The organism is Lentzea kentuckyensis, assembly GCF_002150765.1.
In the GTDB taxonomy this organism is placed as follows: domain Bacteria; phylum Actinomycetota; class Actinomycetes; order Mycobacteriales; family Pseudonocardiaceae; genus Lentzea; species Lentzea kentuckyensis.
In genome coordinates, this window is record NZ_MUYM01000094.1 from 1 (window position 1) to 51,922 (window position 51,922).

Sequence of the window (51,922 nt, forward strand, 5' to 3'; positions counted from 1 at the left end):
CGTCAAAACGGGGCAACCCCAACCATGCCGGGGTGATCGACCAGCCACTTCTGCCAGTCACCGTCGTAGTTGGCGTACACATCCGCAGCGATCGCGGTACCTGTTGCGAGTCCGGCGGCGACAACACCGCCTGGCACTGAAGCGACAGCCAAACCTGCCATCCAGCGGGATGCGTCGAGGCCCTGGGCGGCGAGCTCGTCCGCGGCCTCATAGGCCAGTTTCGTGGCACGAAGCGCGTCTCCACGCAGACCGATGGCCGCGGATGTAGCTGTGAGACCGGTTGGCCCGTCGAGCGCCAAGGCCATGGCCGCCTCGAACTTCACCACACCGGATGGATTCAGCAGAGCCGAAGCCAGAACGTCCGGCTCAGCGAGGAATTTGTGCCCGGCCAACGCGGTCTTGAGCGTGTCACCGGCAACCTCATCGGTGAGGGCACTCATCGCCACGAGGTCCTCGCTCTTGGCGCGGAACCCGCTGGCGCCACCGCTGACCTGGATGTCTGCGACCGGCGCGACTGGCACGTCCCGTGACACAAGGCCGGCGGGCACTGCGACGTCGTCAGGCATCACAGAGCTCCTGCCACTGCCGGGGCGACCCACGTGCCCAGATCCTCACGAGCAGCCGGCTCCAGCCGCACCATCCGACGGCCTGAACCATCCGGCTCCGGTTCGAGACCGCTCCATCCGCCGTCGGTGTGCACCCAGCTGACTTGAGACGTCATCCCGTTGCGACCGATGACAAGACACCGCAACGCCCCGTCCGTCTCGGTCGCCACCTGCTGAGCGAGGGCGGCCTCGCCACCGGACAGCCTCAGCGTGGCGACCACCGCAGCCGGACCGCCGGGGTCGGCATCACGGAACAGCCGGGCGGTGCCCATCTCCTGCAGCGCCGCGATCGGTAGCCGACCGCGCAACGGGACTTGTTCGGGTCCTCCCCCGCCCAGACGTGACTCAACACTGGATTCGACGTCCGCGTTCTCCGGTGGAACGGCCCGGATCAGTTCCTTGCCCAGGTCCGCCGACGCGAACATCGACATCTCCACAGCGCCGTCGCCCAACTCGAACAACGACGCGCCCAGCGGGCCGGAGATCGTATGCATGCTGTGCAGTCCCTTGTCGCCGATCGCCGCGACCGTGTCCAGCATGACCATCGGCAACGCCAAGATCTCCAGGTTCTTCACCACCGACCGATGCACTTCGCCACCCACACCGTCGACCACACGCTTCTTGATCAACCCTGCCTCGGCAGGACCGATGTCCGCCGACGGCATCCAGGCCGGCGGCAGTTCGAGACCCATGCGTTCGACCAGGTACGCGAACTCGCCCGCGGTCAACACCAGGCGGTGCGGCGCCGCGGTCACGCTGGCACTCCCTGCCCACGCAGGTACTCGCCAGCCTCGAGCCACGCCTTGTCACCGGCGGGCGGCAGGTTGTCCGGCCCCCACTTCCACCCGGTCCACGGCGGCTGAGGAGGCGACGGCGGCTGGCCACCGCCGAAACCCAGCACGTCGGCGACACCGTTCGCGAAGTCCCTGGCCGCTTGGTTGAAGGCATCGAGAGCGCGCTCGAACCTGTCGATCGCGCTCGTGAACCAGCCGACCACGGCCTCGGAGATCTTCTTGATCATCGCGATCAGCTCGCGGACTTCCTGCGCGTGTCGCCGCAGCAGCGCGGCGGCCTCGGTCAAGCCGTCCGCGGCCTTCTCGAGCTGTCGCTTGTCCCCGCCGACCGTTTCCCGGCACCGCTCGGCCGCGACCGACTGCCACTCCATCTTCCGGGCGTCGTCGTCGAGTTTCTTGGCGCGATCCCGCACGCCATCAGCGCGTTTCTCGATCTCGCCCGCGATCCGGTCCAGCTCGTCCGGGTTCCCGTACATGCACCCACCCCTCACTTACAGCGAGCGAATCATGACAGGTGGTGGGCACGCACGCCCTTCGCCCAGAATTGCGTGCTTATACCTATCCCCCGATGCCGACGTCAGTCGACATCTACTCACGGACCGTAGTGATCAACCCCTCAAACAGGGCAACCAATCCTGTAACACTCCGTAGACCACAGGTCGACTGGCAGTATGGCTGCCGGTTACGCACCATGGGAGCGGTGTTCGGGGAGGGAAGATCCACGTGTCAGGGGAGATCGTCTGCTCGTTCGTCGAACTCGACGTACTGGGAGTGGCACTGAGGCTCGACGTGAGGCAGTTTCCGTTCTCGATTCCGCACTTCGCCGTCGAAGCGGAGGAACGGCTGCGGTTGGGGCAGGCCGCGCAGGATGACCTCATCGCGCGCGGCCTGATCCGAGGGGACAACTTCGCTCCAGAGCTTGTGCAGGCGCTGAACGTGTACGCGCGTGGGCGGGTCGCCATCGCCATGCGCGGTGTCGCCGGTGAGGAGCAGCATCTCGCTCTCGCGGTGATCGACGACCGTGTCAGCGTGCTGGCAGTGCAGCAGGGCGAGGCGTTGCGGTTCGAACTGACAGAGCCCGACTCGGTCATCCGCAGGCTCGTCGGGCTGTTGCCACCTCAGTACGCGGGACCTGGCACTTCGGTCACCGTGACCGCCAAAACCGCACCGACCACACGGCGACGGGTCGAGGAGGACTTCTCCGAGTTCACCTTCACCTCGACCGTGAGGGCGGCCGGACACACGCCGGCAGCACAACGAGCGGTGGCGGAAGACATCCTGCGCCATCCACGACTAGGTGGCGGCGACTTCCTCGTCACTGTCCGCGGCCGCAACAGCAGACAGAGCACTCCGGTCACGATGAACTGGCTGGACACCCAAGCGGGCCGCTACGCCGTCCTGAACAGCACTGATCCCGACGGACGGCTCCAGGCGACCTACACACCCGCTGATCTCACCGCACTCGATCGGCACCTGACCCAGATTGTGAGGTCAGTGTCTTGAAGGAACCGACGACGCTGGTTACACGTCGGAATCACCGGACACGGTGAGCGACGGATTGCTAACGTTGGGACACCTGTCAGGGAGGGGCAGCTGTGGCTGACATCTGGTCGAGCATTGGTGGCTTCGGCGACGCACTGAACAGCTTGAAGGCTGTCGGCGCGGCCGGCGGCTGGGCCATTAACGAAACCGGTGGCCAAGCATTGATCACCGCAGCTCAGGACCTGCACGACGAGCTCACGGAACTCCTCAACCAGACGGATCAGCTCGCTGAGGAGCTACCGCTCGGCACAACGCCCGCTGCCCAGGTCTTCAAGCCATATCAAGCGACAGTCGCGAGTGATCCCCATCAGGGCATGATCATCGTTCTGAAGAAGCTCCAGGAGCAGGCGCTCGAGTTCCGGACAGAGGTCGAAAAGGCAATGGCTGCCTACGAGTCTGCAGACCAGAGCGGCCAACAGGGCATCAAGAAAGCCGGCGGGCCTGCCGCATGAACACCAAAGGAAAGCTTGTGACATCACGCATCGCCGTGCTTCTTGCCGCAGGCGCGCTGGCCCTCACCGCGTGCACCAACACTTCCGGCAGCGCGCACCCGACGCCCGAGACAACGAGCGCATCGACGACCGCGAGCAGCCCCACCAGCTCAAGCGCAAGCAACGGTGCGCTGCCCGACACGGATCCCTGCACTCTGCTCACGACTGGCGAGGCAACTGAGATCGGGACCGAAGGAACGCCAAAACGGCAGCAGGTTGGTTCAGCGGACAGCTGTACGTGGAAGAAGTCAGGCTCCGTGGTGTCGGTCGGTATCCGAACCAACCTCGGGCTGGCGCAGACCCAGGCAAGCGGAGGCCAGATCACGGACATCACTGTTGGTGGCCGTGACGCCAAGCAAGTCAGTGGACGGTCCTCGGGCAGCTGCCTGGTTGTCCTCGGCGTGTCATCTTCCTCACGCGTGGATGTGACCGTCACCCCTCCGGCCGGTGGCAGCGATGGGTGTCCGCTGGCGTTGACGTTCGCGGAAAAGATCGAGCCGAAGTTGCCGTGAGGCGCTTGTCCTGACTGTGGATGGGAGGGTGCAGGGGATGAACGAGGGACCACGTGGTCAGTCCGGAGACGTCTACTCGCGGTACGGCCTGCAGCGACATGGTGAGGTGCAGACCGCTCAGCAGATCCACGAGCAGGTCGCCGCGCTGAACGTTGCGACGCACGGGCCGCTCCTCGGCCCCCTGATGGCCGTGGTGCAGGGCAATGGCCAGGTCGATGACCTGTTGGACGGCCAGGCCGTAAACCTGCGCAACCAGGGCGTGTCGACCCGTCAAGCCCCGGCCGCGCCCGGCGTGCACTACCTCGGGATCCCGCACCAGCAGCTACACGAGATGGTCAACAACGGCGTCGATCCCGGCACGGTGGGCGCGGCCGGCGACGCCTACACGCAGATCGGCAACAAGCTCACCGCGTTCCAGGACCGGATCGCCAGCGCGATCGGCAACAGCGAGGCCGACTGGAGCGGCAACGCGGCCGACCAAGCCCGCAACGCGGTCGCTGGCCTGGGCAACAAGGCCGCCGAGGCCGGGACGGCGGCGCAGCTCGCAGGCACGTTGATCACGCAGCAGTCGCGCGCGGTCAGCACCGCGAAGTCCACCGTGCCACCGCCACCCGCTGTGCCGTATGACCCCGCGGCCGCGAACGCCAAGCGAATGGCAATCACCGACCCGATCCTGTACGTCCAGCAGGCAGCGGCCGACATGGCCGCGTATCAGGAGCAGAAGAAACAGCACGAGGACGCAGCACGTGCCGTGGAGACATACGACCGCACGGTGACGCAGACCGCGGCGGCCCAGCCCGCGTTCGCGCCCGCTCCCCCAGCGCCCCAGCCTCAACCCCAACCTGAGCCCCAGCCGCGACCGCCGATCGGCATCGGCGACTCGAACGGCAACGGACGCACGCCACCACCGCGGGTCGGTGACACGACCAACCCGGCGTGGACGGCGCCGCCCGTCACCAACACCGGCGGCAACACCACCAACACCAGCGGTCTGGGCGGTGGCCAGAACAACCTCGGCCTAGGCGGCAACCAGCCCGGTGACGGCAACAACAACCGCGGCGGCGGCGGACTCAACCCTGGTTTCCTGCCCAGCCCAGGCACCGGCGACAAGAGCACCGGCCGGACCGGGGGCCCCGGTGGTACTGGCTCCGGCCGAGGTGGCACCGGCACAGGTGTGGGTGGCGGACGCGTGCCCGGCGGCACCAGTCTCGGCAATCCCAACGCCGCCAAGGGATTCAACCCTGGCGGATCCGCTGGGGTGCTCTCTGGTGACGGAGCGACCGGACGTGGTGGCGGCGCAGGTACCGGTGGCGCGGCGAGTGGTCGTGGTGGTACAGGCGTCGGCGCAATGGGCGGCGCCATGGGAGCCGGTGGTGCGAAAGGCAAGGGCGAGGAAGACCTCGAGCGGACCACGCCGTCGTACCTGCTGGAACCGGACCCGGACGAAACCTTCGGCAGCGACGCGATGGTCGCGCCACCGGTGATTGGTGAATAGACCCAGCAATAACTCACAGTTCGGTTGGCGGTAGCGGGTGTCAACGCTTCTCGAACCCTGACCCCGCTTGGGTCTTTGAAAGTTGACCCCTCAGGTTTTGTTGTCAGTTGTGGTCGGGGTTCTGTTGCTGGTCGCGTAGCAGGTTGCGGCGTTGGCGGGTGCGGTAGGAGTCGCCGGTGAGGGTGAGGACTTCGGCGTGGTGGACCAGGCGGTCGATCATGGCCGCGGTTATCTAACCGCTTGAGTTGAGTGTCCACGATGTACACGATGGGGGCGGCGCGCCTCTCTGGCGTCCGTTGTGGACGGATTACCTTGCCCCGTCTATGACGGGATCAAAGGTGAGGGTGCAGCGGGTCGTGATGCCCTCGGGCACGGAGTCGGCGACCGTTCTGGCCGACGGTCTGGTGCTGGATTCGGCGGATCGGTTCCTGGCGCATCTGACCGCGATCGACCGCTCCCCGAACACCGTCCGCGCCTATGCCCACGATCTGCGGGACTACTTCGACTTCCTGCAATCCCGTGGCCTGCAGTGGGATCGAGTGGTGCTGGAGGATCTGGGCCGGTTCGTGACGTGGTTGCGGTTGCCGGTCGAGGCCCGCGATGGACGGGTGGCGATGCTGCCCTGGGTGGAGGCGAGTCTCGCCGCGGCGACAGTGAATCGGAAGCTGTCGGCGTTGGCGTCGTTCTACGAGTTCCATCAGCGGCACGGTGTCGCGCTCGGAGAGCTGTTGACGCGGTGGCGGCCGGGCCGCCGCGGCGGGTCGTGGCAGCCGTTCCTGGCGCACCTGGGCGCACGGCCGGAGCGGCACCGCGCGATCTCGCTGCGGGCGGAGCGGCGGCCGCCGCGGGAGCTGAGTCAGGCGGAGATGTCGACGCTGATCGACTCCTGCGGCCGGTTGCGGGACAAGTTCCTGCTGAGTCTGTTGAAGGGCACGGGATTGCGGATCGGTGAGGCGCTCGGGTTGCGGCACGAAGATCTCGACGTCCGCCGCCGGTTGGTCGCGGTCCGTCCCCGGACGAACGTGAACCGGGCGCGGGCGAAGACGTGGTCGCGGGAGGTTCCCGCTGACGCCGATCTGTTCCGCCTCTACAGCGATTACCTGCACGAGGAATACGGCCTGTTGGACTGCGACTACGTGTTCGTCAACCTCTGGGGTGCTCCGGTCGGCGAGCCGATGAGCTACGCCACCGTCGACCGGCTGGTGCGCCGGTTGCGGGGCCGCACCGCAATCGCGTTCTCGCCGCATCTGTTCCGGCACAGCTACGCCACCGGGTTGCTGCGCCGCGGAGTCGCGGCCGAGATTGTGCAGCATTTGCTCGGTCACGCCAGCATCAGCACCACCGTCGACACGTACTCCCATCTGGGCGTCGAGGATGCTCGTCGCGCCCTGGCCGCGGCCGGGTTCCTCGACGAGCCAGCGACGACGGGGCCGACAGAGTGAGGCAGCTGCACCCGATTCCGAACGGCGACAACGACTCCGGCACCGACCTGGCGGCCCGGTTGCGGTCGCGGTTCGCGCAGCCGGTGATCGTGGTCGACCCCGATGACCCGGTGATCGGCGGACCCCGGTGCCTGGTGCCGGTCTGCGAGCGGCTCGCGGTGATCTTTGGCAAGTGCTCGGCGCACCATCAGCGCTGGATCGACGACGGTCGCCCCGACGACCTTGAGGCCTGGGCAACAGTGGCGCCGGCGAACCGGCGCTGGCTTCAGCAACCACCGAAATGCGCGATCACGACCTGTCGTCGCAGCCGCCGCGAGCACGGACTCTGCCACTCCCACGCGCATCGCTGGCACCAGCACGGTCGCGTCGATCTGACGCGGTGGATCACCGATGGCGGCGGCCCGCCGCTGCCGGCCGGGGCCGACTGCCGATTCCCCGGCTGCGGTCTGGATGCCGAGGGCGACGCGGGGTTGTGTGTCCATCACCGGAATCGGTGGATCCGCGCCGAGCGGCCGCCGATCGAGTCCTGGCTGCTCGGTTGCGCGACGTTCGGGCGGGACCGGTTCGACCTGCGCCGGCTGCCGATGCCGATGCGGCTGGAGGTCGCCTACGCGATCCAATGCCGTGTCGACGAGCGCCGCACGATCACCCGGCCGCACTCGATCCGTCGGCTGCTGCGGGCCCTGCCGGGCGGCGGTGTCGCCTCGCTGCTGGATCGCAGCCCCGATTCCTGGATGGCCTATCTCGGGTTCTCCAGCGAGCGCGGCCATATCGAGCGTCGGTTCCTGCTGGACGCGATCGGTTATCTGCGTGATCTGGTCGAGGGCGTCGGCTGGGACGCGGAGTTCCCACGCGATGTCTGGCTGCTGCGCAGGCTCGGTTTCCCCGGACGTGACACCCGGTTCCGGTTCACCGGGATCGAGCCGCTCTGGTTGCGGCAGTTGACCAAACGGTGGGCCCGGTGGCGGCTCTCGACCGGGATCGCGGTCGCGACCGTCGGAGCGGACATCCGCGCGATCACCCTGTTCGCGCAGTCGTTTCCTGCTCTGCAGCGCGGGCCCGAGGCGTTGACCCGGGAGTTGGTCGAGGTCCATCTGGCGCACCTGGTCGAACGGTTTCCCAACCCGAAGAGCCGCACCGGTCAGCTCAGCAGCCTCGCCGGTCTGCTGCGCGCGGTCCGTCAGCATGGCTGGGAATCTCGCTTGTCCGCTCAGGTCGACCTGTTCCCCGAGGACTACCCGCGCCTGGTCAAGGGGCCACCACGGGCGTTGTCGAAAGCGGTGATGGCCCAGCTTGAACACCTCGACAACCTCGCCCGATTCGCCGACCCCCGTGGTCGGTTGCTGGCGCGGATCCTGATGAACACCGGGCTGCGCGTCGGTGACGGTGCTCGCCTGCGGCTGGACTGCGTTGTCCGCGACGGCCAGGGCGCGCCCTATCTGCGCTACACCAACCACAAGATGCGCCGCGACGCGTTCGTCCCCATCGACACCGACCTGACCGAAGCCATCACCAACCAGCAGCAAGCCGTTCTCGACGAGTTCGACGACCCGGCGTTCCTGCTGCCGCGGCCCACTCGCAACCCCGAGGGGAAGGTGGCATTCAGCACCGGAACCTTCCGGGGAGAACTGCGGGAGTGGTTGCGCGTCTGCGATGTCCGCGACGAACTCGGCCGCGAGGCCCATGTCACGCCGCACCAGTGGCGCCACACCTTCGGCACCCGTCTGATCAACAACGAGGTCCCGCAGGAGACCGTCCGCCGGCTGCTCGACCACGACTCGCACGCGATGACCTCCCATTACGCGCGGCTGTCGGACAAGACCATCCGGGAGCAGTGGGAACACGCCCGCAAGGTCAACATCGCCGGTGAGCGGCTGGCCGCCGACACCGGTCCGCTGGCCGACGCGGTCTGGATGAAGAACAACCTCGCCAGGGCGAAGATGGCGCTACCCAACGGTTACTGCGCCTTGCCGCTGCAGCAGAAGTGCGAGTTCGCCAACGCCTGTTTGACCTGCCCGGTCTTCGTCACCACACCTGAGTTCCTGCCCCAGCATCGTCGTCAGCTCGAGCAGACCCAGGCCCTGATCGCCCAAGCCGACACCAACGGTCATCAGCGCCTGGCCGAGATGAACCGGACCGTCGAGAAGAACCTGCTGACCATCATCGACAGCCTGACCACATCGGGCGGCTGTTGCGGCGGCGGAAAGTCCTGTTCCTGCAACGGAAAGGACGGTTCCGATGCCTGCTGACCATACGCATCATCTCGCCGAACACGCCCGTCAGCGCCACGATCGAACTCTGCAACGCGCCCAGCAGACGCTCACCGAGCTGACCGACGCCGGAGAACACGTGACCGTCGCACGGCTCGCCAACCAGGCCGGCGTCTCGCGATCGTGGATCTACACCCAACCCGCACTGCTCAACCGGATCCAGCAGTTCCAGCAGCACCGCACCAGCGCCGACTTCGTCCGCAACACCGTCACCCAGGCCACCGACGACTCACTACGTCAACGTCTGGCCCTGGCACACGAGCGAATCAACCGGCTACGCACCGAGAACCAGCAACTCCGCGACGCGCTCGCCCACGCCCACGGCCAACTCCGCACAGCCCGCCTCAACACCGACGCACGGTAGTCAAAGACACCTGTCCACGACACAAAAGACCAGGTCAACGGCAAGATTCGGAAATCGAAGTCGAGATAACCACCGCGATGACGTCGTCGGAGAAGGTCTCGCCCCAGCGGCCGAAGGGCAGGTTGCTCGTGACCATGACTGAGCCTTGTTCATAGCGTGAGGCGATGAGCTGGAAGAACAGGTTCGCGGCGTCCTGGTCGAACGGGATGTAGCCGACCTCGTCGATGATGATCAGCTTGTAACGGCGGATCTTCTTGAGCTCGATCTCGAGCCGGTTCTGGTGGTGCGCGGCGGTCAGTCGGGCGATCCAGTTGCTGGCGGTGTCGAACAGCACCGAGTAGCCGGCCTGGGTCGCTTTGACCCCGAGCCCGATCGCGAGGTGGGTCTTCCCGATGCCGGGCGGGCCTAACAGGATCACGTTCTCGGCCTTGGCGACGAACGTGCTGGTCGACAGGTGCGCCAGAACGTCGCGGCGCAGCGAGGGCAGGTGGTCGAGGTTGAAGTCCTCCAAGGTTTTGACCGCCGGGAAGTGCGCGGTGCGGATCCGCATCACCGTGCCTTTCGACTCGCGGTCGGCGACCTGGCGCTGCAGCAGCGCGGCCAGGTATTCCTCGTGCGACCAGTTCTCGTCACGGGCCTGCGCGGCGAGTGGTTCCCAGAACGCCCCGATGGTCGAGGTTTTGAGCACCCTGGTCAGGTAGGCGATCTGGGATGGCAGCCCGTCCTTCGGCTTGAGCGCCGAGTTCGCAGGCTTGGTTGTGCTCACGTGTTGCTCGCTTTCCTTGGTGGTGCGGTGAAATCGACGCCGAACAAGGCGTCGTAGTCGGGCAGGGCCCGCATGGCGACGACGTGTCCGTCGGTGTGGCGGCGGGTCTGCCCGGCGGCCTCGCGGCGTGCTCGTTCCGCCGAGAAGTTCTTGCGCAGCAAGGCCGCGGCGGCCTGGTGCTCGGGATCGGTGATCACTGCCTGCTTGGCCCAGCACCGTTCGTGCCGGGCGACGAGCTGGCCGTCGCAGAACACCGCCACCTCCATCAGCGAGGCGGTGACGTCGACGAACCGGCCGATCGCCCGCGGGTCGACGGAGTAGTCGACGGTGTCGATGCGGACGTAGTAGTCCCGGCCGAGCCGGACCCGCTGGTTGAGCCCGATCGGCGGGGCGACCGGCGGCAGCGGCAGCATCGCCAGGTAGTCGGTCTCCAGCAACACGTCCGGCCGTCCCTGGATCGACCGGACCGTCCGGCTGTTCGCCCGGACTAGCCACTCCTCGAGCTGGGCGTTGAAGTCCGCCGGTGAGACGAACACCCGGCCCAGCAGGAACGAGGTCTCCAGAAACTGGTTGTTGCGTTCGACCAAGCCCTTGAACTCCGGATCCCGCGGCGGGGCCAGCACGATCTTCGTGGCCAGCGTTCCGGCGAACGCCGCGGCCGGAGTGCTCACCCGCCCGGTCCCGCCGATCGCGGACTCCCGGTCCCAGACGAGCCGCTTGGTGACCCTCCCGATCCCGTTGATCAGCTGCCACATCCCCGACAGGATGTCGCCGGCCTGCCGTGACGGGATCATCGTCGCGGTCAGGAACCGTGAGAACCCGAGCGTCATCACCAGCACCGGCAACACCCGCTCCTGGCCCGCCGCGACCGGAATCCGTGTTTCCGGGAACCACAGGTCGCACTGCGCGATCTGGCCGGGCTGGTAGACCACCCGGTCGACCGGGTCGACACCGGCGTACTCCGGCCGCAGTTGCGTCAGCCGTTTCTTCAACGGCGACATCGAATACGGCCAGCCGATCCGCTGCGCGATCACCGGTCCTGGCATACGCGGCCACTCCGCCAGCAACGCCCTGATCTGCGGCTCGAACGCATCCGCGACACAACCCCGCGAGATCCGTTTGTACTGCGGAGGCCCGTCAGACCTCAGCGCCGCCCTGACCGTGTTCCGCGCGATCCCCAGCCGCCGGGCGATCTCCTTGATCGGCACACCCTCAGCCCGATGCAACCGGCGGATCTCCGCCCAGTCCTCCACGTTCAGCACCCTCCTACCTTCAGAGGGGTCAACCTTCAGAGAGCCGCTGGGGGTCAGTTTTCACGAAGCGTCGACAGCGGGAGAACGGCGTGGTGGTTCCTCATTGCCACGCCGCTTACCTGCTACATGAGCTGCGGCTGATCTTGGGGCGGTTGCTGTCCCCGCGCTCGGTCAGCTCGGCGTCGCTCGCAGGACGGCACCGGCGACGGCGGTGAAACTCGGTATCACCGCTGGGACTGGCGAAGTAATCCAGCGCAGGTGTTGCTGTCCGATCCTGCTGGGCGGGAGGTCGATCGATCGACCGGACCGGATGTGGTCGGCACCCCTCACCGCCAACTCCGAGAGCGCCGGCCCAATGTGTGGTGTCGTAATGAAGGTCCAGCGGACCGCGTGTTCGTCTGACGACTCGAACACAGGAACCGACCGGTCCAGCAGCTTCCACGCAATTGAGCCGAGTTCCCTTGGCATGTCAAGGGCTTCGGCTTCGCGTCCGGCGACCAACCACACACCCGAGCCATACACGCCAACGGTCCAGCCGAATTCGTCCTGATAGGACTGCGCGGCAGCTTGGACTTCTGTCTGTGGCCCCTCAACGCCGCCGATCCCCAACCGCGTCATGCGGATTCACCTTGCACACGACGCAAGTCGTCGAGCGTCGCGACCTCCTCATGTCCCTCGCTTGTGCGGCCGTTGGCCGACAACGCTTCTGCAAGTCGGGATATCGCCGCTTTCGACTGTTCTGCGTCCAGACTGCACCGGTCGAGGGAACGGATCACCGCTTCGTAGCCCTTGATCGCAGCGGTGTCTTCGATGAACAGGGTGGAGTTCTCGTTCCTCAAGCACACCAGCGGCTCGTACTTGGAGAACGTCAGCTGCGTGAAGGGCCCGCGCATGCCCGCGTGGGCCCCGATCGTCGCAGGCACGATCCGGATCGTGACGCTCGAGCGCACCGCCATCTGCAAGAGATGGTGCACCTGCTCAACGTGGATGTCATGGCCGCCAACCGGCAGGTGTAGCGCCAGTTCGTGGATGAAGTAGGTGCACTGCGTACCCGGCCGACGTAGAGCTTGTTGCAGCTCCAGCTGCGCTTTGATCCGCTCATCGAGTTCGTCGGCAGGATCGTTGGCAGAGGCCGTGATCACCTCGCGCATGTAGGCCTGTGTCTGCAGGAAGTCCGGCACCATGTGCGCCTGCCAGCAGATCAGCGTCTTGGCCACCGCCAGGTGTTCGACGAGCGTGCGAAGGCGGACCGGTGCACACCTTCCGTGCTGTTGCCACCAACCCCTGAGATTCGTATCTGGGAAGAGCTCAAGCAGGTGATCACGTTCGTCCGCCGGGGTCCGGCAGATCCCCAGCAGAATAGCCAGGTCGACCTCGCTGGAGCCGCCCTTGCCGTTCACCAGGTCCGAGAGCTTGGCCTCGTCCCAGTCCGCGAGTTCGGCCGCTGCGCGCGACGTCAGACCGGCGCCGGCGATAGCCGCTCGCAGACCAGAACCGAACTCGCGGCCTCGTGTTGTGGAGATCCTTCTCGGCATTGCGGAATTCCTTGCATCAGCTGGAGATCAGTCGTGGCAGGGGCCACAGCAAACCTCTCCAGCCCCCGCACAGACCAGCTCACGCATGCCGCAGCGATGTAGCAGGGCTGCCGTATCCATATCGCTTGATCTGCACATATGCCGCCGGCAAGCTGGGATCACACGATCGAGGGACGGCGCGTTCAACGCCCGACGAGGTCCAGCCTGGCCAACTCGTCGTAGCGGTATGTCCGCTCTTCCCGCCGTAACTCGACCAGCGAGGCCGCCGCAACGGAGGTCGACACGGGACTGATTGCGCGCAGGGGGATCACCAGCGGCAGCAGATCAGGAACCTGCACGGTCTGGTTGCAGTACGCGATGCTTACGTGTGGCCGGAAGTTCGCGGTTTGCATGCCGCCCGTGTCACCGAAGATGTCCTGGGTCGTCTGCGCCAAGGTGCGGTGCAGCTCCAGCAAAGGCAGCCACGGCGCGACCGTGAACCGAAGCGCGCCGCGCGAACCCGCTAAGGGACCAACATCGAGGGCGAACGGTGCCAACTTCTTGCATTCCCGGCTGGCGATCTCCACCAGTCGGTCCACAGTGTCCAGTGTTGCCTCGTCCGTGAACGCCACACGCCCGATGGTCAGGTGGAGCGCATCACGCGGTACGAGATCGAAGTCCGACCGGACCAGTTCGCTCTGGCACCGCGCAGCCAGATCCCTCACTGCAGGATCATCGTGAAACGACAGCATCCAGTGGTACGACCGGCGTCCCTCAGACCAACCTGGTCGATCCCAGTGGTTCTGCATGAAGTCAACCTGGCGAAACGCCTGCCAGTCGTACGCCCGCAGGATCTCGGCGTCTTCAATGTCAACCGGCAGCCCTGGCGGGAACGTCACCGACTGATCTCCTTCGTCAACTTCTGCCACTCACGCACAGCATCGCGAAGGTTCAAAGCTGCGTGCCCACAGCCTTGTTGTTGAAGACTGGCTGCCAGTTCGTTGGTCCTCGTTGCGACGGAAGCAATCGGCTTCGAGGCCGAGATCTCGAGCGCTTCCACCCCAACGGCCGCCGCATGTTCAAGGTCAGCACGAGCACGCATTGTCAGCGCCGTTGCCTCGTCCAGTTTCACGAGCGAGCGACTCCAGTCGGAGTCCGACGCTGCGACAACAGGCCTCAGCTCCTCAGTCAGCTTCAGCACCTGCTCATGGTCACCGACTGCGAGATACGCCGTTGCGGCGTTGGCGGCGGTACGCGCCCAGCCGTACGGCTCCAGGTCGATGCACGAGGCCATGCCGACCGGGCCATCTTCTCGTTCTGCCATGTCGAGCGCTTCGCCCACAGCCCGTTGCACGGTTCGCCTGTCGCCGAGCTTTCCGGCGGCCCGAGCCACACCGTTCGACAACAGCCGGATGCGTTGGCGGCTCTGCCCGGCGAGTTCGACGCCGGCTTCCGCCAGGTCGAGGGCCTCTTTGTACCGTTTGCGGTAGTAGGCAGCGAAGCTCTGCGTTCCTCTGACCCACGACAGCATCGCACTGTCGTTAAGTGCTGTCGCGAGCAACGCAGCCTCGAGCGCGAAACTTTCGGCATCAGCGAACTTGCTGAGGTTGACGGCCATGTACGCCAACAACGCGGCCTGCTGAGCACTCAGCCTGGTCAATGCCAATCGATCAGCGTCAGTAGACACACGCAACCCGAGCTGCTGGCTGAGCCCACGAAGGCTCAACAACTCAGGAGCAAGGCGCTGTGGCCCCTCTTGTTCATACCGCGCGACAATGCTTTTCGTGTAACTAGCAGCAGTGTTCAAGGTTTGACTCGGACCGAGTACATCGATCAGTCCGATGGTCGGGTGGGCAGGCGCGGCAAGCCCCCAGTCACCTTGAGCCGGCTCGTTGTCGTCCGCCGCAACAACAGGTTCCTGGCACGCAAGGATCGCGGCAAGCTCCCGGCTGGTGACACCAAGCGCCCGTGCCAGACGTGGTTGTGTAAGCGGCTCCGGCACCGAGCGGCCGCTCTCCCAGCGCCACACCGCACTACGGTCGGCACCTACCTCCGCCGCCAACGACTCCTGAGTGAAGCCTGCAGCCCTACGCAGGTTCACGAGGTCATGCCGTTGTTGTGCCACCTCGCCTCCCCGATCGAACTGAATTCTCCGGTCGATCCTATCTGCGGCCACATGGAAACCAGCAGTTCCTTCGACAAACATGCATTTTCACCCAGATGGGCCATCTACCTCTTTCTGCAGGTCAACGGATCGGATGCGACATCCATGTGACATCGGCACGGAACCAACAACGTGGTTCTTTCGTCAAGCCCGGTTTTGGCTGGCTCCCAACCGACAACGGTTGCGCTGTTACGCAAGAACGTGACGGAAGGTGATTGGCCATGGGCCGCCGCTACAAATGGCAGCCGCACAACGGGGCCAGGCATGCGGTACCCCGGGAGCTCGCTGTCGGCCACGTGGGTCGCACGCTGTGCGACGTCGAAGTTACAGGCCACTCAGACACGTGGCCGGACGAAGCACGGTGCTGGCCAACGTGCCATGAATGCGATCTTGCCTGGCGAGCACACGAACGGATCCTGCCGTGGCCACGAAACGAGCGTTCGAGAACGACTCGGCCCGACACGTCAGCTCTCATGGTCAGCGCTTGCACGGCTCCATCAGGTGGACCGTGAGGATTGCCGACAGGGTTGCCAAGGACAAGCGTCTTTCCTGGGAACGCAAGGGTGGCGTGGTCCTCGCAGCGTTCCTCGAACGCATCGGCACCGAGCACACGGTGGCACGGCTCCTGGAGCTGACCAGGCTTGCCGACTCCGACGTGCTCAACCAGTTGCGCAGGTTCACCAAAGTCGGCCTGCTCAGCCGACGCACGGACATGGAGGTGTTCCCCGCCGAAGACCACTTCTGGTTGCCGACAGAGGGTGTTCCTCGGGCACGTGCGCTGCTGCAGCAGGCCGACGATGGCGATCTCAGAGAGCTGGCTGGAGAACGTGGTCTTGACGTCGACCGTGCCTTGGGTGACTTCTCGACTCAACAGCCGTACCCCGTCGCTCTCGGCAAGGCACTGCGAGACGCCCGCATCGCTTTCGGATGGAGTCAGGTCAACGTCGCCGCCGAGGTGCCATCCGTATCGGGCCCGAGCTTGTCCCAGATCGAGAACGGGCACGCGTTGCCGACGCTGATCACGCTGGCCGAACTGGCCCTCGTGTACGGGGTCGACCCGGTCGCACTGCTCGTGCACGCGGCGTGCCATTCAAAGGCTGACAAACAAGTCCAAGCTTTGAAGATCGCGGAGCCGACGTTCCGCGCGGTGCTCACCCACAAGTTTGCGGAGCGGCGCTTTCGCGAGATCGCGCGAGCAAGACCGCACCGACACCAGTGATCACGCGTGCCTGGGCAGCTCTGGACTCGCCACTCAAACTCGCGGCTGCGAGAGCGAGCACCTCTGGTCGCCAGGCGGACCGGTGAGGTTCGGCGGTGTGGTGACGTAGTAGGCATTGACGACCTTGTGCGGACCATCCTTGAAGTAGGGGCGCTGCCCCCAGGGCTCGATACAAGATGTGCCGGTGCTGCCTTGGCTCCAGTGGTGTTTGACGAGGATGAAGCCGTCGGCACAGTGGATATAGCGGCCGGTCAGCTCCCCCTGGGGCGGGTTGATCTCATAGAAGCCACAGCGCTGAGGCGTGATCGCAGCAGCGGAGTAGCCGTTGGTGTCGATCATGCCGAGAGCGGTGGCGGCGAGGAGCATGCCTGCGGCACCAAGTGAACGTGCGACGTTCGCGTTCATGGTAGGACCTCTTTCGCTGAAGTAGTTGCTGCACTTCAGTTTTGGAGAGTCCACAGCAGACTGACAAGATGTCTTCTGTATCGCGGTGAGCGCGATACAGAAGACGAGCTACTGCAACCGTTCGAGATAGAGCTGTCCGCCCGTCTGCAAGGTCTTCGTGACGAGGGCATCGTTTGCCGCCTGCATTGCGGCTACGACGTGCGGTGCGTTGACCGGTGCGTAGCGGAGTGCGGCGACGAGAAAAACAATGTCGTCGTTGGGCAGCGCGAGCAGGGGTGTGGTGATGCGATCGGTACGCAAAGGGTAGGCAAGGACGAGGCCGAAGTCGCTGTACAGGTCGGCGCCAAGTTCGTGTTCGGTGTGGCACAGCAGCTCGGCGGCGGCGTTGCTCGGCAGAAAAAGGTTGCACCACGGGTGCGGCGAGTCCCACAGGCCAGCATCTCGTAGGAGAGGTTCGCCGGTAGCGAGCCGGTTGACGAAGTCCCAGTATCCCGCGGTCTGGGAGTCGGCGTCGCTGAAGGCGAGACCGTCAAGGTGACCGTGCCCTGCGGAGACGCCGTTGAAGGTGACCGCTTCGAGTTCGGTGATGCGGTGGCCGTCGCGGATCTTGAGCTGACCCTCGACGTAGTCGAAGGCATCAGCGGTCACGAGGTGCTGCTGGTCCACGACGAGCTGGTCCACGGTGTCGTAGCAGAGTTTGTGCCACGTCACCGTCTCCGGGGCGGGTACGAGGCGCAGGGTGGCTCGAGTGATGATGCCGTTGCGGCCCCGGCCGGCGCGTACCGCGTCGAAGACCTCTCGGTTCTCGCCCGGCCCGCAGGACACGATGGCACCACTGGTAGTGACGACCTCCAAGCCCAGGACGTTGTCAGTCTGTGCGCCATGGTGATGGCTCGCACCGCCGAGACCACCGACCGACAGCGTGCCGCCGACAGTGAGTTCGAGGTAGTCGGTGAGCACGGGCGGTGTCAGTCCGCGGGGCAGCGTGGCGTGCAGTACGTCGCTCCACTTTGTACCCGCGTCGACGATCACACGGTCGGAGCGGACTTCATGAATGGCGTTGAGCTGGTTCATGTCGATGACCACGCCCTCGAGTGCCTGGGCTTGGCCGCCGGTCGAGTGGCCCTGGCCGCGAGGCACGACGCGCATGCCATGTTCGCTGGCGTGCTGGACCACGGTGCTGATGTCAGTTGCGGTGGCGGGTCGCAGGACGGCGGCAGGCCGGTGGTGGACAAGGTCGCCGTAGTCCTGCGCGGCCCAGCGGAGGGCATCTACGTCGGTTTCGAGTGTTCCGGCCAGCTCCGGCAGAGCAGCAAAGGTTGGGATCACTGGCGATCCTCCCTCAAGCTATTGATCATCTGTTGGCGCAGTCGCGTAGCGGTGGGCTCGATGTTGCCATTGAGCAGTTCCGCCGCGGCCGACCACGCCTGATGGGCGGCACGATGGTTGCCGCGGTCGGCCTGCAGGTCACCGATGCGGCTGTGGACGTGAGCTTGGCTCCACATGTCACCGACGTTCTCGAACGTGTCCAAGGCATTGTCCAGATGCCGCAGCGCAAGGTCGTGGTCGCCGGCGGACTCGGCAAGGCCTGCAAGCAGGATCGACGCGCAGCCAGAGGACATGAAGTCCTGGGCATCATCGAGGGTCTTCCTGACGAGGTCGAGCAGCTCGCCTGCTTCGGCAGTCGCGCCGAGTGCGGCTCGTGCCATCGCAAGGTGCGCGGTCGCGACCGCGTGCTCCCAGGTATCGCCTATGTCGAGGCTGACCTGGCGGGCGGTCTCGCAGTGCTCGATCGCCGTGTCGTAGTCGCCGAGCTGGCAGTACGCCCGTCCGAGACCGACATGGCCCACAGCGATTCCGCTGCGGTCGCCGAGCTCGGCTCGGATTGTCATCGCCTCCCGATAGAGCTCGAGCGACGAGACGGCGTCTCCTGCGTCGATCCCCGCGTCGGCCAGCGTCTCCAGATTCCATGCCTCGGCGTCGCGGTGTCCACCCTGACGGGCCATGGCAAGCGCGTCCCGCAGCGCGGGCACCCACCATGACCAGGCACGGCGGTGGAAGAGCATCTCGCTGATCACCACCGGCAGGTAGGCGACCGTGGTGATACTCCACTGCGCGCCGCACCGGACCAGCCGGACGAGTAGCCGCAGCTCGTCCTCGAACCAGCGGATGGCGTCCGCTGGCCGCCGGAATGTCAACGTTGTCAGCCTGCGACTGGGCAGGTCAGGTGGACGCCGAGGCCGGGAGGGCCACAGCAGTCGTGTCGCTGCCGCTCCCGTGCTCAGGTACGAGTCGATGAGCCGCTCGAGCGCGGCGACGTTGGCCTCGTGCGGGTTGTGCTCGAGGGCGAGTTCGTGGGCGTAGGAGCGGACGAGGTCGTGCATCACGAACTGATCCTTCGGGGTCAGCTCGATCAAGTGCACGCTGGCCAGGGCGGACAAGTGGCCCAGCGCGAACTCCGGCGGGAGTTCGGCGAGAGCCGCGGCGGCCTCGATGCGGATAGGCCCGCCGGGATGTAGCCCGAAGAACCGGAACGCGGCTGCCATCTTTGGAGGCAGCGCGTCGTGGGAGTAGGACAGCACGGTCCGCACGGCGAGAGTGTCATCGACCGCGAACACGTCGAGCGGCTGGCGTCGAGTGAGCTCGTCGGCCAGTGCGCTCAGTGGCGTGTTGCGCTTCAGGTTGGCTCGTTCGGCTGCGATGCGCAGTGCAAGCGGGAGTCGTCCGGCTCGGTCGGCGATGACTTGCGCCGCGGCGGGGTCGACGTCGAGCCGCGGTCCGACCACCGACCGGAGAAGCTCGTGCGCTTCGCTGGTGCTCATCGGCTGGACAGTGAGGCGGACCGCGCCCTCGTGCACGACCGCACCCGACAAACGGTTGCGGCTGGTGATCAGTGCGAGTGAGGTCGCCGAGCCTGGCAACAGCGGTCGGATCTGCTCGGCGTCGAACGCGTTGTCCAGCACCACCAAGGTGCGGGTGCCCTCCAGCAGGGTGCGGTACAGGGCCGACCGGCCGCCGAGATCACTTGGGATCTCCGATGGCGTCGCACCCAGTGAGAGCAGAAAAGCGCCGAGCACGACCGCAGGGTCTTCAGGCGGGTCTGCGGCGTAGCCGCGCAGGTCGGTGAACAGCACGCCGTCCGGGAAGTCCGCAGCGATCTCATGCGCCCAGATGACAGTGAACGCGGTCTTGCCCACTCCGGCCGGGCCGTCGATGGCGATCACGCCCTCGTGCACGGCCAGGGCGGCTGCGGCCTCCTTGAGCAACTCGCGGCGAGGCACGAACCCGCGCACGGACGCCGGCAGTTGCGCGGGACGGACGCGGTCACGCATGTTCCGGGAGCGAGGCTTCGGCGCAGCGAGCCCGGCAAGCTGCCCGTCGGCGCCGAGCGCGTCGTCAATGGCTGCGGCAACCTCGGGGCTGGGCACGCTGCGGTCGTGTTCGAGGTTGCTGAGGTAGCCCCGACTCACGCTGGACTCAACGCTGAGTTTGGTCAGCGACTTTCTCTGCGCATCACGCAGCTCACGCATTCGTCGGCCAAACGTCTGGACATTCGTTTGGACATGTTCATTCTTCGACCCCCCGGTCGTTTGGATAGCTGTCTTCTGCTGTCTCTTGTTCATCGCGATACAGCTCTCCCCTAGCGGTTCGCCCCTGAACCTGCCAACACTGAACGTTGTCGACCAACTACGTGCAGTGGAAACAGCAGGTCCGAGGAGGTGAGGGTATGCAGAAGACTCGTTGCTTCGTCACGTATTCCAAGCAGCCAGGCGTAGGAAGTCACCCAGTCGAACGACAACTTTCGTTGATCAGCGGAAGCAAATTCGGCTTTCGCACTCTCGGCGGGAGGAGCAATGTCGCTCTGGCTGCCCTATTGCCTTCTCGGTGCTGCCGCAGGCCCGTTCGTCATCGCTTTCGCCAGCACGGTGCCGCGACGCGAATCGCCGTCGTGGCGCACAGTCACGAGGAGCGAGCCGATACAGATGCTGGCGGCCAGCGCGCTGCTGAGCTTCGCCTTGGCTCAGGCGGCCGAGCGTCGACCCACCGTGGTGGGCGCGGTCTCGTGGCTGGTGATCGTCGGCCTACTGCTCACCCTGATCGACTGGAGCTGTCACCGGCTGCCGCACCGTGTCGTCGGCACGCTGCTCGGCGGCGGGACAGCCCAGTTCGGTCTCACCGCGTTTGTGGAACGCGACGGCGGACCGTTGGTGCGAGCAGGTGCCGCTGGGGCTGTCGTGTTGGCGGCCACGATGACGATCTCCTTGGCGTCGCCTTCAGGATGGGGCGCCGGCGACGTCACCCTGTCGACCACGATCGCGTTCTTCCTGGGCTGGTTCAGCTGGTGGCACGTCTTCGCCGGATTCTTCCTGGCGCTGCTGCTCGGCGTGGTCACGTTCGGTGTGCTGCGCATGAGACGCGTCTACCGCCGCGACCTGCAGATTCCGCTCGGACCTGCGTTGGTCTTCGCCGCCGTCTGCACGATCCTGATCATGTAGCGGAGGCCACCTGATGTGCCAACCGTTCAGCGAGGTGCATCCCGCGCCAGCCAACTACCTACGCCCGGACACCGTGTTCACGCCGGGCTCGCCAGTCGAGGTGGACCCCGTCCTCCCTCAGGGGTCCGCCTCGACACCACCGTTCACGTTCTCGACTTGGAGGCCACGGTGAACTTCGCGAAGACACTCATTGCAACGGGCGCGATCATCATGCTGACCTCTTGTGACAGCAAACCGGCCTCGACAAGTAATCCCGCGACCGCGCAGCCACCACCGTCCACGGTCCCCTCGGCCCCTACCGCGGCAGAGCAGGCACAGCGCGACGCTCTCGCGGCCTATCTGGGGATGTGGGACGCGTTCGTCGCAGCTGCGGCCACGTCGGACGGGCAGTCATCCAAGCTGAGCCAGTACGCGACAGGGTTTGCGCTGTCGACTCTGTCCCAGGGTCTGAAAGCGGACCGCGACAACGGGTTTGTCAGCAAGGGCTCTCCGAACCATAACGCCCAGGTGTCCTCCGTGGAGCCTCTGGCGAACCCGGTCAAGGTAACCATCGGTGATTGCAGTGACTCCACCAACGCGTTGAAGTACCGAGTCGACAACGGGGAACCAGCCGACGACGGAGCTGGTGGTCGTCGGTTCATCAAGGCCACCGTGGAGAAGCAGGCTGACGGATCGTGGAAAGTGACGAGCTTCGGCGTGCAAGGAGTAGGAACATGTTGACTTCCCAACGTGCCTGCGGCGTCGTCGCCTTCACCCTCGTAGCTACCGTCGCGAGTTCTGTTCCCGCCTTGGCCGACATCTACGGCAATGTCGACTGCAACCAGAGTCCGGCCCCGGAGTGTCAGCTCGACGCCGGTGCGTCCGGCCAGAACAGCAGTCAGGCACACGATGGGCGCAAGCCCGGACGCCCTGGCTCCGCAGACGAGTCGGCCGACAGCGAGTTCGGGTGCCGCTACGTACCGGTCGACCATCAACCACCACAGGGTCAGCCTCAGGAACCTGGCGGGTGGTTCATGGTGTTGTGCTCGCCGGATGGCAAAGACCCTGACTCGCACGGTCCGGTGTGGATTCCCGCCGGTTCCACTACGGCACCGTCTTTGACCCCGGCGCAGGTCGCTCAGATCGCACGCAAGCAATTGAGGCTGCCGACCCCGTCCATCGCCGCGAGCCCAGCCGGCACTCAGCTCGTACACCTACCGACCTGGCTGTGGTTGCCGGAGGGATGGATGGCGTCGAGCGCAACAGCATCGGTGCCCGGCGTATCGGTGACAGCGACGGCGAAGCCGATGTCAGCGACCTGGTCGATGGGTGACGGCAGAATCGTCACGTGCACAGGAGCAGGCACTCCTTTCCGGCCGGGCAACGACGCGAAAGCCTCATCGCCGGACTGCGGTCACACCTACCGCACCTCGTCTGCAGGGCAAGCGGGGCAAGCGTTCCCGGTCACCGTGACAGTGCGCTGGATCGTCACTTGGGCGGGCGCAGGTCAAAGCGGAACGTTCCCGGACTTGACCACGACCGACACCGCAGCCTTCGGCGTCGCGGAGTCCCACGCCCTCAACAACAACGGCGGCTGACCCTCACCGGACCTCCACGCCGCTCCTAACAACAAAAACGGCACCCACTCATCCGCTCGCGAATCTCCGCGACGCGGCGCACTACTCCCATGCCTAAAGGAGGTACCGACGTGCTCACCGACATCTCGTCCCAGGATCGGCCCGTCACATCGGCCGGTGGTCCGTGGGCCACGGACGGCAAGAAGACCGCGTCCCGGCTACGCGGAGCTCGGCGGCGCAGCATCCCCCATCTGGTGCTGGGGGTGCTGCTTGTTCTCTCATGCGCTGCGGCGTCCGTGGTGACGTCATCGAACTCCGAGAGCAGGCAGTCCGTTCTGGCATTGGCGCGGCCCGTTCCGGTCGGCCATATGTTGACCTCGCAGGATCTCAAGCAGGTCAACGTCGCTGTTGATCCTGAAGTGTCTGTTGTGGACGCAAACCAGGCAGGCAGCGTCCTGGGCAGGACGATGTCGGCGAGCCTGCCTTCCGGCGCACTGCTGACGCCGGAAGCGGTAAGCGGAGCTGGAGTTCCCCCAGCTGGACAGGCGATCACGGCCCTGTCGCTGAAAGCCGGGCAGTTCCCGCTGGAAGTGTCGTCCGGTGCCCACGTGTCGGTCGTGCTCGTGCCAGGCCAACCGGACGCCGCGTCGGCAAGCCCGCCGGCGCTGGAGAACGCGACGCAGTGGCCGGCGGTGGTCGCCAGCGTGACTTCAGCCTCGAACCAGCAGACCACGGTGGTCTCGGTGCAGCTGAGCCCGGCCGCCGCTCGCCAGATCGCTGCCGTGCCCGCGGGTCAGTTGTCGATCGTGATGCTTGCGGGGAGTGGTCGGTGATGCTGGTTGCGGTTCTGTCGATCAAAGGATCGCCTGGGGTGACCACATTCGCCGTTGCTCTGGCCGCGCGCTGGCCGGCACCCGCACGCGCGCTGCTGGTCGAAACCGATCCGTCCGGCGGCGACATCGGGACGCGGTTCTCGCTGCAGGCGACGCCGGGGCTGGTGAGTTTGGCGGCTGCCGTACGGCACAGCGACGACCCTGCATTGCTCTGGCAGCACGCACAGGCTCTGCCTGGTGGGTTGCCGGTGGTGTCCGCGCCACCGGACGCCGAACTGGCGTGGGCCACGCTGGCGGCGCTGGCTGACGCGACCGTAGGAGCAGGCCCGCTGAAGGCAGCTGCGGGCGCACCCAACGGCGTGGTGATCATGGACTGCGGCCGGATGGACGTCGGATCTCCGGTGCTGCCGCTCGTGCGGTCGGCCGACGCGATGGTCTTGCTGACCCGCGCCCACGCCGACGACCTCGCCCACCTAGCTCGTCGGCTGGCCGCGATCGGCTCCTGGACCGCGCGTCCGGCCATGGTGCTGGTCGGCGACGGGTACACCCCGGCGGAGGTCGCCCGAGTGCTCGGTGTGCTGCCGCTGGGTCGCATTCCTGATGATCCACATGGCGCGGCGGTGCTGTGCGGGCGGCCCAGCACGGTGCGACGAAACCGCAGCGGGCCCGCGCACTCCGCGTTGGGTCAGGCGGCGAGCAAGGTCGCGACAGTGCTCTCGCACCAGCCACAGCCACTCGCAGTACCGCGGCTGGCAGCTGCGGGACCAGTCATTCCGACGCAGATCGGCGCGCCAGCCAGCCTGGTATCAGCCCACGGTCCGCGTCTGGCTCCTGTGCCTCTGCCGCCGCACCAGAACACGCCACGAGGAGGGCAAGCGTCATGACGGACACATCGAACGGCTATCCGCCCCCGATACCTCTGCGGCCTCACCAAGTACAGCGGCCAGTTGCTGGCCCGCAACCGTCCACTGTGCCTAGTCAACTGTTCCCGGCAGGAACAGCCGAGGCTCTCGCGCGGCTTCGTCAACATCTACGCGACACCCTCGGTTCCGAACTGCCCCAACGAGTAGATGCTCAACGACGCCGTACCGCAGCACCGATCACCAGAGAAGCGCATCGTGAGCTGGCGCGAGAAGTCCTGCACAACGCTGTCGCCGCTCACAGCGAAACCGAGCTGATGAACAACCGCGCCCTGGTCGGCAGGGATGCCGAACAGCAAGTGATCTCTGAGGTCCTCAACGAGCTGTTCGGCATGGCAGGACTCCAACCGCTACTGGACGATCCGACAGTCGAGACGATCAACGCCAACCGCTTCGACCAGGTGTGCGTCCAGCACACCGATGGGCGTCGTGAGCGGGTCGCGCCGATCGCTGCGTCGAACGAGCAGCTCACCGATCTGGTGCGGTTGCTCGCGGCGCGGGCGTCGAGCCAGGAGCGGCGGTTCGACCAGGGCTCGCCCGCGGTCAACCTGCAGCTCCCAGGTGGGGAGCGGTTGTTCGCGGTGATGGGCCTGACCGCTGGCGGGGTGACGTCGCTGTCGATCCGGCGCCACGGCTACCTGACCGCCACGCTGCCGCAGCTGCGTGAGCGGGGCACGATCGACGCCGGCCTGCGGGAGTTTCTGCGCGCACTCGTGCGTGCCCGCAAGAACATCCTGATCACCGGCGGTGCCGCGGCCGGGAAAACCACAATGTTGCGGGCGCTGGCCTCGGAGATGGATCCGATGGAACGCATCATCACCATCGAGGACGCCTTCGAACTCGGGCTGGAGCGCAACCCTGACATCCACGCTGATGTGACCGCGTTGCAATCCCGCGAACCCAACGTCGAGGGCGAAGGCGCGATCTCGCAGGCCGAGCTGGTGCGGTGGGGTCTACGAATGTCGCCAGACCGGGTCATCGTCGGCGAGATCCGCGGGCCCGAGGTCATCCCGATGTGCAACGCGATGTCGCAGGGCAACGACGGATCGATGGCCACGCTGCACGCTTCCAGCTCACGGATCGCTTTCACCCGCTTGGCTTCCTATGCCGCGCAAGGCGCAGAACGGTTGTCGCTCGAGGCCACCGCGCTACTGGTCGCCAGCGCGGTGCACTTCGTGGTGCATCTGGTCCGCGGCTCAGATCGGCGCACGCGAGTCGTGTCGTCCATCCGCGAGATCGTCGATGCCGACGGGCCTCTTGTCGTCTCCAACGAGGTCTACCGGCCCGGCACGGACGGCCGCGCCCGGCCGATGGCAGGCGCGCTACGCGCCCATACGCTCGACGACCTCGTCGATGCCGGGCTCGACCCCGTTGTACTCCAACAACCCGAGGGGTGGTGGTCACGATGAACATCGCGTTCAGCTCCACGACAGTCATCACCGCCCTGCTAGGCGCCGGCGTGGGACTCGGCTTGCTTCTGATCGTCATCAGCTGGCGCGGCGGTAACCCGCCCCGTCCACGCCGGTCGTTGCCATTGCTGCGGCTCGGCGATGGGCTACACCGGCGACGGCTGATGATTCGCTTCGGCGTCGCGAGCGCGACTGGCGTCTTGGCCGGGGTCGCCACGGGCTGGTGGGTCGGGGCGGTCCTGGCAGGGATGGCCTGTTGGTCGCTGCCACGTGTTCTCCGCGGCGACCCCGAACACGCGCAGCGGATTTCACGGATCGAAGCAGTCGCAACGTGGACGGAGATGCTGCGCGACACGCTCTCCGCCGCATCCGGGCTCGAGCAGGCCATCCTTGCCACCTCGCCATTGGCACCTGCTCCGATCCGGAGCAATATCACCGATCTCGCGGCCCATCTCGAAACTGGTGAACGGCTCGCGCCGTCGCTGCGCCGCCTGGCCGACGAGTTGGCCGATCCGACCGGCGACCTGGTGATCGCCGCGTTGGTGAAAGCCTCGGAGCAGCAGTCCCGCCGGCTCGGTGACTTGCTCGGCGCCCTCGCACACACCGCGCGGGAGCAGGTGTCGATGCGGCTGCGGATCGAGGCCGGTCGCGCTCGCACCCGGACCTCAGTGCGGGTGATCGTAGGCACGACGCTCGTGTTCGCGGTGGCCATGGTGCTGCTCAACCGCGGCTATCTGTCGGCCTACGACTCAGCGGCCGGGCAGGCGGTTCTGCTCGGTGTTGGGTTGCTCTTCGCACTCGGATTCGCCTGGCTGACGCGGATCTCACGTATCGCCGAGTCGGCACGTCTGTTGTCGGTCACAGACACACCGTCCTCCGAGGACACTCGCCTGGTCATCGGTGGGCGGGTGTGACATGACGACCATGATCATTACGCTGATTCTGGGCAGTGGCCTTGGTATCGGCCTGTGGGCGTTGACGGTATGGGCTGTTCCGCCTCGACCACCGCTCGGCGCGGTCCTCACACGAGCTACTTCTGTTCCCGCACCGACCTCGATCTTGGCTGAGGGCAACACCGGCTGGGCGGCCAGGCTCGGCCGGCCCGCGGTCGCGACGCTTCGGGCGATGGGATTGCCTGGTACGCGGCTCACCCGCGACCTGGCCGTCGTCGGGCGACCCGTCAGTGCACACCTTGCCGAGAAAGCAGTATTCGCAGCCGCAGGGCTGTTGCTACCCGTGCCGCTCCACCTGCTCCTGGTCATGGGTGGGCTGTCGCTGAACCTGGAGTTCTCGATCGTCGCTGGGCTGGTGTTCGCGGGAGCCGGGTTCGTACTCCCGGACCTGCGTGTGCGTTCCGAAGCGTCGAGGCTGCGTGCCGCATTCCGGCACGCCTTGTCATCCTTTGTGGACCTGGTGTGGACCACCCTGGCGGGAGGCGCAGGGGTGGACAGTGCTCTCAACGGCTCTGCCGCGGTCGGCCGTGGTTGGGCGTTCGCCCGCTTCCAGCGCGCTCTGGACACCGCACGACTGACTCGCACGACGCCCTGGGCGACGCTGCGTCAGCTCGGCGAGGAACTCGACATCCCGGAACTGGCCGAGCTGGCCGCGTCGATCAGCCTCGCAGGTACCGAGGGAGCGAAGGTCCGCGCGAGCCTGGCCGCGAAGGCGACCGCGCTACGCGCGCACCAACTCACCGACGCCGAAGCCAAGGCGCAGTCCGCGACCGAACGGATGGCGCTACCGGTCATGGCCCTGTTCCTCGGGTTCCTCGGATTCATCACCTATCCAGCACTGACGCAGGTGATCAACAGCCTGTGACGAACGCACAACGTCGTTGCACGACAAGAAGGAGATCGCGATGAGCGACCATCTGAACATCATATGGGCGGTACTGCGTGCTCGCATCGAACTGCTCCGCCGCACCCCTGACGGGGGCTACGTGAGCGAGTACGTGCTGGTGACCGCGCTGGTCATCAGCGGGACGATCATCGTCGTCGGAATTGTCGTGGCGCTGGCCGTCGCCAAGGCGAACAGCATTCCGCTGAGCGCCTGATGAACCCGCAGCGTCGATGGCGTGACGCAGGCTGGCTGCGCCAGGCTCTACGACACGACCGCGGAGCGGTGAGCGCGGAGCTGGCGATAGCGATTCCGCTGCTGCTGTTGTTCCTGCTGGCGATTGTCCAGTTCGCGGTGTGGTCGCACGCTACGCACATCGCACAAGCCGCAGCGTCGCAGGGGCTTGCTGCGGCACGGGTGCACAGCGGTACCGCGAGTGCGGGCGTCGAAAGAGCGCAGCAACTCCTCGACCAGCTGGCGCAGAGCTCGTTGAAAGGCGCGGCCGTCAGCTCCGAGCGCGGCGCCGAAACCGTGTCCGTGCGGATCACCGGTACCGCTGCTGCCGTACTTCCGTTCCTGCACCTGCCAGTACACAGCGAAGCCGCCGGACCTGTTGAACGCCTCGTTGTGGCGAACGACAGCTGACCTCGGATCCACAGTAGACGTTTGAGGGAGTCCTCATGCTCGCATCTCCTGCACAGTATGGAACCTTCCGTGCAGGTACCGAACTGGTGCTGTGGCGGCCGGACCTGGACCGCCGACAACTTCGCCGGCGTGCCATGCGGCGTTGTCTCATGCCCGACACCACTCTGTACGCGATAGCCGGTCTCCTGGCGATCCTCCTCGGTCTCATCGACGATCCGCCGCTTCTGTTGGCCATGACAGTAGGTGCGGTGCTGGTCCTGGTCGCGACTCTGATGGCGCACCACGACCTCCTCCGGTTCGGACATGACCTATCGGAGAACTCAGCGGCGTGGCGCACCGACCGCGGGCGAGGTGAATGGTTCTTCCGCCCCGCAGACTTCACCGATCGAGGCTTCGCGAGCGCTTTCACTGCCGCGCGGATCATCGACGCGGTACACCTCATCCACACCGGCCCTGCGGCATCATGGCTTGACCCTGACTAGCTCGGCCGCATGCACCGGCTCGCTTGGGAAACATTGGCGCAGCTGTACATGGCGCCATCTGCCCTTGGTGACCTGCAGGTGACGCTGGATCGCATGGACCTTGTCGCTGCGCAAGTACGGGAAGTCAACCGGCGGTTCTACGACGCCGGGGCGATGGCCAGAACCGACGACGTGCTGGCGTCCCTCGCCGGTATGCGTGATGTAGTGGCCGCCGGGGTGACGTCGTGAACGCGCTGTGGTGGCGCGCTGAGCGTGGCTCCGTGACCTCCGAGCTCGTGCTGGTCGTGCCCGTTCTGGTGATGCTGCTGGTCTTCGTCGGTGTGTTCATTCACCGTGGTGTGGATGCGCGGCTGCGGCTCAACGATGTCGCGCATCAGGCGGCACGTACGGCCACTCTCGAACGCACCGCTGCCGCAGCGGTTGTGGCGGCGCAGTCGGTCGCCACCGCTGCGCTGGCTTCCGCCGGTGTCATCTGCCAGTCACTCAGCATCGACACCAATACAGGTGGACTGCGGCCAGGCGGCGCGGTAACGGTGACGGTCTCGTGCACCGTCGATCTCGGTGATGCTCTGATCCTCAGCCTCCCGTACGCACGGTTGTCCGCCACCGCGAGCGAGCCCGTCGACGTTTGGCGGGCAGCGGCGATGACGGGGAGCACCTCGTGATCCGGGACCGCAGCACGGTGAGCGACGACGGCGCGGTCAGCGCGTTCGTGGTGGTGCTGTTCATCGGACTCCTTGTCCTGGCCGGGCTTGTCCTCGACGGAGGGCTGGCGTTGGGGGCCAAAGTCAGGGCTAGCGGGCAGGCCGAGGCAGCTGCCCGTGCCGGCGCACAGGCGATCGACCTTGCCGTCTATCGCGCCACCGGCGCATTCCGGCTATTGCCCGCTGAGGCCGCCGCGGCGGCGCAGGACCATCTCGCCACGGTCGGCGCGACCGGAACCGTGACCGTCTCCGGCGACACCGTCACGGTGACCGTCACCGCCTCACAGACCACGCAACTGCTAGGTCTGGCTGGAATCAGCAGCCTGTCCGTGAAGGGCACCGGCAGCGCGCAGCCTCAGACCATCGTGGCAACAGGCCCCTGAAGGGAGACAACCAGATGGCTACAAGCGACGAGATCCGCGAACGCATCGAGCAAGCCGATGCCGCGAGGAACATCCGCAGGCTGGCGGCCGCACAACGCGTGGGCGAACTCGCCAACCGACGAAGGAAGCTGACCACAGAAGTCGACGAGATCGACGCTGAACTGGGTGCGGTGGTCGCAGAGAACGTGGACGTGATCAGCCCTCAGGAACTCGCGGCATTTACCGACGTACCGGCCTGCGACCTCACCGACTGGCTCAACCGGCGAAAGACGGCCCGTACCAAGCGAAAGAGGACCGCCAGGACGGATCCAGACACCAAGAGTGAGACACCCCAGGCACAAGCGCTGATGCCACCTGTCACCGCTGAACCTCACGGGGCGCTGCCGAGGATTCCGGAGCCGGTGACATGACCCGGCATCGAGCTGTACGGCGGGTCTGGTGGGTCTTGGCCGGTACCTTCCGGATTCTCGGCCGGGTTGCCCGCGGCCTGATCGCCGCGACCATGCTGCTCGGGGTCGTTGTGGCGTTGCCGTGCGCGATGTGGCACTTCATCGGCTGGCCGCTGCCGGACCACATCCCGACCTGGGTCGAGATCGAACTCTTCCTGCTGAGCCCGATGACCACTACGTTCCTGCTCGACTTCATCGTCTGCTGGTGCTGGATCTTCTGGGCTGGTTTCACTCTCAGCGTGCTGCGCTGTGCCGCGGAACTGATCCGCGACGGTATCGAGGTAGCCCGCTCACAGGACTGGTCAGCGTCCGGGCCCTTGAACGCCCTTGCGGGCGTGCTCGTCGGCACGCTTCTGGTCTCCGTGCTGGGCAACCGTGTCTCCGCGGCACCCACCGCCGCATCGTTCAGCACGGAGACGTACGGCGCGCAAGTCGTGGCGACTGCCCCCGCCTGGCCCGGCCCAGAACAGGATGGAGAGGTGCCGTCCAGCGATAGCGGTTCGGCTGCGGGCACGGCCACGCACCCGACATCGGTCACTGTGAGGGCACCGCACAATGGGGTGCACGACTCGCTGTGGCGGATCGCCCAACGCACCTTGGGCGACGGCACGCGTTGGCCAGAGATCTTCGAGCTCAACAAAGGCAAACCTCAACCCGGTGGCCGCCTGTTCACCGCGCCAAGCCTGATCTACCCCGGTCAGGAACTCGCGCTACCTGCCGGTGAGCGTGCGCAGCCCGAGCCGCCTCAGCCGCTACCTCCTCCGGTGACGACAACACCGCCCACCACTTCCCAATCCTCGAGCCCAGCTCCATCCACCCCACAGGCGCCGGTCTCGACCGACACGAACGCCGCTCCAGGCTTCACATGGGGACCAGGACTGTTTGTGGGTCTCGGATTGGTTGCAGCCGTCAGCACTGCGCTGATGGCCGCACGTTTTCGCTACCGCAGCCAGTACCGACCTGGCAGCGGCGACCGGAACGATCTACCCGTCGCTCCAGTGGTTTATCAACTGCGCTTGGCGCATCTGCGTGAGCAGAGCAGCGAGGTCGACTCCGACGAGGACGACGGCATCGAACGCCCGCGACGTGCCCCTACGCTGCCCGCTGTGGTGGTCGGCGCAGACGACTCTGCCGCGCGGCCCGCTCTTGTTGCGGGACTGGGTGTCCGGGATGGCCGCGAGATCGCGCTGAACCTCGCCGCCGCCCGCGGCCTCGGATTGGTCGGCGCCGGCGCGCCCGCGGCTGCCCGCGCCTTGCTCCTCGCCACGATCACCACGCCCGCAGACCGAGATGCCAGCACGCCACATCAGCTTGGTACACGTGTGGTTGTCCCGGCCAACGACCTGGACGATGTGCTCGACCGCTACACCGCCTACGCGCATCTGCCCACCGCGATACAGGTCGCCACACGTCTGGAGGATGCGCTCGACGCGCTGGAGGCTGAGACTCTGGTGCGCGCTACGGCCAGCCATGAGCAGACCTCGGCGGCCGGAACGTGGCCGGGCATGGTGCTCGTTGCCCGACCGCCGGAACACCAACGGCAACGGCTGCAAGCGGTTCTGGACGACGGCGCGCAGTACGGCATCACCGGGTTGCTGTTGGGGCAGTGGCAACCCGGCGTGACCGCGTACGTCCGTGACGACGGCACGATCTCTGCCACCAGTCCAGGCTTGGGCGAAGCCCTGCGTGGAACCCGGATGTTCCGCCTCGGCGACGACGACACCGCTGATCTGCTGGCGCTGCTATGCCAGGCGCAGCCCGACACAACATCACCCACGTCCGGGCCGGGCGTTCAGGATGAGCTGGAAATCCTTGGTACAAAACCGGTCTCGGTTCCGACCGAAGACCCACTTCCCGCGCCGATGATCTCCCGCACGACCGAGGAACACGTGGCGTACCCAGCCCTCACGCTCACCGTGTTCGGCCCACCTACCTTGCGGCACACGGCATCCGGCGCCGAGGCACAGGACATCACCTCGGCGCTCCAGCCTCGTATGCGGGAGCTGCTGGTGTTCCTGGCCCTGCATCCGACCGGGGCCACCAGGGAGACGCTCGTGGGGACGTTGTGGGCGGACAGCCCGCCGCAACGGCCCACCAACGCGTTGAACACCACGTTGTCCCGGCTGCGTCGCACGCTGGCCACCGCCACCGGCAGCACGGTCGGCGACATCGTCACCGCGCGCGACGGCCGCTACCGACTCGACTCTCGGCTCGTACACGCCGACTACTGGGACTTCGCCGACGCCGTGAGCGCCCGACGCGGCGCGGCCGACGAACCAACGCGGGTGGCCACGTACCGGGAGATCGTGGACAACTACGGTGGCGTGCTGGCCGAGGGAATCACCGCTGAGTGGCTCGATCCCGTCCGGGAGGCGAGCCGCCGCGATGCCGTCGACGCGGCCTCAGCGCTCGCCCGCGCACTGGTCGCCACCGATCCCCAGCAGACATTGGACCTACTGGAGATCGTCAGGGCGTTCGACACCCACAACGAGGGTGTCTACCGCGACATCATGCGGTTGCAACACAAACTCGGCCTGCACGACGCCATCCCGCGCACACTCGCGTTGTTGACCACGCGTCTGGCTGAGCTCGACGCGCAGCCAGACGCCCAGACCCGTGAGCTCGCGCAGCGCCTTACTGAACCCAGCCATCATCATGACCATGCGACAGCCCAGTGAGCTGCACTCGTGGTCGCACCAGACGAAGACCCTCGTCGGAACTTCCACAAGAATGCTATTCTGAATATCGGAATCTCAGGGCGAACGCTCTCCCGTGCTGCTTTCAATGGCGCCACAAGAAGTAATCCATCTCCGATGGCACCAGATTCCAGTCGAGGCCGCGGAGCCAGCTGGCCAGGAGATCCCTGCGACCGTTGAGGGATCCCGTGACGGATCCCCTGCGGGATCCGCTTGGGGATCCGATTAGAGGGTCGTCAGCGCGGCAAGGTGAAGCCGCGGGTCACATGGCCAGAAAGGGATCCGGTGGCGTCCCAGGCTCGCTTGGCCACAAGCGGGTAGACACGTCGGCCCACGGCCAGGCACTGGCGAGGCCACGAACCTCCCCGGCCCCGAGAACACCATCACCTGAGGTGTTGAGGCGAGCACTACGCCCAGCCTCCGCGTCATACGGAGCACACGAGGTCGGCCCTTTCGCCGGTCGACGCCGACACCGCCGGCGCCCTGACCCGCGCTTCCCCCACCCCAGAAAGGACCTGAATCGACATCACTTGAAGCAATTCGCTTCCCAATTATTAAACCCCGAAAGAGTCATGAAAAAGATTCCGGGAGCCATTGAATTTACGGAAAGGTCGAGCTAGTTTTGAATTACAGTCGGAAGCGCCCGGGAATTCGACCCGAATAGAACGCCTGGCGCGAGCCATGTCCAACACAGCCACACCAAACACAACCAGGGAGGACCCGTGACCACCAAAGCCGACTTCTACGACGGGACCGGACGCCACGCCGTCTGGCTGGGTTCACTCCACGGCAGCGCTGACCCCGACACCGTGCGAACTGTCGCGTGTGGACGGTTGATGCTGGACGCGAACGACCCGTTCACCTACGCCGACGCCGTGACCGACCTGCTCGACGTGTGGGCCGACGAGGACCACGGTCACGGCTACCACCCACTCGACGGCTGGCCCTGGCTGTGGCCGGACAGCCGCGATACGGACTGGGTGTTCACCTTCACCCACGGCCGGGTGCAGATCACGACTGGCCGCGCCTGGCTAACCGCCACTGGGAGCGCGTCGTGACCGCCGCCGACTTCTACCTCGGGCGCGGCCCGTCGGCGCGCTGGATCGGGTCTCTGTGCCAGCTGGCCGATCCCGCGGAGCTGGCCACGGCGCCAGCCGGACACACCCTGCTGGCCGCGACCAGCGAGCTCGACTTCGCCCGCGCCGCTGCCGCCCTGCTCCTGCAGGGCGGCAGCGTTCACCACCTGGCCGATGGGTGGCCGTGGAGCTGGCAGGACAGTTCGCTCACTGGCTGGTGCTACGCGTTCGACGCAGGACGTGTGTGGGTCAGCTACTTCGGCCGCGTGTGGTTTCCCTGCCCATGCCCCGATCACGAAGACTTCGACACGGTGATCGACAAGTTGCGCCGATCCAGCGCCGACGGGCCACGTGCAACGTTCCCGGCCCAGCAACAACGATCCTCCGCAGTGGACTCCCAGGTGGACGTGGCGAACGGCCGTGCGATCGGTTTCTGGGAGCTACACAGCTTGATGGAGCAGGCCGCCCGCGACACCGGGAACCTCGACACCGCGCTCTTTGTCGAAGTCGACTCGCCGTGCCTGTTCGTCGATGACGAACCGGACTCGCTGCTGGCCTACGTGCTACGGCGGCTCGGTGCCACAGCCGCAAAAGTGCACGCACTGGGAATCAACGACCGCGAACCGAGCCACGTGTTCGCACGGCTCGGATTCCAGCTCACCCGCAACGCCCGCGCGCTGGCCGACGACTTCTGGTGCTGGGAGCTGCGCGCCGAGTGGTGGGCCGATCTGCTCGCCGACCACTCCCGTCCCATCTACCCGCGCGACCCCGATGCCGTTCCGCCGCTGCTCCAGGCTGGTCAGCTCGTGTCCACACACCGACCACGTGTCGACCGGTAGCGTTTGGAAGCGTTCGATGTCTCAGCTTGGCTGTCACTGGCATCAGCAGCGGCCCGCCACGGATGGAATGAGAACGCTTGATGACGGACTACGAGTTTCCGACGCCACCGGAAATCGAGACTGCATACAAGACGGCATACAAAGCGCTGGCGACCCTCGTGCCCCCAGACAGCGTCAGTTCGGTAGAGGAATCACACCTCACCGAGGTGCTCTCACAGTTCCGGTCTCTTGTCGACCATGCGGAACTCGCGATCATCGGACGGCTGGGCTCGCCCGTCACGTGGCAGGGACCGCGCCAAGACGGCGACTGGGATCTGATCGTAGCCGGGATCGATCTTGACGACGCCGGGCACGACTTCGGCGATGTTGAGCTCGGCACGGATGCGTTCGAAGGACCGACCCGATCCTGGCACGATAGCGCCCTGCAACGTGCAGGCTTTGTGTACAAGCGTGCGTGCGGATGGGATCACGCGCCAGGCGGGGCCGGCGTGTGGGTGGTGATGCTGGCTCCGACATCAGGCGCTGGCTCGGATGACTCGTGGTTCTACAGCGGCCGTGTTGTCGGTTTCGTTGTGGTGTACGACCGCGATGATGACGGTGTCTATGAGTCAGTGGGCCACATCTGGACGGCAACGGAATGGCAGCGCCGCGGGATTGCGCGGCGACTTCTGGCTGAAGCAAGGTCGCGATTCCCGATCGCCGGCGTCGAGAAGCCCTACACCAACGACGGCAAAGCGTTCCTGGATGCCTGCCCTGACACGAGGATCCCTCCTCAGGACTGACGACGCCGGACGCCGCCGCGCTGGCTGCGACCTGCAAGCCAACGCAGGGGCACCTTTCGAGCACCGGGTTTGGTGTCCCGGCGCCTTCCGGCCGGGCGCCGTCCACCTCGTTCAGCAACCCCGATCAGCTCGCGGGGTTGGCTGTGTATCGTTTGGGCGCGTCCTGGACCTTCGTGGCGTAGCCAGCTGCGACAAGCTTGTCCAAGGCGTTGGCGACCGCACCGGATGACCGGTGCAGGGCGTTGGCGATCGAGCCGGGGCCGAACTGTTCGCCCGGATGCTCGGCGAGGAAGTCCTCAACCATGCCGCGCAACGCGCCTTTACCCAGCCGCGCGGACTTGATCGGACCGCCTACCAGTGCCGTACCCGACTCCTGGACCTCCTCAACACCGCCTTCGTCGACGTCTTCGTCATCCACAAGGGACTCCGGCAGAGGCTCCATCCGGCTGAGGACCGGCTCGTTCGCGGGAGTGGGCTCGGCTTGCTCTGGCGCGCCAGTTGCCGAGTCCGAAACCGGTGCAGTGCCCTCAGGGACGTCAGTGGGCGGCTCGTCGTCTCCGATGGCGTCGTTGATGGTCCAGGTGTCGGCGGCACGCCGCCCACCGCGACCGATGCCCGAAATCCGGGTCAGGCTGCCATCAGCCGCCCACGTGGCCAGGATCTTCCCCGCTGTGGAGCGGCCAATCGCGGCATGATCGGCCAGCTCGGCGGCCGTGGATCCAGGGTTGGCGTGCACGGCATGCCAGAGTTTGTCCTCAGCTCCCGTGTGCCGCTGGCTTGTCGCGGATCCAGCGTCGGGCACTGCGTGCAGGGTGGATACAGAGCTGGCGTTGCTGTCCTTCTTCGGCATGTCATTGGTCCTTGTCTTTATGACTTGCTGGGTTGGTGAGCGATGTCCCAGGCGATGCAGTCGGCCGGTATCTGATTCGGGCCACACGACTATGGACGCTTCGTCGACCGGCCGAAGTCAAGACGTCACAGAAGAAAGATGACTGTCTTGTTAGGACTTTGAAACGGTGACAGGTTGCCGACTAACCCAATCCGGTCCCTCTCAACGCTTCGCTTGACATACGTCGGGGTATCGAGCGTGGATGGACGTGCGAAACAACGCAGGCAATCTTGCCCGCGCGAGCATTCACCCTTGCACAGCAAGGAATGTGCCGCGCATGAACCAGGAGGACATCATGACCGCCGACACCGTCATCGCGACTCGTGGCCGAATCACCGGCGACCACCACGCCGACACCGCCACGCTACCCATCGACGACATCGCGGCCCGACTGATGAAGGATCTCAACGACGTCCGGGATGACGGAATGTTTCCCTCCGACGCCGAGTTCAGCATCAGCACTGACAAGACGGGGACCGTGCCCGTGCTACGTGTCACCGCGGCCTGCGACACCGACGTCAGCGACGCCATCACCGGGATCGCAGCGCATCTCGCCGCGCAGGTCTTCGGTCTTGCCAGCCACTACAACGAAGTCAACCTCGACCAGCCCGACCAGGCCAGGTTCCTTCAGCACGTCACGGTGAGGTGCGCTGAGAGCGCATCGGCCACCCTCGTCGGCGTGATGGTGCAGACCGCCTGAAGACGGTCACCGACGGCCTTGGCAGGACGTCCCGCCGCAACCGCCCGATGCTGCTGCGGCGGGACGTGATCCCCCGAACAGCAAGCCGCCCGACACCCGGCTCCACAACAGGGCACGACACCAAAGGACTCCGCGATCATGTCAACTTCCTGCGACACCGTCGTGAAACCGCAACCGAGCATCGATACCTTTGACGTGGCCGCTGTCCGCGCTCGTGAGTCATTGCCCGCCAACGCGGTGGTGATCATCGTTGACGGGCATCCCGTTGCGCAGCAGCCACCTTCCGATGTGTGGGGCCTGCGGGTGATTGCCGCTGACACTGCTGTCGAGAGCGGGCGACTCGCGTTGTTCGCCGTCGTTCCGCTTTCCGCACAACCGGATCCGCGCGTCTGTGACGGCGACGTAGTGGTACGGCTGCACACCGATGCGGTCACCTCCACCGACGTCAGCACGTCCATGAACGTCGGCGTGTGGCTCGCTCAAGGCGGCAGCTGGGCGTTGGTGGGGACGTGGACAGGGTTGGGTGCCGGATGGCCGGATCTCGTCGCTCCCACGGTCATCCGGCTCATGCAGTGCGACACGAGCCCTGTTGACGAGCTCCCGACGCGGACCTCGCTCAACGGTCGATTCGGCGCATTGCGCGACATGGTGTCCGCAGGGCTGCTTCACGACGGCGAGAAGCTGCTGTGCGCGCGTCCTGGCTCAGGAGTCCGGTATGACGCGCACGTGATCGATGGCGGTATCCAGTTGCCTGACGGTCGCTGGTACGCCCGTCCGTCCGGGGCACTGACCGCGCTCGGGTACCGACACCAGAACGGCTGGACCTCCTGGTACCGCGCACGCGACGGCGTGCCGCTATCCGAGATCCGGCTGACCCCACCCCGCGCTCGCCATCGACAGCAGGGCAAACCGCAACTGCACCACATGCTGGCCGACGGCACCCTCCACGCCGGCGACGAGCTGCGTTTCGTCCAGCCCCGCAAGGGCATCGTGCACACGGCGCTCGTGCTCGCGGATGGTCAGATTCAACTCCAGGATGGACGCCTCTTTCCCACGCCCGCTGCGGCCATCGTCGCCTGTCACCCGAGTGTGACCGATGGCTGGCGAACATGGCGGCGTGTCAGCGACAACCGCACCCTCGCCGAACTCCGGGATGAACACCGCAACCGCGCCGCCCTGCCACAAGCACAACCAACATCAACACCACATCGCTCCGACGACGCCGAGCAAGGGCTCTCATCGACGCCGGCGACACCCTGATGCGCCTGGCACGTGGCTGGGCTTTGTGGGTGTGGGGCCACTTACCAGGCATCCACCGTTCGAGTCGATCACCGTGAGCACCCCAGAGACCAATAGGGCGGAAATGGAAACGCTGACGACGTTTCTGCGATTACCTACCTAGCGTGGTGATCGAGACGAAGGGACCTCACAGTGGCCTCAGCGTGGTTAGAGCAGGTGTTCGATGCCCAACAGGCCCAAGTCGGAGGCGTGGTCCGCCGTGCCCTCCGGGACGTCGAGAGGTTCTCGTCGATGGCCGAGCTTGTCGACGAGGCCCGACGACGGCGATTCCATGTGATCGAGACTGGAGACCAGGTCGTCATCCTTTGCCACGAAGGAGAACTCGCCATCCACTGCTGAGCGCGGGAAGACGAGTCAGAATCACTGTGAGGCAACGGTTTCGAATGACCAAGAGGCACCAGCCGAGACTGAAGGGCTGACCGCTCCGGCGTGATGAACCCAGCCACTCCGGAGCGGCACCGGGAACATGATCAAGTCTCACTCACGCCGGTCGCGACTGGACGCAACCACGACACGGCCCCGCGCTCTGGTTTCCGGCGGCGTTGCATCGATCATCTTCTGCGCCGACGCCTTGAGTTCGTCGAGCGTCGGCCACCTGCCTACCGATTCGCTGACAAGTTTGACCTGCCACATCAGCAGCCAGGAGATCGGCTCGAACGTATGCGCGTCCGTTGGGCACTCGCCATCGAAGTGCAGCCCAACCTTGTCCGGGTCCTTGCCCTCGGCACGCATGACCTTCCGCCGCTGTTCGACCTCGGCGAGCATCGCCCTGTGTTCTTCAGTGCCCGCGCGCATACCCTCGTTCCTGCTGATGGCAACGGCGCCGCACCCGGTACACCTGATCGGTTCGTATTGCATGACAAGGTATCGGCTCAGAGGAGCTCTCAGGACACCCCAGGAACGAGAATCTGGCAGGCTTACACGACGACCTCAGCCGCCGGACCGCAGAACAGAGGGCCACCTTGACAGACGCTCCTTCAGATCTGGACATGGTGCGCTCAGGTCTTCGCCAGGCAATCCACGACGTCTATCACCACGAGTGGCAGTTGTTCAGAGAGCGCACGAACGAGCGCTCTCTGCTGTTCCACATCGGCCGCTACCTGGCGACACAGGTCGACTCCTGGAGCACGCGACTGTCAGTCGACTTGGAGTACAACCGCCACCACGTCAACAGCTCGTCGATCAACGCGCGGAAGGAGCTGCCGCAGGCCTTTGAACTCTGCGAGTACTGTCGTAGGCGGGGCCGTAGGGGACTTGTCGTGTATCCGGATCTGATCGTGCATGACCGTTCTGGGTCATCGAGGAACCACAACCTCCTTGTGCTGGAGGCCAAACACGGCTCCACTCGGTGCTCTTGTGATGAGGCGAAACTCCTTGCACTCCAGGCGCACTTTGACTACAGCTACGCGGTTTACGTCGAGTTTCCACAGAAGGGCAGACGGCCGCTCTGGCGATGGTTCACTCGCGACGATGTCGACGTGACAGAAGACCTAAGCCCAGTGTTCCAATGTGGATCGTCCAGTCGCTGCCCTATCGCGCCTGAAGACGCTCAAGCGTCGAAGTAGCCAGCACAGGCTCAGGATGCGTGGGATGCGGTAGGCCGCGTGGCAGCGAGATAGCGGCCAACCTGGTCGACCCGAACCGTCGTGCCCGGCTCAGGTGCGTTGACCATGCGGGTTGGTGAGATGGCGATCCCGACGTGCGTGATGCTCGCAGTCCCAGCGCCGTAGAACACGAGATCGCCCGCCCGTAGCGGTGTTCCGGCGGGCAGGACAGGACCTGCGTTGTACTGGTCCTGTGCGACTCGTGGAAGCTTGATGCCCGCAGCGCCGTAGGCGGCCTGCGTCAGTCCTGAGCAATCCCAACCGCCTTCCGCGCCGCCGTCACCACCCCACACGTACGGTTCGCCGAGCTGATCGCAGGCGAACCGCACGGCCAGCGCAATGGGTGCGGTCACGTGGCCGACGTGGTGAGTGGCGCAGGCTGTCGAGCCGTTCGATGCCGCCTGCGCGTAGGTGGTGGCTTGGTCGAGGACTTTGCGGACGTACCAGTCGGCGCGGTTGTAGGTGAAGATCGCGCCGTAGAGGTCTTTGCCGTCGCGTGCGCCGGAGTCACACAGGTAGAAAGCCGCGGCGTGGACGGCGTCATGCGGGTCGTAGCGCGAAGGTGGTGTCCGGCCGTCAGGCGGGATGGTGTGCCGGGAGATCACCGAAGCGAAGGTAGGTGCGAGGAACTGCATCGGCCCGCCTGCACCAGCGAAATTCTCTCCGCTGGTAACGCCCGGCGCGTTGAGTCGTCCGTGATCGCTCTCGATCTTGCCTATGGCGGCGAGGATGCTCCACTCCAGGCCGGGGCACTCGCGGGCGGCGCGGACGTAGAGGTGGCAGTAGTCCGCGGGGATGTCGGTGATCGGCCGCGCACAGTCCACTGAGCCGCCGTTGCCGAACAGCGTGCCGAACAAACCGTGCACGGTCCCAGCGACCAGCAGCATGACCATCACTGCGCCGCCCATGGTGGCCAGTCCCACTTTGGCGAGCACGACCGCATCACCTCCGACGTGTAGCCGAGCGCTGGTCCGACGTGCTGGGTACCGGCGGCATAGGTGGCGGCGCGGGTAGCAGGGTCCGTCGGGCGGCTTGGCCGGAATCCACGCTGTCGGCCGATACATGTGTCGGCGCCGACCGAGGCAGGTTCTGCCAGACGTCGAGCAGTTCGTGCAGGGCGCTCCGCGTTGGTTGTCCGCTGGTGTGCACAGGTAGCCAAACCGGGTCGGCAGGACTCGGTTGTGGTGCATGGGGGTTGAGGAGTTTGGCGCTGGCGGTGGCGACTGGAACCTGGTCGGGGTGGTCCAGTTCGTGCCAGGTTCGGGTGAGCAGACGGCGCGCGGCGGCCTCACGTCGACTGGTGGGCAGCCACACCAGCAGTGGGGTGGCGATGCCTGAGGCGGCGGCGAGGCAGGCGTAGCCGTGCAGCTTGGCGGCGACGGTGGCGAGTTGCTCGGTGCCGAGGTCGTACTCGAGGAAGAACTCGATCTCGCGGTCGTTGTGACGCCAGCGGCCGTAGGCATCAGGCTTGACGAGGTCGCCGAACAGGCGGGCGCAACGGGTTTCCGACCACCAGGCGGTGAGAGCGGTCGTCGAGTCGTAGCGGGAGCGGGCGATCAGGGCGGTGAACCAGTCGCCGACACCGACGGTGTGCGCGAGGGTGAGGCTGTGCGCGATGCCAAATGCGCGGTGTTGCCGGTAGCCGAGGTCTTTGACCTCCAGACCGTCCTCGGCGGCCAGGACAGCGGCGCCCGCGGGCGAGAGCACGTAGTGCATGGGCGCGGTGCCGAGGGTGACGAACGGCTGGAACCGGTCTACCACCGCGTACTGGAAGAGCTCGCGGAGCCGTTGCCGCGCGAGCCGGGGTCCGGTGAAGGCGAGATCGCTGATCTGCGTCGTGGTGAGCACGCGGTGCTCGTGCAGCATCCGGATGATCCACCGGTCGCGTGGAGTGAGCCGCCAGGCGAGCTGAGCCTGGTGATCGACAGTGACGGCGAGGCGCGGGTTGGGCCGGCTGGCGCGGTGACCTCGGAGGTTGCGTTGCTTGGTGGGATTGGAGATCACGTGTACCTCCGGGCGTTAGTGGCTGCGGCGGGGATCAGTCGGCGGGGCACCGTTGTCCTGGGCCTGGGGCGCGGTTGTGGCCTGCGGCCTGGTAATGCGGGTTCGAGCTGCGCGGCGGATTTCGCGTGCTCGTCCCGGTGTGGCGGCGGGCAGTGGATCGGTCTGGAAGGTGAACGGCGGTGCTTGTTCGCCGTGCAGGACAAGGCGTGCGGCGGCGTGGAAGGCGCCGAGGTGGGCGAGATCGTGTTCGGAGAGCCGCGGTGCGGTGTGGCGGGACAGCTCGCGCGCGTCTTCGGGGCTCGCGGTGAAGTAGATCTTGGAGCGTGCGTTGGTGCTGATGCCTTCGCGTAGTTCGCGCGGTAGTTGGCCGAGATGCTGGTGCGCGAGCGCCATGGACAGCCGGAAACCTCGGGCTTCGGCGAGCATGTCCTCGATCGGGTAGGGCAGGTTGAGGAAGTTGTGGCATTCGTCGATCAGCAGCGAGGCGTCTTTGCGCTGACGTTGCGGGACGCGAGCACGGGCGGTGGCGGCCTGCCAGGTGCGGGCGACCACAAGTGAGCCGACCAGACGAGTGGTCTCCTCGCCGAGCGATCCTTTCGGGATCCGCACGAGGCAGATGCCACCGTCGAGGACCTCGCTCATATCCACTGTGGAGGGGCCTGCTGCGATGGCGTCGCGGACGAACGGACGCAGCAGGAATGCGCGCAGCTTGTTCATCAGGGGACTGACGACCTGGGAGCGTTGTGCGTCGGACAGGTCGTCGTACCAGTCCCAGAAGCCACGCAGGATCCGATCAGTGACGTTGGCGGTAACCCGCTCCCGGAACGCTGGCTCGGACAGCAGCGCTGGGAGGTCGGCCAGCGAGGCTGTGCCGGGCTGGGCACGCAGGGTGAGGCATGCGGCGCGGAAGAGGTCGTCGGTGCGCGGTCCCCAGAAGGCGCTGTAGACGCGGCGGAAGACGCTGACGAGGTTGTCAACGGTGACGTCGGTTTCCCCGCCGTCCAACGGGTTCAGGCAGGGCGGGCGACGCCGGTCGTCGGCGTCGAACAGCACCACCCGGTCTGCGGCCGTGCGGGGCAGGCGGGCGAGCACGTCGGTGACGAGGTCGCCTTTGGGATCGATCACGACTAGGCCGCGGCCTGCTTCGGCGTCGGCGAGGATCGTCGTGGCGAGCAGGGTGGACTTGCCGGAGCCGGTGGCGCCGAGCACGTGCAGGTGCTGGCGGGCATCCGGGACGCACAGGGCGACCGGGCGGCGATGCCTGGTATCGGTGACACCGAGCGGTTTGGCTTCCGGGCCAGGTACGGGGACGCCAGGCGGTGGCGCAATCGCCCTGGCTCCGGCGCGCTGCACGCCAGGAGTGGTGTCATCGATCGGCAAGTGCGCGAGCGCGGCGAGTTCTCGAACGGACAGCAGATCGCCGGTGTGCAGACGACGGTCGGCCAGCACGGATGCCGGGTGACGTAGGCGGCGGCGCGTGTAGTGGTTGTGTTCGGTGAACGTGGCGAACGCCGTGGCCAGTGCGTGTGCCCGGCCGCGCACGATCTCGAACGCCTGCCGCACCTCGTCTGGGACGGCGCTTACGGGCAGGGTGCTGGTGACGGCGTAGCGGATGGTCGTCTCGTAGTGGGAGCCGCGTTGCTTTGCCACGATGGCACGGTTCTGTGCTGAGTAGTCCAGAGAGGACTGTGGGTCCAGGTGGGTTGTCGTGTGCGCCCGTCGGTCGGTGCGCATGCCAGGTGTGATCAGATCCAGTAGCCGGCTGACGGTGCGTGTGGAACCGCCGGTGTGGATGCGTCGGGAGGCGCGGCGGGCGCGGGCGAGGCGGCGGCCGGTGACGGGGCGGGCGAGGATCTGCACGCAGGCGTGCTCGCCGTGTCCCAGTCCGATCGGCGCTGCCAGCAGTGCGCGTAGTGGGTCGGTGTCGAAGTCGGTGCGGATGGGCAGGCTCTCGGAGCGTGCGAGCCGCAACTGGCCGCCGGTGCCGATCTGCCACATTCCCGGTTCCGGTATCGGGAGGGGCGGCGTGGCGGGGCTGGTGTGGGTGTGTGCGCCTGGCCAGGCTGCCTCGATCGCGCGTTCCACCAGGCCAGGTGGCACGGTGCCGGGCACCCACAGCCGGATGGCGACGCCCGACTCGCTGAAGCAGCACTCAAAGGCCAGATGCGGCTGGCCGGTGAGCAGGCGTGCCCAGGCCGGGCGCAGCAGCCCGACAAGCTGCGCCCACAACGCTTCTCCGCCCGCTGGATCGACGGTGGGCGGAGCGAGCACGGTGATGGTGCGGGCGTCGGTGATCCACCGCTGGTGGCAGCGTCGTCGCCACCACCAGCGTCCGGTTACCACCGCCGCGAGCACTGTGGCCGTCAGCGGGACCGCTACAGGTCCGTAGAGCACAGCCCATGCGCTCAGGCGGGCGAGCACCGTGCGGAGTACGCCTGCGGGGTCACGCAGGTAGTCCTCGAGCCAGCCCGCGGTCTGCGCGACCGCTGCCGGGGCGGACAGTGAGTTCGCCGCTGTCGCGGCCGAGGTGAAGGCAGGCATGAGAGGCCTCCGTGAGCGTCGAGAAACTTGCCGGTTCAGGCGTGGAGGTCGATCGACGTGTCGTCGTCGGCGTCCAGGTGCGTGTCGGGCCCAAGATCGAGGTAGCCGGTATCAGCGTCGCCGAGGTGCTCGGCGAGCTCGGCGGGTGAGGACGTGGCCAGAAAGTCTTCGGCCGGAGATGCGACGGCGTGGAACGCAACCCGTTGTGGCCCAACCGACAGCAGTGCTTGTCCCGGTTCAGCCGAGAGCAGGAACTGTCGTTCGCCAGCGGAGATGCCGAACTCGCGGACGATGTCCTCGATGGCCTGGGGTGCCTGGCGCAGCAGGATCTGGGTCGCGGCGTTCGCGACGATCGTCCTACCGAGATCGCTGCCCAACACGTCGGCGGTGTCCTGGGTGGCGATAGTGAGACCAGCCCAATGCTTGCGGAACGTCTTGGCCATCCGAGCCAGGAACTCGGCGCCGGCCTGCTGGCGCATCAGCAGCCACGCCTCATCCACCACGACAAGATGTCGTTGTCGGATCGCCGGGTTCGCCACGCGACGCCACACCGAGTCCAACGTGAGCAGTGTGCCGATGCCTTTGAGTTCCTCCGGCAGATCTCGCAGGCTGAATACCACCAAATGCCCGTCAGGAACCACGGTCGTGGGGCCGTCAAACAAAGTGCGGAACGCGCCCTCAACGAACGGGTGCAGCCGCGCCGCGAGGGTGGTGTGCCGTCCCGCAGCAAGGGTGTCGCGCAAGTCTTTGAGCAGTGGCGCAGGCCGGGTCCAGGTGCGCGGGTCGGCGGTGATCCCGGCCTGCTGGTAGGTCGCAGAGATCGCTCGGTCCAGCACCGCGCGCTCGTCCGCGGTCAGCTCGGCGCCGAAGAGCACGGCGAGCACTGTGTGCACGTACAGGCTGCGCCGCACCAGCGCGTCTTTCGGCGCGGTGCGCCGCCCGTCGGGCCGGGTGTGCACCGGCAGATCGAGCGGGTTGAGACGAACGCCGGGAGCGCCGAGGTGCAAGTAGGTTCCGCCGACGGCATGGGCCAGGCGGGCGTACTCGTCCTCCGGATCGACCACGTGCACGGTGATGCCTCGGTACAACGAGCGGAGCAGTTCCAGTTTGAGCAGGTAGCTCTTGCCCGAGCCGGAGCGGCCGAGCACCACGGCGTTGTGGTTGGGCAGCGCGAACCGGTCGTGATGCACCAACCCTTGCGACGCAAGGTTGTAGCCGTACAACACTCCGCCCGGCGCGCCTGTGTCCGCGACGTCGGGTTGTGGGAGATCTGGTGAAGTGAAGGGGTAGGCGGCGGCCAGGGCGCTGGTGTCGAACACCCGCGTCATGCCGACCAGGTCCAGCCCGAGCGGCAGCGTGGTGACCCAGCCCTGCAGCGCGCGGTAGCTGACGTACTTGGCGTCCATCAACAGGGACGCCGCCAACGCCCGGACCGCGGCGGCCTCATCGGCCAACGCCTGCTCGGTGTCGGCGTGCACGGTCAGGTACAGGCCCAGCCGGAACAACTTGCCTTCGCCGCGGGCGACACGGGCCGACAACTCGTGGGCGTCCTGGGCGGCGGCGTCGACGTGTGGGTCAGCAAGCCGGTCGTGGTCGGCGGTGTGCCGCCGTGTCGACTCCAGCCGGGCGAGCTGTTTACGGAGCCGGTTCGCTGCAGTGACTGGGTCGACCGGCTCGACGTGCAGCGAGATGTCGAGGCGTCCGGGATAGCCCAGCAGTGGGGTGAGCCAGCCGTACTGGACTTCACGGGGGTAGCCGGTGATGGCGAAGCTGGTGACCCAGTCGCCGCCGACTTGCAGGTGTCGGGTGCCGACGCTGATCGAGTCCGGAGTGAACGCCTGCGTGCCCATGCCGGTCACTCCTCGCCCTCGTAGTCGGGCCAGTTCTGGGTGGTGGTGATGACCTCGTCGCTGGAGGCGATTAGGGCGCCTGAGGGCAGCAGAGTGTCGGGGTTGCAGGCCGAAGCGAGCACGCTGGTGGTGCGGGCAGCATCCAGTGGGGTGAGCACGATCCCAGCCGGGCTGAGCAACTCGGTCGCTTCGTGCAGTCGGCGCACGAGCCGGGATTCGGCGGCCCGCCGGGCAGCGGGCGCGCTCGACCGCTGCTGGTTGCGGGAAGGCAGCCATGTGCCGTGCGAACGACCGGAAGTGGGCAGCGGTTCGCGCAGGATCAACAGGAGCTCGCGGCGCAGCAGATCTGCCTGTGCGGCGAGCTGCGAGAGGTAGTCGGCGTGCTCGAGCGCCGCGGCCTCCAGTGCGGGGTGCGGCAGTCCTCCAGCGTGGTCGCGCAGCTCGGCGATCTGCGTGGACAGGTCGATGCGTTCGGTGCGCACGAGCACCTGCGCGGGTGCGGTGAGCGAGTGCAAGTAGCGAGCGAAGCCTGCGACCAGAGCTTCCTGCTCTGCGGGTGTACGCAACGCGAAGTTGATGGTCGAGCAGGAAGCGATCGCGACCAGGCCGTCAGTGCCGAGGTCGACTATCCCGGCCGTGTCCACACCCTCGGCGGGCAGCCGCAGCGGCCCGACTCGCTCTACCGGGTTGTCGGCGGCACGGGTGGCCAGCCACGGTGGCACGGCCCGCACACCGTCGGAGGCGGCGACCCTGTGCCGCGCGGTGAAGACATGACGGACAGCGGCGAGGAGCACCAGATCCAACGGCAATCCGTCGCGCTGACCAAACGCCAGGACCACTGCCGCCACGCCGATCGGAACCGCCAGGGCGAGAAACACCGGCCACGGCAGAAATCCTCGAGTGAGGGTCCAAGCCATGTAGAGCAACGCCCCTGTCGTAGCGAGAAGGGTGAGCTGGCGGGCGGTCAGTCCTGCCAGCACCCGGTCCGGCCGGTCGACATCAGCGGGAATGTGGACGGTCATCGGGGATCTCCCTGGCTGGGGCGGCGACGGCTCGGACGGGCACCCGGTGCCGCAGGTGTGGCCGGCAGATCCAGCGGTAACCGCAGCTGCGAGCCGGCGGGCCGTGACACGGGCGGTGGCGCGGGCTTGTCCACAGGTGGACGCGGAGTGCGCCGGACGTCGAGCGGCAGCGGGTACTGCCCACCGCGCAATGGCCGGTTGCCCTTGTACGGGTCTAACGGCAACTCCGGCTGGCGGGGCGCGCGTCGCCGGGCAACTGGTGCTGACGGGGTGGGCGGTGCCGGCGGGTGAGGTGTGCGGCGCACATCCAGCGGCAGCGGATACTGCCCACCGCGCAGCGGCCTGTTTCCCTTGAACGGGTCGAGTGGAAGCTCCAACTGTCGACCCGCACGCCGTGCCGGATTCGGCCCGCCGAACGAGGAGGGAGGGGCGGTCTTCGCAGTGCGCTGTACCGCGAAAGGCAGCCGGTACTGGCCGTCGCGCCCGAGGATCGGCTTGTTCTCTGGCCAGTCCCCGTCCAGTGGCAACGTCAGCTGAGCACCGCGGCGACTAGGTGCTGCCCCGCCCGTCGGCACAGTGGTGGTCGGCTTGCTGCGGCGCTGACGCCGCAAACCGGTCAGCGGCAACATGTACTGGCCGCTGCTGTTCATGCGGGCGCGCGCGTACGGGTTGGCCGCACTGTTCGCTCCGCCACCGGACCGGCTCGCCGCCGTGGTGGCGCCTGCGGCGCGAGCGTGTGAACCGGCTCCGCCGCGCAGCAGGCCGAACGTCTTGTACATGACGAACGCCCGCAGCAACGACCCGAGCATCGATCGGCTCCCGCCGCCGAGCTGGATGTGGTGCATGACCCAACTCGGGATCTTGACCAGGATCCACAGCAGCGCACCGGTGACGATCAGGTTCACGATGCCGTCCGGCGTCGGCCCGAAGATGGTGAACCCGCCCTCGGCGAAGAACACCCGCAGCGCGGTGATCAGCGCCAGCGACTGGCCGAGCTGGATACCGAGCACTCCGAAGAAGGCACGCCACCACCAGCGGGCGATTCCGTCCGTGTAGGACAGACCATGACCGGCCAGGAACAACGGCGCCCCGGCCAGCAGCACCACCGTCAGCGCGACCCGCACCACGTAGGTACCCACCAGCGAGACGAGCAGCACCACGATGGCCAGCGAGAGCAACACGCCGAAGACCCCGCCGCTGCTCACCGAGTTCATCACCGTGTTGGTGAGCAACGCGGACAGCGTCTGTGCAGCGCCGCTGGGATCCACACCCGGCGCGACCAACGCGTAGGAAAGGGCGTTGGCGAACTCGATCGCCTTGGTCGCGAAGAACAGCGACAGGTTCGCCGCAAGGAACCCGGTCGCAATCCGCGGCGCGACCTCGCGCAGCGTGGTCCGAGTCTGCAGGGTCTCGTAGGTCATCAGCACGATCCCGACGACCATGACCAGCAGGGCGTAACAGGCGACCGCGATGCCGCGAGAGGACTCCCACAGCTCCCCGACGCGCGGCAGCTGCTCCAGCGTCGGAGTGGTCAGGAGCGTCTGACCGACCAAACGCAGCAACGAGTTCAGCGCCCCGACCACAAGCGCCCAGAAGAAGTTCGTGATGCCATCTGCGATGCACGCATCGACATCGGTAATGCCGCAGTCGCCACTGGCCGGGTTCGGCGGCGCCGACGGCGTGGTGACCGGTGGCGCGGTGATGGTGCTGCTGGTGGGTTGCGGGATGCACTGCGGGGGCAGCGGCTGGCCCGGAGCGCTGGGCCGGCACGGGCCCGCCGTGCTGGAGGGCGGCACGGCGCCGGTCGGGTTCGGCGGGGCCGGATTCGGCTGGGCCACCGCGACAGTGGCCATGCCGCCGAGCACCGCAAGAAGCCCGGCCAGCAGCAGCCACAACACCGGCTGTCGAGCGACCACGCGGCGCCGCTCCTGCGGCGGAGAAGCCATCGGGCGAGACATCGTCGCGGAGGTGACCGCTGTATGACCTGACCTCTGCGCGGGCATCGGCTACGCACCCACAATGCCCTTGAGCACCACCACGATCAGTGGCGCGAGCGCGGCCAGCCCGAAGCCCCAGGCGCCGGCCTTGAAGCACTCCTTGGCCTTCTCCTGCTCCCCCGGATCACCCGCGCCGAAGATCCGGCGCACGCCGCCCACGGTGAAGCACACCGTCGCGATGCCGCCCAGGATTCCCATCAACCAGTTGCGAATGTTGTTCAGGACCTCGTCGAGCGTCTGTGCCAGCGCGACCACCTGAACGGCCTGCGCGCGAGCCACCGACGACGTCACGAGCAGCGCCACGACAACCAGTTCGGCCGTGACCAACGCCAACCGACCCCGGCGACGGATCTGGCGATCCCTCGGAGGTGTGCATCCAGCGATGTCTCGCTGTGAGCCATCTGGCGAGTTGTGAACGCAAGCTGCGGCCACATGTCGGCCACCTGATGTAGCCAGACTGGGAGACGGGTTGCGCGGGCGCCGGGGATGTTGCGGGCGATGCAGAGTGGGAAACATTGGGGCACCTCCGAGAGCGAGGCCGTTGGCGGTGCGGGGGCGGTGGTGTCCCGCACCTCTCAACTGCGTTCGCAACGCCCGTTTTCGGACACGCGACGGCGACTTTTCCGTGGTTGGCCCGGCCGACGGCTGGTTACGGGGTGTGATTGCGCGCGGGGGTTCCGACGGTCCGGAGCGAGTGCCAGCCGAGCGGCCACGCAGTCGACGAGGTCGGTGTCCGCGGTCGTCGAGTCGTCACCTTCGAAAGCGCCAGTCAGGTAGGCGACGAGCTTGCGTTCGGCGCGCAGCCGCGTCCGCAGGAAAGTGTCGTAGTTGATCCCGTGCGCGGCGGCGTAGTCGCGAGCGGAGATCTCCTCCAGCCTGGTGGCGCCGATCATCTCGGCCTGCGCTGCAGTGATGACGCCGTCGGCCACCGCGCGGGCCAGCACCAGATCGGGGTGTCCCCACGGCGCGGGCGGCGGCTCGGAGCGGAACCGTTCGTCGACCGGAGTGGGTCGGTCCAGTTCCTCCCGAATCACCCGGATCCCGGCAGCGCGAGCAGCGGCCTGCAGCCGCTGCATAATCCACGGCTTGCCGGTGTCGATCCGGGCCAACTCCTCGAGGAATCCCGCGAGCATCGCGGCGTAGACATCAGCTGGGTCAGCCGCATAGGGACCGACCAAGCGCGCCGCCGCGGTGATCAGTCCTGGCAGGGCCAGGCCGACGCAGCCGACCGTCCACGCGCCGCGCTCGGCACGCGCCCGCTCGATCACATGTGCCCACACCTGGTCACGCATGGCATCGGTACGGCGGGCGGCGAGCAGCCTCCGCCGGACCTCGTTCAGCGGCACCAGCCGGTCCGGGAAACCGTCGAACACCCGCCCGTCGATCGCGATCGGATTCGGGCCCGTCACCAGCAGCCAGAAAGCCTTCGAGGCGACGTCGAACACCGACCCGCCCGAGGATTCCTCCCGCTCGCCACCTGCAATGTATTCAGCCATGACGTACGCTCCCTTGCGCTTTGAAGTGAACGCAGCAAGGAAGACACAGCCGGTACTACGCAATTACTACCGAACTACTACAACGCAACTACATGACCACTACAGAGATCACAAACGCACCGGCGAGACTGCCCCGGCCGCCGCCGTACTGTGATCATCAGGAGCCAGCGGCGCGCCCATCTCCAATAGGCGTCTAGCTGCCGCTATGGCGCGGCTGTAGTAGCCCGGTAGTAGCTGCACGGTTGCCATCCACCCGACCGGCAACGCCCTAACTAAGCTCCACTCTCGAATCTCGCAAAGAAACAATTGCTTCGTCGTTCCATGCACGCCGCCCACAACTGCCTCGAAGCAACCCCCGACTACTCGCTCAGCGAGGCACCCAGATCCTCCACACCTGGTTTCACTTCCCAATAAGAAAAGTCAGGCTGGCGTGTCCGAAAACGGGTGCTGTCCGCGCAGTTGAGAGGTGCCACACGGATTCATCGACCTCACGGCAGCGGAGGACCCCATGGCACCACGAGACCACCGGCCCGACACCGACCCCGTGCCCCGCACACCCTGTCTCTTATTACACATCT

54 protein-coding genes are annotated in these 51,922 nt (G+C 66.4%); 30 read left to right on the forward strand and 24 right to left on the reverse strand.

The window, feature by feature from the left end:
• Positions 1-2: 2 nt before the first annotated feature.
• From B0F77_RS35910 to B0F77_RS35920, 3 genes are read right to left on the reverse strand one after another with little or no spacing between them, the layout of a single operon-like run.
• Entirely contained in the window at positions 3-566 is a 564-nt protein-coding gene (locus B0F77_RS35910; RefSeq protein WP_143467067.1) for a hypothetical protein, read from the reverse strand.
• A complete protein-coding gene (locus B0F77_RS35915; RefSeq protein WP_086667496.1) occupies positions 566-1,360 on the reverse strand; it encodes a hypothetical protein in 795 nt (264 codons plus the stop codon). Before B0F77_RS35915 ends, B0F77_RS35910 begins: the two co-directional genes overlap by 1 nt.
• The gene (locus tag B0F77_RS35920) at positions 1,357-1,875 is read right to left on the reverse strand and encodes a WXG100 family type VII secretion target (RefSeq protein WP_086667497.1); all 519 of its coding nucleotides are present in this window, start codon (positions 1,873-1,875) and stop codon (positions 1,357-1,359) included. The genes B0F77_RS35915 and B0F77_RS35920 overlap by 4 nt, the downstream gene beginning before the upstream one ends.
• A 247-nt stretch (positions 1,876-2,122) precedes the next feature.
• Here B0F77_RS35920 and B0F77_RS35925 point away from each other — a divergent pair, with 247 nt between their 5' ends.
• The 4 genes from B0F77_RS35925 (at position 2,123) to B0F77_RS35940 (ending at position 5,439) form a co-directional block, all read left to right on the forward strand.
• Positions 2,123-2,902 carry an ESX secretion-associated protein EspG gene (locus B0F77_RS35925; protein WP_158102918.1) on the forward strand — a complete coding sequence of 260 codons (780 nt, stop codon included), beginning with the start codon at positions 2,123-2,125 and terminating at the stop codon, positions 2,900-2,902.
• A 92-nt stretch (positions 2,903-2,994) separates the two neighbouring features.
• On the forward strand, positions 2,995-3,393 hold the full coding sequence (locus B0F77_RS35930) for a hypothetical protein (protein ID WP_086667499.1): 399 nt from the start codon (positions 2,995-2,997) through the stop codon (positions 3,391-3,393).
• The gene (locus B0F77_RS35935; protein ID WP_086667500.1) at positions 3,390-3,944 is read left to right on the forward strand and encodes a DUF3558 family protein; all 555 of its coding nucleotides are present in this window, start codon (positions 3,390-3,392) and stop codon (positions 3,942-3,944) included. Before B0F77_RS35930 ends, B0F77_RS35935 begins: the two co-directional genes overlap by 4 nt.
• 37 nt (positions 3,945-3,981) lie before the next feature.
• Positions 3,982-5,439 carry a WXG100 family type VII secretion target gene (locus B0F77_RS35940; protein WP_086667501.1) on the forward strand — a complete coding sequence of 486 codons (1,458 nt, stop codon included), beginning with the start codon at positions 3,982-3,984 and terminating at the stop codon, positions 5,437-5,439.
• 103 nt (positions 5,440-5,542) lie between these two features.
• Here the strand turns inward: B0F77_RS35940 and B0F77_RS35945 are convergent, their stop codons facing one another.
• On the reverse strand, positions 5,543-5,659 hold the full coding sequence (locus B0F77_RS35945) for an ATP-binding protein (protein ID WP_281252583.1): 117 nt from the start codon (positions 5,657-5,659) through the stop codon (positions 5,543-5,545).
• 118 nt (positions 5,660-5,777) lie between these two features.
• Here B0F77_RS35945 and B0F77_RS35950 point away from each other — a divergent pair, with 118 nt between their 5' ends.
• Genes B0F77_RS35950 through B0F77_RS35960 form a run of 3 tightly spaced genes read left to right on the forward strand, consistent with a single transcriptional unit; the run spans position 5,778 to position 9,515 of the window.
• On the forward strand, positions 5,778-6,881 hold the full coding sequence (locus B0F77_RS35950) for a site-specific integrase (protein WP_211294207.1): 1,104 nt from the start codon (positions 5,778-5,780) through the stop codon (positions 6,879-6,881).
• Positions 6,878-9,130: a tyrosine-type recombinase/integrase gene (locus tag B0F77_RS35955; RefSeq protein ID WP_211294208.1), complete on the forward strand. Its 2,253-nt coding sequence runs from the start codon at positions 6,878-6,880 to the stop codon at positions 9,128-9,130. The genes B0F77_RS35950 and B0F77_RS35955 overlap by 4 nt, the downstream gene beginning before the upstream one ends.
• Complete coding sequence (locus B0F77_RS35960) at positions 9,120-9,515, forward strand: DUF6262 family protein (protein ID WP_086667503.1); 396 nt, start codon at positions 9,120-9,122, stop codon at positions 9,513-9,515. Before B0F77_RS35955 ends, B0F77_RS35960 begins: the two co-directional genes overlap by 11 nt.
• 34 nt (positions 9,516-9,549) lie before the next feature.
• On the opposite strand, the gene istB is transcribed toward B0F77_RS35960, so the two are convergent.
• From istB to B0F77_RS35990, 6 genes are all read right to left on the reverse strand, one after another.
• The gene (gene istB / locus B0F77_RS35965) at positions 9,550-10,281 is read right to left on the reverse strand and encodes an IS21-like element helper ATPase IstB (RefSeq protein WP_169731032.1); all 732 of its coding nucleotides are present in this window, start codon (positions 10,279-10,281) and stop codon (positions 9,550-9,552) included.
• The gene (gene istA, locus B0F77_RS35970) at positions 10,278-11,543 is read right to left on the reverse strand and encodes an IS21 family transposase (protein ID WP_143467068.1); all 1,266 of its coding nucleotides are present in this window, start codon (positions 11,541-11,543) and stop codon (positions 10,278-10,280) included. The genes istB and istA overlap by 4 nt, the downstream gene beginning before the upstream one ends.
• A gap of 162 nt (positions 11,544-11,705) precedes the next feature.
• Positions 11,706-12,152 carry a hypothetical protein gene (locus B0F77_RS35975; protein ID WP_086667504.1) on the reverse strand — a complete coding sequence of 149 codons (447 nt, stop codon included), beginning with the start codon at positions 12,150-12,152 and terminating at the stop codon, positions 11,706-11,708.
• Positions 12,149-13,069 (reverse strand): helix-turn-helix domain-containing protein, encoded by a 921-nt coding sequence (locus B0F77_RS35980; protein ID WP_086667505.1) that lies wholly within the window; start codon positions 13,067-13,069, stop codon positions 12,149-12,151. Before B0F77_RS35980 ends, B0F77_RS35975 begins: the two co-directional genes overlap by 4 nt.
• A gap of 182 nt (positions 13,070-13,251) precedes the next feature.
• A complete protein-coding gene (locus tag B0F77_RS35985) occupies positions 13,252-13,947 on the reverse strand; it encodes a 2'-5' RNA ligase family protein (protein WP_086667506.1) in 696 nt (231 codons plus the stop codon).
• A complete protein-coding gene (locus B0F77_RS35990) occupies positions 13,944-15,254 on the reverse strand; it encodes a helix-turn-helix domain-containing protein (protein ID WP_086667507.1) in 1,311 nt (436 codons plus the stop codon). The genes B0F77_RS35985 and B0F77_RS35990 overlap by 4 nt, the downstream gene beginning before the upstream one ends.
• A gap of 179 nt (positions 15,255-15,433) precedes the next feature.
• On the opposite strand from B0F77_RS35990, the gene B0F77_RS35995 reads away from it, so the two are divergent.
• Positions 15,434-15,724 (forward strand): HC3 family zinc finger protein, encoded by a 291-nt coding sequence (locus B0F77_RS35995; RefSeq protein ID WP_086667508.1) that lies wholly within the window; start codon positions 15,434-15,436, stop codon positions 15,722-15,724.
• Positions 15,721-16,431 (forward strand): helix-turn-helix domain-containing protein, encoded by a 711-nt coding sequence (locus B0F77_RS36000; RefSeq protein ID WP_158102919.1) that lies wholly within the window; start codon positions 15,721-15,723, stop codon positions 16,429-16,431. The genes B0F77_RS35995 and B0F77_RS36000 overlap by 4 nt, the downstream gene beginning before the upstream one ends.
• 33 nt (positions 16,432-16,464) lie before the next feature.
• Here B0F77_RS36000 and B0F77_RS36005 read toward each other — a convergent pair whose 3' ends face one another.
• The 3 genes from B0F77_RS36005 to B0F77_RS36015 form a co-directional block, all read right to left on the reverse strand.
• On the reverse strand, positions 16,465-16,836 hold the full coding sequence (locus tag B0F77_RS36005) for a DUF6355 family natural product biosynthesis protein (protein ID WP_143467070.1): 372 nt from the start codon (positions 16,834-16,836) through the stop codon (positions 16,465-16,467).
• A gap of 108 nt (positions 16,837-16,944) precedes the next feature.
• Positions 16,945-18,165 (reverse strand): FAD-binding protein, encoded by a 1,221-nt coding sequence (locus B0F77_RS36010; protein ID WP_086667511.1) that lies wholly within the window; start codon positions 18,163-18,165, stop codon positions 16,945-16,947.
• Positions 18,162-20,459 (reverse strand): ATP-binding protein, encoded by a 2,298-nt coding sequence (locus B0F77_RS36015; RefSeq protein ID WP_086667512.1) that lies wholly within the window; start codon positions 20,457-20,459, stop codon positions 18,162-18,164. The genes B0F77_RS36010 and B0F77_RS36015 overlap by 4 nt, the downstream gene beginning before the upstream one ends.
• 360 nt (positions 20,460-20,819) lie before the next feature.
• Here B0F77_RS36015 and B0F77_RS36020 point away from each other — a divergent pair, with 360 nt between their 5' ends.
• The 19 genes from B0F77_RS36020 to B0F77_RS36110 all read left to right on the forward strand — a co-directional run bounded on the left by B0F77_RS36020 (position 20,820) and on the right by B0F77_RS36110 (position 35,942).
• Complete coding sequence (locus tag B0F77_RS36020) at positions 20,820-21,332, forward strand: prepilin peptidase (protein ID WP_158102920.1); 513 nt, start codon at positions 20,820-20,822, stop codon at positions 21,330-21,332.
• A 168-nt stretch (positions 21,333-21,500) separates the two neighbouring features.
• Positions 21,501-22,052 (forward strand): hypothetical protein, encoded by a 552-nt coding sequence (locus B0F77_RS36025; protein WP_245849097.1) that lies wholly within the window; start codon positions 21,501-21,503, stop codon positions 22,050-22,052.
• A 68-nt stretch (positions 22,053-22,120) separates the two neighbouring features.
• Positions 22,121-22,909, forward strand: coding sequence for a hypothetical protein (locus tag B0F77_RS50130; protein WP_245849098.1), 789 nt, complete (start codon positions 22,121-22,123; stop codon positions 22,907-22,909).
• 110 nt (positions 22,910-23,019) lie between these two features.
• Positions 23,020-23,721, forward strand: coding sequence for an SAF domain-containing protein (locus B0F77_RS36035; RefSeq protein ID WP_086667516.1), 702 nt, complete (start codon positions 23,020-23,022; stop codon positions 23,719-23,721).
• A 38-nt stretch (positions 23,722-23,759) separates the two neighbouring features.
• On the forward strand, positions 23,760-24,605 hold the full coding sequence (locus B0F77_RS36040; RefSeq protein ID WP_245849100.1) for a MinD/ParA family ATP-binding protein: 846 nt from the start codon (positions 23,760-23,762) through the stop codon (positions 24,603-24,605).
• On the forward strand, positions 24,602-26,050 hold the full coding sequence (locus B0F77_RS36045; RefSeq protein WP_086667517.1) for a TadA family conjugal transfer-associated ATPase: 1,449 nt from the start codon (positions 24,602-24,604) through the stop codon (positions 26,048-26,050). The genes B0F77_RS36040 and B0F77_RS36045 overlap by 4 nt, the downstream gene beginning before the upstream one ends.
• Entirely contained in the window at positions 26,047-26,964 is a 918-nt protein-coding gene (locus B0F77_RS36050; protein WP_211294209.1) for a type II secretion system F family protein, read from the forward strand. The genes B0F77_RS36045 and B0F77_RS36050 overlap by 4 nt, the downstream gene beginning before the upstream one ends.
• 10 nt (positions 26,965-26,974) lie before the next feature.
• Positions 26,975-27,868, forward strand: a complete 894-nt coding sequence (locus B0F77_RS36055; protein ID WP_086667542.1) for a type II secretion system F family protein — start codon at positions 26,975-26,977, stop codon at positions 27,866-27,868.
• Positions 27,869-27,908: 40 nt separating this feature from the next.
• Positions 27,909-28,103: a hypothetical protein gene (locus B0F77_RS36060; protein WP_143467071.1), complete on the forward strand. Its 195-nt coding sequence runs from the start codon at positions 27,909-27,911 to the stop codon at positions 28,101-28,103.
• On the forward strand, positions 28,103-28,531 hold the full coding sequence (locus B0F77_RS36065) for a TadE/TadG family type IV pilus assembly protein (RefSeq protein WP_086667519.1): 429 nt from the start codon (positions 28,103-28,105) through the stop codon (positions 28,529-28,531). Before B0F77_RS36060 ends, B0F77_RS36065 begins: the two co-directional genes overlap by 1 nt.
• Before the next feature lie 35 nt (positions 28,532-28,566).
• Complete coding sequence (locus B0F77_RS36070) at positions 28,567-29,013, forward strand: hypothetical protein (protein ID WP_143467073.1); 447 nt, start codon at positions 28,567-28,569, stop codon at positions 29,011-29,013.
• A 93-nt stretch (positions 29,014-29,106) separates the two neighbouring features.
• Positions 29,107-29,241, forward strand: a complete 135-nt coding sequence (locus B0F77_RS50625; protein ID WP_281252584.1) for a hypothetical protein — start codon at positions 29,107-29,109, stop codon at positions 29,239-29,241.
• Between the two features lie 32 nt (positions 29,242-29,273).
• Entirely contained in the window at positions 29,274-29,678 is a 405-nt protein-coding gene (locus tag B0F77_RS36080; protein ID WP_342746878.1) for a TadE/TadG family type IV pilus assembly protein, read from the forward strand.
• A complete protein-coding gene (locus B0F77_RS36085; protein ID WP_245849106.1) occupies positions 29,675-30,100 on the forward strand; it encodes a pilus assembly protein TadG-related protein in 426 nt (141 codons plus the stop codon). Before B0F77_RS36080 ends, B0F77_RS36085 begins: the two co-directional genes overlap by 4 nt.
• A gap of 14 nt (positions 30,101-30,114) precedes the next feature.
• Entirely contained in the window at positions 30,115-30,510 is a 396-nt protein-coding gene (locus tag B0F77_RS36090) for a hypothetical protein (protein ID WP_086667522.1), read from the forward strand.
• A gap of 35 nt (positions 30,511-30,545) precedes the next feature.
• Positions 30,546-33,227: an AfsR/SARP family transcriptional regulator gene (locus B0F77_RS36095; RefSeq protein ID WP_245849108.1), complete on the forward strand. Its 2,682-nt coding sequence runs from the start codon at positions 30,546-30,548 to the stop codon at positions 33,225-33,227.
• Between the two features lie 740 nt (positions 33,228-33,967).
• Positions 33,968-34,303, forward strand: a complete 336-nt coding sequence (locus B0F77_RS36100; protein ID WP_086667524.1) for a hypothetical protein — start codon at positions 33,968-33,970, stop codon at positions 34,301-34,303.
• Positions 34,300-35,160 (forward strand): hypothetical protein, encoded by an 861-nt coding sequence (locus B0F77_RS36105; protein ID WP_086667525.1) that lies wholly within the window; start codon positions 34,300-34,302, stop codon positions 35,158-35,160. Before B0F77_RS36100 ends, B0F77_RS36105 begins: the two co-directional genes overlap by 4 nt.
• 80 nt (positions 35,161-35,240) lie before the next feature.
• Complete coding sequence (locus B0F77_RS36110) at positions 35,241-35,942, forward strand: GNAT family N-acetyltransferase (protein ID WP_086667526.1); 702 nt, start codon at positions 35,241-35,243, stop codon at positions 35,940-35,942.
• Between the two features lie 124 nt (positions 35,943-36,066).
• On the opposite strand, the gene B0F77_RS36115 is transcribed toward B0F77_RS36110, so the two are convergent.
• Complete coding sequence (locus B0F77_RS36115; RefSeq protein WP_086667527.1) at positions 36,067-36,792, reverse strand: MarR family transcriptional regulator; 726 nt, start codon at positions 36,790-36,792, stop codon at positions 36,067-36,069.
• A gap of 316 nt (positions 36,793-37,108) precedes the next feature.
• Here B0F77_RS36115 and B0F77_RS36120 point away from each other — a divergent pair, with 316 nt between their 5' ends.
• Positions 37,109-37,531 (forward strand): hypothetical protein, encoded by a 423-nt coding sequence (locus B0F77_RS36120; RefSeq protein ID WP_086667528.1) that lies wholly within the window; start codon positions 37,109-37,111, stop codon positions 37,529-37,531.
• Positions 37,532-37,669: 138 nt separating this feature from the next.
• Positions 37,670-38,791: a restriction system modified-DNA reader domain-containing protein gene (locus tag B0F77_RS47360; RefSeq protein WP_143467074.1), complete on the forward strand. Its 1,122-nt coding sequence runs from the start codon at positions 37,670-37,672 to the stop codon at positions 38,789-38,791.
• Between the two features lie 186 nt (positions 38,792-38,977).
• Here the strand turns inward: B0F77_RS47360 and B0F77_RS50630 are convergent, their stop codons facing one another.
• From B0F77_RS50630 to B0F77_RS36185, 10 genes are all read right to left on the reverse strand, one after another.
• Complete coding sequence (locus tag B0F77_RS50630; RefSeq protein WP_281252586.1) at positions 38,978-39,103, reverse strand: hypothetical protein; 126 nt, start codon at positions 39,101-39,103, stop codon at positions 38,978-38,980.
• A gap of 204 nt (positions 39,104-39,307) precedes the next feature.
• Complete coding sequence (locus tag B0F77_RS36140; protein WP_086667532.1) at positions 39,308-39,625, reverse strand: hypothetical protein; 318 nt, start codon at positions 39,623-39,625, stop codon at positions 39,308-39,310.
• Between the two features lie 781 nt (positions 39,626-40,406).
• Positions 40,407-41,369: a C40 family peptidase gene (locus B0F77_RS36150; protein ID WP_245849110.1), complete on the reverse strand. Its 963-nt coding sequence runs from the start codon at positions 41,367-41,369 to the stop codon at positions 40,407-40,409.
• Between the two features lie 7 nt (positions 41,370-41,376).
• Positions 41,377-42,438, reverse strand: coding sequence for a replication-relaxation family protein (locus tag B0F77_RS36155; RefSeq protein ID WP_086667534.1), 1,062 nt, complete (start codon positions 42,436-42,438; stop codon positions 41,377-41,379).
• Positions 42,439-42,453: 15 nt separating this feature from the next.
• A complete protein-coding gene (locus tag B0F77_RS36160) occupies positions 42,454-44,979 on the reverse strand; it encodes a type IV secretory system conjugative DNA transfer family protein (RefSeq protein WP_143467076.1) in 2,526 nt (841 codons plus the stop codon).
• Between the two features lie 35 nt (positions 44,980-45,014).
• Positions 45,015-46,829, reverse strand: coding sequence for a VirB4 family type IV secretion system protein (locus tag B0F77_RS36165; RefSeq protein WP_143467078.1), 1,815 nt, complete (start codon positions 46,827-46,829; stop codon positions 45,015-45,017).
• 5 nt (positions 46,830-46,834) lie between these two features.
• Entirely contained in the window at positions 46,835-47,851 is a 1,017-nt protein-coding gene (locus tag B0F77_RS36170) for a PrgI family protein (protein ID WP_086667535.1), read from the reverse strand.
• Positions 47,848-49,767, reverse strand: coding sequence for a TrbL/VirB6 family protein (locus B0F77_RS36175; RefSeq protein WP_143467080.1), 1,920 nt, complete (start codon positions 49,765-49,767; stop codon positions 47,848-47,850). The genes B0F77_RS36170 and B0F77_RS36175 overlap by 4 nt, the downstream gene beginning before the upstream one ends.
• Positions 49,768-49,857: 90 nt before the next feature.
• Entirely contained in the window at positions 49,858-50,181 is a 324-nt protein-coding gene (locus B0F77_RS36180) for a pilin (RefSeq protein WP_245849111.1), read from the reverse strand.
• 242 nt (positions 50,182-50,423) lie between these two features.
• Positions 50,424-51,293, reverse strand: a complete 870-nt coding sequence (locus B0F77_RS36185) for a hypothetical protein (protein WP_086667537.1) — start codon at positions 51,291-51,293, stop codon at positions 50,424-50,426.
• Positions 51,294-51,922 lie beyond the last annotated feature (629 nt).

What these genes read in the sequence shown, in the direction of transcription:
- B0F77_RS50625 (WP_281252584.1), top strand. Translation starts at nt 29,107, where the DNA reads ATGGACCTTGTCGCTGCGCAAGTACGGGAAGTCAACCGGCGGTTCTAC.
- B0F77_RS36110 (WP_086667526.1), top strand. Translation starts at nt 35,241, where the DNA reads ATGACGGACTACGAGTTTCCGACGCCACCGGAAATCGAGACTGCATAC.
- B0F77_RS36120 (WP_086667528.1), top strand. Translation starts at nt 37,109, where the DNA reads ATGAACCAGGAGGACATCATGACCGCCGACACCGTCATCGCGACTCGT.
- B0F77_RS35910 (WP_143467067.1), bottom strand. Translation starts at nt 566, where the DNA reads ATGCCTGACGACGTCGCAGTGCCCGCCGGCCTTGTGTCACGGGACGTG.
- B0F77_RS50630 (WP_281252586.1), bottom strand. Translation starts at nt 39,103, where the DNA reads ATGGAATCGCCGTCGTCGGGCCTCGTCGACAAGCTCGGCCATCGACGA.
- B0F77_RS35960 (WP_086667503.1), top strand. Translation starts at nt 9,120, where the DNA reads ATGCCTGCTGACCATACGCATCATCTCGCCGAACACGCCCGTCAGCGC.
- B0F77_RS35975 (WP_086667504.1), bottom strand. Translation starts at nt 12,152, where the DNA reads ATGACGCGGTTGGGGATCGGCGGCGTTGAGGGGCCACAGACAGAAGTC.
- B0F77_RS36065 (WP_086667519.1), top strand. Translation starts at nt 28,103, where the DNA reads ATGAACCCGCAGCGTCGATGGCGTGACGCAGGCTGGCTGCGCCAGGCT.
- B0F77_RS36055 (WP_086667542.1), top strand. Translation starts at nt 26,975, where the DNA reads ATGATCATTACGCTGATTCTGGGCAGTGGCCTTGGTATCGGCCTGTGG.
- B0F77_RS35980 (WP_086667505.1), bottom strand. Translation starts at nt 13,069, where the DNA reads ATGCCGAGAAGGATCTCCACAACACGAGGCCGCGAGTTCGGTTCTGGT.
- B0F77_RS36050 (WP_211294209.1), top strand. Translation starts at nt 26,047, where the DNA reads ATGAACATCGCGTTCAGCTCCACGACAGTCATCACCGCCCTGCTAGGC.
- B0F77_RS35920 (WP_086667497.1), bottom strand. Translation starts at nt 1,875, where the DNA reads ATGTACGGGAACCCGGACGAGCTGGACCGGATCGCGGGCGAGATCGAG.
- B0F77_RS36060 (WP_143467071.1), top strand. Translation starts at nt 27,909, where the DNA reads ATGAGCGACCATCTGAACATCATATGGGCGGTACTGCGTGCTCGCATC.
- B0F77_RS35935 (WP_086667500.1), top strand. Translation starts at nt 3,390, where the DNA reads ATGAACACCAAAGGAAAGCTTGTGACATCACGCATCGCCGTGCTTCTT.
- B0F77_RS36115 (WP_086667527.1), bottom strand. Translation starts at nt 36,792, where the DNA reads ATGCCGAAGAAGGACAGCAACGCCAGCTCTGTATCCACCCTGCACGCA.
- B0F77_RS35945 (WP_281252583.1), bottom strand. Translation starts at nt 5,659, where the DNA reads ATGATCGACCGCCTGGTCCACCACGCCGAAGTCCTCACCCTCACCGGC.
- B0F77_RS36170 (WP_086667535.1), bottom strand. Translation starts at nt 47,851, where the DNA reads ATGACCGTCCACATTCCCGCTGATGTCGACCGGCCGGACCGGGTGCTG.
- B0F77_RS36020 (WP_158102920.1), top strand. Translation starts at nt 20,820, where the DNA reads ATGCTGGCGGCCAGCGCGCTGCTGAGCTTCGCCTTGGCTCAGGCGGCC.
- B0F77_RS47360 (WP_143467074.1), top strand. Translation starts at nt 37,670, where the DNA reads ATGTCAACTTCCTGCGACACCGTCGTGAAACCGCAACCGAGCATCGAT.
- B0F77_RS36070 (WP_143467073.1), top strand. Translation starts at nt 28,567, where the DNA reads ATGCTCGCATCTCCTGCACAGTATGGAACCTTCCGTGCAGGTACCGAA.
- B0F77_RS36045 (WP_086667517.1), top strand. Translation starts at nt 24,602, where the DNA reads ATGACGGACACATCGAACGGCTATCCGCCCCCGATACCTCTGCGGCCT.
- B0F77_RS36005 (WP_143467070.1), bottom strand. Translation starts at nt 16,836, where the DNA reads ATGAACGCGAACGTCGCACGTTCACTTGGTGCCGCAGGCATGCTCCTC.
- B0F77_RS36090 (WP_086667522.1), top strand. Translation starts at nt 30,115, where the DNA reads ATGGCTACAAGCGACGAGATCCGCGAACGCATCGAGCAAGCCGATGCC.
- B0F77_RS36165 (WP_143467078.1), bottom strand. Translation starts at nt 46,829, where the DNA reads ATGGGCACGCAGGCGTTCACTCCGGACTCGATCAGCGTCGGCACCCGA.
- B0F77_RS36160 (WP_143467076.1), bottom strand. Translation starts at nt 44,979, where the DNA reads ATGCCTGCCTTCACCTCGGCCGCGACAGCGGCGAACTCACTGTCCGCC.
- B0F77_RS35990 (WP_086667507.1), bottom strand. Translation starts at nt 15,254, where the DNA reads ATGTTTGTCGAAGGAACTGCTGGTTTCCATGTGGCCGCAGATAGGATC.
- B0F77_RS36015 (WP_086667512.1), bottom strand. Translation starts at nt 20,459, where the DNA reads ATGAACAAGAGACAGCAGAAGACAGCTATCCAAACGACCGGGGGGTCG.
- B0F77_RS36140 (WP_086667532.1), bottom strand. Translation starts at nt 39,625, where the DNA reads ATGCGCGCGGGCACTGAAGAACACAGGGCGATGCTCGCCGAGGTCGAA.
- B0F77_RS35995 (WP_086667508.1), top strand. Translation starts at nt 15,434, where the DNA reads ATGGGCCGCCGCTACAAATGGCAGCCGCACAACGGGGCCAGGCATGCG.
- B0F77_RS35940 (WP_086667501.1), top strand. Translation starts at nt 3,982, where the DNA reads ATGAACGAGGGACCACGTGGTCAGTCCGGAGACGTCTACTCGCGGTAC.